The organism is Kluyvera sp., from assembly GCF_965301105.1.
The window spans coordinates 1-56,821 of sequence record NZ_CBDKZX010000015.1 but is presented as its reverse complement, the minus strand read 5'-3'; the positions used below and the strand labels follow the sequence as shown (position 1 = coordinate 56,821).

The 56,821-nt window shown below is 55.4% G+C and carries 53 protein-coding genes, 1 pseudogene and 1 other annotated feature (1 of these 55 cut by a window edge); of the genes and pseudogenes, 35 read left to right on the top strand and 19 right to left on the bottom strand.

The features are described 5' to 3' along the window. The 8 genes from yidZ to rpmH all read right to left on the bottom strand — a co-directional run. Window positions 1-295, bottom strand: partial view of an HTH-type transcriptional regulator YidZ gene (gene yidZ / locus ACW14G_RS08575; RefSeq protein ID WP_163447637.1) — the 5' portion only. 665 nt of this gene lie to the left of the window's left edge; the window shows 295 of its 960 coding nt (coding positions 1-295); it begins with the start codon at window positions 293-295; its stop codon lies off the left edge, out of view. Beyond that, window positions 264-1,445, bottom strand: a complete 1,182-nt coding sequence (locus ACW14G_RS08570) for an MFS transporter (RefSeq protein ID WP_249022539.1) — start codon at window positions 1,443-1,445, stop codon at window positions 264-266. Before ACW14G_RS08570 ends, yidZ begins: the two co-directional genes overlap by 32 nt. A gap of 94 nt (window positions 1,446-1,539) precedes the next feature. Then, a complete protein-coding gene (locus ACW14G_RS08565; protein WP_249022540.1) occupies window positions 1,540-1,947 on the bottom strand; it encodes a GNAT family N-acetyltransferase in 408 nt (135 codons plus the stop codon). 96 nt (window positions 1,948-2,043) lie between these two features. Then, window positions 2,044-3,408 carry a tRNA uridine-5-carboxymethylaminomethyl(34) synthesis GTPase MnmE gene (gene mnmE / locus ACW14G_RS08560; RefSeq protein ID WP_223803617.1) on the bottom strand — a complete coding sequence of 455 codons (1,365 nt, stop codon included), beginning with the start codon at window positions 3,406-3,408 and terminating at the stop codon, window positions 2,044-2,046. A 78-nt stretch (window positions 3,409-3,486) separates the two neighbouring features. Then, complete coding sequence (yidC, locus tag ACW14G_RS08555) at window positions 3,487-5,133, bottom strand: membrane protein insertase YidC (RefSeq protein WP_455648559.1); 1,647 nt, start codon at window positions 5,131-5,133, stop codon at window positions 3,487-3,489. A 2-nt stretch (window positions 5,134-5,135) separates the two neighbouring features. Beyond that, complete coding sequence (gene yidD, locus ACW14G_RS08550; protein WP_074398703.1) at window positions 5,136-5,393, bottom strand: membrane protein insertion efficiency factor YidD; 258 nt, start codon at window positions 5,391-5,393, stop codon at window positions 5,136-5,138. After that, window positions 5,357-5,716 carry a ribonuclease P protein component gene (gene rnpA, locus ACW14G_RS08545; protein ID WP_455648558.1) on the bottom strand — a complete coding sequence of 120 codons (360 nt, stop codon included), beginning with the start codon at window positions 5,714-5,716 and terminating at the stop codon, window positions 5,357-5,359. The genes yidD and rnpA overlap by 37 nt, the downstream gene beginning before the upstream one ends. A gap of 16 nt (window positions 5,717-5,732) precedes the next feature. Then, entirely contained in the window at window positions 5,733-5,873 is a 141-nt protein-coding gene (gene rpmH / locus ACW14G_RS08540; protein ID WP_000831330.1) for a 50S ribosomal protein L34, read from the bottom strand. Window positions 5,874-6,650: 777 nt separating this feature from the next. Here rpmH and dnaA point away from each other — a divergent pair. The 10 genes from dnaA (at window position 6,651) to ACW14G_RS08490 (ending at window position 18,966) form a co-directional block, all read left to right on the top strand. Next, the gene (dnaA, locus tag ACW14G_RS08535) at window positions 6,651-8,048 is read left to right on the top strand and encodes a chromosomal replication initiator protein DnaA (protein ID WP_163447642.1); all 1,398 of its coding nucleotides are present in this window, start codon (window positions 6,651-6,653) and stop codon (window positions 8,046-8,048) included. A 4-nt stretch (window positions 8,049-8,052) separates the two neighbouring features. Then, on the top strand, window positions 8,053-9,153 hold the full coding sequence (dnaN, locus tag ACW14G_RS08530) for a DNA polymerase III subunit beta (protein ID WP_064540673.1): 1,101 nt from the start codon (window positions 8,053-8,055) through the stop codon (window positions 9,151-9,153). Beyond that, entirely contained in the window at window positions 9,153-10,226 is a 1,074-nt protein-coding gene (recF, locus tag ACW14G_RS08525; RefSeq protein ID WP_163447644.1) for a DNA replication/repair protein RecF, read from the top strand. The genes dnaN and recF overlap by 1 nt, the downstream gene beginning before the upstream one ends. 28 nt (window positions 10,227-10,254) lie before the next feature. Beyond that, window positions 10,255-12,669 carry a DNA topoisomerase (ATP-hydrolyzing) subunit B gene (gyrB, locus tag ACW14G_RS08520; protein WP_167574690.1) on the top strand — a complete coding sequence of 805 codons (2,415 nt, stop codon included), beginning with the start codon at window positions 10,255-10,257 and terminating at the stop codon, window positions 12,667-12,669. Between the two features lie 131 nt (window positions 12,670-12,800). Continuing rightward, window positions 12,801-13,202: a YidB family protein gene (locus tag ACW14G_RS08515; RefSeq protein WP_163447646.1), complete on the top strand. Its 402-nt coding sequence runs from the start codon at window positions 12,801-12,803 to the stop codon at window positions 13,200-13,202. A 120-nt stretch (window positions 13,203-13,322) separates the two neighbouring features. After that, window positions 13,323-14,135, top strand: coding sequence for a sugar-phosphatase (gene yidA / locus ACW14G_RS08510; RefSeq protein ID WP_167574691.1), 813 nt, complete (start codon window positions 13,323-13,325; stop codon window positions 14,133-14,135). Window positions 14,136-14,441: 306 nt separating this feature from the next. Then, a complete protein-coding gene (locus ACW14G_RS08505; RefSeq protein WP_419058326.1) occupies window positions 14,442-15,428 on the top strand; it encodes a hypothetical protein in 987 nt (328 codons plus the stop codon). Next, on the top strand, window positions 15,425-16,555 hold the full coding sequence (locus ACW14G_RS08500; RefSeq protein WP_249022541.1) for a BamA/TamA family outer membrane protein: 1,131 nt from the start codon (window positions 15,425-15,427) through the stop codon (window positions 16,553-16,555). Before ACW14G_RS08505 ends, ACW14G_RS08500 begins: the two co-directional genes overlap by 4 nt. Next, window positions 16,552-17,676 (top strand): DUF4056 domain-containing protein, encoded by a 1,125-nt coding sequence (locus ACW14G_RS08495; RefSeq protein WP_419058321.1) that lies wholly within the window; start codon window positions 16,552-16,554, stop codon window positions 17,674-17,676. The genes ACW14G_RS08500 and ACW14G_RS08495 overlap by 4 nt, the downstream gene beginning before the upstream one ends. 63 nt (window positions 17,677-17,739) lie before the next feature. Next, window positions 17,740-18,966, top strand: coding sequence for a DUF3748 domain-containing protein (locus ACW14G_RS08490; protein ID WP_249022542.1), 1,227 nt, complete (start codon window positions 17,740-17,742; stop codon window positions 18,964-18,966). Between the two features lies 1 nt (window position 18,967). Here ACW14G_RS08490 and ACW14G_RS08485 read toward each other — a convergent pair whose 3' ends face one another. Then, window positions 18,968-19,300, bottom strand: coding sequence for a YceK/YidQ family lipoprotein (locus ACW14G_RS08485; RefSeq protein WP_223803623.1), 333 nt, complete (start codon window positions 19,298-19,300; stop codon window positions 18,968-18,970). A gap of 240 nt (window positions 19,301-19,540) precedes the next feature. Further along, window positions 19,541-19,616: a sequence feature (ROSE (Repression Of Heat Shock gene Expression) occurs in the 5'-region of heat shock genes and acts as an RNA thermometer to modulate expression.), on the top strand. Between ACW14G_RS08485 and ibpA the strand changes: the two genes are divergently transcribed. From ibpA to ACW14G_RS08465, 4 genes are all read left to right on the top strand, one after another. Further along, window positions 19,610-20,023: a small heat shock chaperone IbpA gene (gene ibpA / locus ACW14G_RS08480; protein ID WP_015343937.1), complete on the top strand. Its 414-nt coding sequence runs from the start codon at window positions 19,610-19,612 to the stop codon at window positions 20,021-20,023. Its footprint overlaps the feature before it by 7 nt. 93 nt (window positions 20,024-20,116) lie before the next feature. Beyond that, the gene (gene ibpB, locus ACW14G_RS08475) at window positions 20,117-20,545 is read left to right on the top strand and encodes a small heat shock chaperone IbpB (RefSeq protein WP_064540697.1); all 429 of its coding nucleotides are present in this window, start codon (window positions 20,117-20,119) and stop codon (window positions 20,543-20,545) included. Between the two features lie 131 nt (window positions 20,546-20,676). Beyond that, window positions 20,677-21,501 (top strand): DNA damage-inducible protein D, encoded by an 825-nt coding sequence (gene dinD, locus ACW14G_RS08470; RefSeq protein ID WP_419058318.1) that lies wholly within the window; start codon window positions 20,677-20,679, stop codon window positions 21,499-21,501. 102 nt (window positions 21,502-21,603) lie between these two features. Further along, complete coding sequence (locus ACW14G_RS08465; protein ID WP_163447652.1) at window positions 21,604-23,265, top strand: putative transporter; 1,662 nt, start codon at window positions 21,604-21,606, stop codon at window positions 23,263-23,265. On the opposite strand, the gene ACW14G_RS08460 is transcribed toward ACW14G_RS08465, so the two are convergent. Then, window positions 23,222-23,971, bottom strand: coding sequence for a GntR family transcriptional regulator (locus tag ACW14G_RS08460; RefSeq protein WP_249022544.1), 750 nt, complete (start codon window positions 23,969-23,971; stop codon window positions 23,222-23,224). The genes ACW14G_RS08465 and ACW14G_RS08460 overlap by 44 nt on opposite strands. 297 nt (window positions 23,972-24,268) lie before the next feature. Between ACW14G_RS08460 and ACW14G_RS08455 the strand changes: the two genes are divergently transcribed. Together ACW14G_RS08455 and ACW14G_RS08450 are read left to right on the top strand one after the other, a co-directional pair. Next, window positions 24,269-25,885: an alpha-glucoside-specific PTS transporter subunit IIBC gene (locus ACW14G_RS08455; RefSeq protein WP_163447654.1), complete on the top strand. Its 1,617-nt coding sequence runs from the start codon at window positions 24,269-24,271 to the stop codon at window positions 25,883-25,885. Next, the gene (locus ACW14G_RS08450; RefSeq protein ID WP_223803624.1) at window positions 25,882-27,204 is read left to right on the top strand and encodes a 6-phospho-alpha-glucosidase; all 1,323 of its coding nucleotides are present in this window, start codon (window positions 25,882-25,884) and stop codon (window positions 27,202-27,204) included. Before ACW14G_RS08455 ends, ACW14G_RS08450 begins: the two co-directional genes overlap by 4 nt. Here the strand turns inward: ACW14G_RS08450 and ACW14G_RS08445 are convergent. Next, a complete protein-coding gene (locus tag ACW14G_RS08445; protein ID WP_249022545.1) occupies window positions 27,201-28,094 on the bottom strand; it encodes a helix-turn-helix transcriptional regulator in 894 nt (297 codons plus the stop codon). The genes ACW14G_RS08450 and ACW14G_RS08445 overlap by 4 nt on opposite strands. Window positions 28,095-28,266: 172 nt before the next feature. On the opposite strand from ACW14G_RS08445, the gene ACW14G_RS08440 reads away from it, so the two are divergent. From ACW14G_RS08440 to ACW14G_RS08400, 9 genes are all read left to right on the top strand, one after another. Further along, the gene (locus ACW14G_RS08440; RefSeq protein WP_223803626.1) at window positions 28,267-29,982 is read left to right on the top strand and encodes a solute:sodium symporter family transporter; all 1,716 of its coding nucleotides are present in this window, start codon (window positions 28,267-28,269) and stop codon (window positions 29,980-29,982) included. After that, complete coding sequence (locus ACW14G_RS08435) at window positions 29,979-31,472, top strand: sulfatase-like hydrolase/transferase (protein WP_249022546.1); 1,494 nt, start codon at window positions 29,979-29,981, stop codon at window positions 31,470-31,472. Before ACW14G_RS08440 ends, ACW14G_RS08435 begins: the two co-directional genes overlap by 4 nt. 102 nt (window positions 31,473-31,574) lie before the next feature. Continuing rightward, a complete protein-coding gene (locus tag ACW14G_RS08430; protein ID WP_065357362.1) occupies window positions 31,575-31,922 on the top strand; it encodes a YidH family protein in 348 nt (115 codons plus the stop codon). Beyond that, window positions 31,912-32,274: a DUF202 domain-containing protein gene (locus ACW14G_RS08425; RefSeq protein WP_065357363.1), complete on the top strand. Its 363-nt coding sequence runs from the start codon at window positions 31,912-31,914 to the stop codon at window positions 32,272-32,274. Before ACW14G_RS08430 ends, ACW14G_RS08425 begins: the two co-directional genes overlap by 11 nt. Beyond that, a complete protein-coding gene (locus ACW14G_RS08420; RefSeq protein WP_419058313.1) occupies window positions 32,271-33,392 on the top strand; it encodes an anaerobic sulfatase maturase in 1,122 nt (373 codons plus the stop codon). Before ACW14G_RS08425 ends, ACW14G_RS08420 begins: the two co-directional genes overlap by 4 nt. Window positions 33,393-33,500: 108 nt before the next feature. Next, the gene (locus ACW14G_RS08415; protein WP_249022548.1) at window positions 33,501-34,313 is read left to right on the top strand and encodes a helix-turn-helix domain-containing protein; all 813 of its coding nucleotides are present in this window, start codon (window positions 33,501-33,503) and stop codon (window positions 34,311-34,313) included. Window positions 34,314-34,558: 245 nt separating this feature from the next. Continuing rightward, window positions 34,559-34,873, top strand: a complete 315-nt coding sequence (locus ACW14G_RS08410; protein WP_163447674.1) for a PTS sugar transporter subunit IIB — start codon at window positions 34,559-34,561, stop codon at window positions 34,871-34,873. Between the two features lie 11 nt (window positions 34,874-34,884). Next, window positions 34,885-36,273: a glycoside hydrolase family 1 protein gene (locus ACW14G_RS08405; RefSeq protein ID WP_223803630.1), complete on the top strand. Its 1,389-nt coding sequence runs from the start codon at window positions 34,885-34,887 to the stop codon at window positions 36,271-36,273. A gap of 1 nt (window position 36,274) precedes the next feature. Next, window positions 36,275-37,600, top strand: a complete 1,326-nt coding sequence (locus ACW14G_RS08400; protein WP_065357367.1) for a PTS sugar transporter subunit IIC — start codon at window positions 36,275-36,277, stop codon at window positions 37,598-37,600. 45 nt (window positions 37,601-37,645) lie between these two features. On the opposite strand, the gene ACW14G_RS08395 is transcribed toward ACW14G_RS08400, so the two are convergent. The 4 genes from ACW14G_RS08395 to dsdX form a co-directional block, all read right to left on the bottom strand. After that, window positions 37,646-38,941 carry a BNR repeat-containing protein gene (locus ACW14G_RS08395; RefSeq protein ID WP_249022549.1) on the bottom strand — a complete coding sequence of 432 codons (1,296 nt, stop codon included), beginning with the start codon at window positions 38,939-38,941 and terminating at the stop codon, window positions 37,646-37,648. Next, a complete protein-coding gene (locus tag ACW14G_RS08390; protein ID WP_249022550.1) occupies window positions 38,941-40,212 on the bottom strand; it encodes an MFS transporter in 1,272 nt (423 codons plus the stop codon). The genes ACW14G_RS08395 and ACW14G_RS08390 overlap by 1 nt, the downstream gene beginning before the upstream one ends. 201 nt (window positions 40,213-40,413) lie before the next feature. Next, a complete protein-coding gene (gene dsdA, locus ACW14G_RS08385; protein WP_249022551.1) occupies window positions 40,414-41,736 on the bottom strand; it encodes a D-serine ammonia-lyase in 1,323 nt (440 codons plus the stop codon). 17 nt (window positions 41,737-41,753) lie between these two features. Beyond that, on the bottom strand, window positions 41,754-43,091 hold the full coding sequence (gene dsdX / locus ACW14G_RS08380; RefSeq protein WP_249022552.1) for a D-serine transporter DsdX: 1,338 nt from the start codon (window positions 43,089-43,091) through the stop codon (window positions 41,754-41,756). A 230-nt stretch (window positions 43,092-43,321) separates the two neighbouring features. Here dsdX and dsdC point away from each other — a divergent pair, with 230 nt between their 5' ends. Next, window positions 43,322-44,293, top strand: coding sequence for a DNA-binding transcriptional regulator DsdC (dsdC, locus tag ACW14G_RS08375; RefSeq protein WP_419058324.1), 972 nt, complete (start codon window positions 43,322-43,324; stop codon window positions 44,291-44,293). Between the two features lie 25 nt (window positions 44,294-44,318). Here the strand turns inward: dsdC and emrD are convergent, their stop codons facing one another. Both emrD and ACW14G_RS08365 read right to left on the bottom strand, forming a co-directional pair. Next, on the bottom strand, window positions 44,319-45,503 hold the full coding sequence (gene emrD, locus ACW14G_RS08370) for a multidrug efflux MFS transporter EmrD (RefSeq protein WP_249022553.1): 1,185 nt from the start codon (window positions 45,501-45,503) through the stop codon (window positions 44,319-44,321). A gap of 175 nt (window positions 45,504-45,678) precedes the next feature. Beyond that, window positions 45,679-46,540 (bottom strand): annotated as a pseudogene (locus ACW14G_RS08365) (EamA family transporter). Window positions 46,541-46,733: 193 nt separating this feature from the next. Between ACW14G_RS08365 and ivbL the strand changes: the two are divergent. The 8 genes from ivbL (at window position 46,734) to ACW14G_RS08325 (ending at window position 54,573) form a co-directional block, all read left to right on the top strand. Next, window positions 46,734-46,832 (top strand): ilvB operon leader peptide IvbL, encoded by a 99-nt coding sequence (ivbL, locus tag ACW14G_RS08360; protein ID WP_072277096.1) that lies wholly within the window; start codon window positions 46,734-46,736, stop codon window positions 46,830-46,832. A 104-nt stretch (window positions 46,833-46,936) separates the two neighbouring features. Continuing rightward, entirely contained in the window at window positions 46,937-48,625 is a 1,689-nt protein-coding gene (gene ilvB, locus ACW14G_RS08355; RefSeq protein WP_249022554.1) for an acetolactate synthase large subunit, read from the top strand. A gap of 3 nt (window positions 48,626-48,628) precedes the next feature. After that, a complete protein-coding gene (gene ilvN / locus ACW14G_RS08350) occupies window positions 48,629-48,919 on the top strand; it encodes an acetolactate synthase small subunit (RefSeq protein WP_065357373.1) in 291 nt (96 codons plus the stop codon). Window positions 48,920-48,992: 73 nt separating this feature from the next. After that, window positions 48,993-49,586, top strand: a complete 594-nt coding sequence (gene uhpA, locus ACW14G_RS08345) for a transcriptional regulator UhpA (RefSeq protein WP_249022555.1) — start codon at window positions 48,993-48,995, stop codon at window positions 49,584-49,586. Beyond that, a complete protein-coding gene (uhpB, locus tag ACW14G_RS08340) occupies window positions 49,583-51,085 on the top strand; it encodes a signal transduction histidine-protein kinase/phosphatase UhpB (protein WP_223803637.1) in 1,503 nt (500 codons plus the stop codon). Before uhpA ends, uhpB begins: the two co-directional genes overlap by 4 nt. A gap of 9 nt (window positions 51,086-51,094) precedes the next feature. Further along, window positions 51,095-52,414: an MFS transporter gene (uhpC, locus tag ACW14G_RS08335; RefSeq protein WP_163447667.1), complete on the top strand. Its 1,320-nt coding sequence runs from the start codon at window positions 51,095-51,097 to the stop codon at window positions 52,412-52,414. Between the two features lie 138 nt (window positions 52,415-52,552). Beyond that, window positions 52,553-53,944, top strand: coding sequence for a hexose-6-phosphate:phosphate antiporter (gene uhpT, locus ACW14G_RS08330; RefSeq protein WP_064540786.1), 1,392 nt, complete (start codon window positions 52,553-52,555; stop codon window positions 53,942-53,944). A gap of 176 nt (window positions 53,945-54,120) precedes the next feature. Continuing rightward, window positions 54,121-54,573, top strand: coding sequence for a DUF1198 family protein (locus ACW14G_RS08325; RefSeq protein ID WP_249022557.1), 453 nt, complete (start codon window positions 54,121-54,123; stop codon window positions 54,571-54,573). Window positions 54,574-54,627: 54 nt separating this feature from the next. Here the strand turns inward: ACW14G_RS08325 and ACW14G_RS08320 are convergent, their stop codons facing one another. Both ACW14G_RS08320 and ACW14G_RS08315 read right to left on the bottom strand, forming a co-directional pair. Beyond that, on the bottom strand, window positions 54,628-54,951 hold the full coding sequence (locus ACW14G_RS08320; protein ID WP_163447668.1) for a helix-turn-helix domain-containing protein: 324 nt from the start codon (window positions 54,949-54,951) through the stop codon (window positions 54,628-54,630). Beyond that, window positions 54,935-55,294: a type II toxin-antitoxin system RelE/ParE family toxin gene (locus ACW14G_RS08315; RefSeq protein WP_163447669.1), complete on the bottom strand. Its 360-nt coding sequence runs from the start codon at window positions 55,292-55,294 to the stop codon at window positions 54,935-54,937. The genes ACW14G_RS08320 and ACW14G_RS08315 overlap by 17 nt, the downstream gene beginning before the upstream one ends. A gap of 215 nt (window positions 55,295-55,509) precedes the next feature. On the opposite strand from ACW14G_RS08315, the gene nepI reads away from it, so the two are divergent. After that, window positions 55,510-56,694 (top strand): purine ribonucleoside efflux pump NepI, encoded by a 1,185-nt coding sequence (gene nepI / locus ACW14G_RS08310; protein WP_249022558.1) that lies wholly within the window; start codon window positions 55,510-55,512, stop codon window positions 56,692-56,694. The last annotated feature ends 127 nt before the right edge of the window (window positions 56,695-56,821 follow it).

Below are 56,821 nucleotides of genomic sequence, written 5' to 3'. Positions count from 1 at the left end.
ATTTCAACCCGCGCGGCGTTTCATGATGCGGCTTATCGAGCAGCTGATTGCCCATCTGCATCCACTCCGCCAGGCTCTGCTCCATGCTGAACATCAGCGGTGTTGGCGTCAGCCCTAGCGGGGTGTTCACAAATAACGGATCGTCGAACCAGGCTCTCAGCTTTGCCAGCGACTTGCTCACCGCCGACGGCGTGACGTTCATCCGTTTGGCGGTTTTGGTGACGCTGCGCTCCTGCATCAGGAGCTGCAGGCAGAGCAGTAGATTAAGATCGAGACTGGTGAGCGATTTCTTCATGAGCAGGCGCGGACCGGTTAGGGGCAACTGAGATAATCAGCATGATGCTCACTATGCTACAGCCAATCAGAATCCCGATCAGCATATTCAGCGCATCAATACCGAGGATAGCCGCCAGCCAAATCCACAGCGACGAACCGCAAACCTGCGCAATACCCAGCGCAGAGCTGGCGACGCCTGCACGCAGCGAGAACGGACCCAACGCCTGGCTCATCGCCACGCCGAATCCCACCGAGAAGCCCGCACAGATCAAGGTCAGCCCAAAGAGGGTGAATGCGTGCGTCGTGGCAAGGATTAATACAATGCCTGCAGCCATGAATAGCGCTTGTGAGGTGAGCATCAGGGTGCGGGGTTTAAACAGGCTCAGAGCGAACGGCGTAGAGAACGAGACCGCCATGCTGATACCTGCGGTCATTGCCATCGTTGTTGCGTATTCGCCGCGGTCGAAGCCCATCACTTCCATCAGCAGCACCGGAGAAGTATTCACGAAGGTCAGAATAACCGACACGCTGAGGGTGGTTATCGCCAGACGACTGAGGAAAAAGCGGTTTACCAGCGACTCGACGCCATCGTTGGATTTTGAAGAAGCAGCCTGCGCATTCGGGCGCGACTCACGCAGAATAAACACGGACAGCAGACACACGACCACGCCCATGCCAATCATGGTGTAGAACAGGCTCTGCCACGGATATTTGAGCATAATCAGATGCCCCATCACCGGCGCCAGTACCGGCACGATGCAGGTAATGCCGTTCAACAGCGATAGCACCTTGGCCCGGCGACGATCGTCGAGCGTATCGCGCAGAATAGCGAATGCGACCACGTAGCAGCAGCCCGCACCGACGCCCTGAATAAAACGGCCAACCAGAAATGGCGTGCCGCTCTCCGCTAACGCGCAGAGGCCGGAAGCCACGATGTAAATCAGCGCACCGACAATGGCGACGGGTTTACGTCCGGACTGGTCGGCCACCTTGCCGGCAAACAGCATCGCGGTCGCCATCCCCGCCAGATAGACCGAAAACGCGATATGCAGTTGCGCCTCGCTGGCCTGCAAATCAGCCGCAATGCGGGGCAACCCGACCAGGTACATATCGATACCGGCGGGATAAAGTAAAACTAAGGCAAAACTACAAAGAAGAAAGCGTGTCATGGCGGCCTCACAAAAAGTGTGGCGCTAAGCATACGGGGTGTCGCGCGAGGCGACGAGTTGCCATTTGGACAACAGTGATTGCCTGAAAGGAAATCTACTTCCAGACTCTCGCCATCCCTTCGCTTTCCGGACGGACAGATTCAAAGCCAAATTTGGCGTACAGCTCCGGAACATCCGCCACCAGAGTCACATAAGCGCCTTTAAAAGCGTTAGCGTCCAGCCAGGCGATGAGCGCTTCCATGATCTGCCGACCCAGGCCTTTTCCCTGATGATCAGGGTCCACCGCGATGTCCACGATATCAAAGTTCAGCGCGCCGTCGCCAACGATGCGACCCATGCCAACTGGCATACCTTGCCAGAGGATATGCACGCCGTAGCAGCTGCGCGGCAGACCGGCCTTTGCGGCATCCAGCGGGCGGGGGGACAGGCCGGAAATTTTACGCAGGCGGCAAAAGTCCTCAGCGGAGGGAACGGTGGGGATTAAGGTATATTCAGCGACCATCTCGATAACCTTTTAATGAGGGGTTATCTGGTTTTAGCAGTTGGAAGACGGAAAGTAAAAACCCGAATTCACTGGTGCGAATTCGGGTTCGATTGCTTACTTGCCGATACAGAAGCTGGAGAAAATCCGCCCCAGCAGATCGTCGGAGGTAAATTCCCCGGTGATCTCGCTCAGGCACTGCTGAGACAGCCTCAGCTCTTCTGCCAGCAGCTCACCGGCCCACGCGCCTAACAGCTGCGCTTTGCCCTGCTGAAGGTGTTCTGCGGCGTCGGAGAGCGCCTGCAGGTGGCGACGACGTGCCAGGAAGCCGCCTTCCATGTTGTTTTCGAAGCCCATGCTCTGTTTGAGATGGTTACGCAGTACGTCAACGCCTTCGCCGGTGCGCGCGGAGAGGCGCACAAGTGAGTAGTCATTCACTTCGCTCAGACCCAGCGTCTCGCCGGTAATATCCGCTTTGTTACGCACTACGGTAATCGGCAGATTTTTCGGCAGACGGGCGATAAAGTCCGGCCAGATCTCCGCCGGGTCGGTGGCGCTGGTGGTGGTGCCATCAACCATAAACAGCACGCGGTCGGCCTGCTCAATTTCCTGCCACGCGCGCTCAATACCGATACGCTCCACTTCATCGTTAGCGTCGCGCAGACCCGCGGTGTCGATGATATGCAGCGGCATGCCGTCGATGTGGATGTGCTCGCGCAGGACGTCGCGGGTGGTGCCGGCAATATCGGTCACAATTGCAGCTTCGCGGCCCGCCAGGGCGTTCAGCAGGCTCGATTTCCCGGCGTTCGGGCGACCGGCAATCACGACCTTCATCCCTTCACGCAGCAGGCTGCCCTGACGCGCTTCGGCGCGCACCGCGTCGAGGTCGGCAATCACATCGTTGAGCTGCGCTTCGATTTTCCCATCGGAAAGGAAGTCGATCTCTTCGTCCGGGAAGTCGATAGCCGCTTCCACATAGATGCGCAGGTGAGTAAGTGCTTCCACAAGGTGATTAACACGTGCCGAGAAGGCACCTTGTAGCGAGTTTAGCGCGGAGCGGGCCGCCTGCTCGGAGCTCGCGTCAATCAGGTCGGCAATCGCCTCAGCTTGCGCCAGGTCGAGCTTATCGTTGAGGAACGCACGCTCGGAGAACTCTCCCGGGTTGGCGATACGCACGCCCGGCAGCGTCAGAATACGTTTCAGCAGCAGGTCGAGGATCACCGGGCCGCCGTGGCCCTGTAGCTCCAGCACGTCTTCACCGGTAAAGGAGTTCGGGCCGGGGAACCACAGCGCAATGCCCTGATCCAGCGCGCTGCCGTCGACGTCTTTAAACGGCAGGTAGTCGGCATAGCGCGGCTTTGGTAGCTTGCCCAGCACCGCCTGCGCCACATCGCGCGCCTTCAGGCCGGAGATACGCAGAATGCCCACACCACCGCGTCCCGGTGGGGTGGCCTGGGCGACGATAGTGTCGTTTTGGCTCATGGTTTTTCTCAACTGTGATGCAAATAAAAAAGGCGGTCATTCGACCGCCTTCCATTTTAGCTTGTGCTTAACACCGAATCAGGATTTTTTCTTCTCGCGGCTATGCAGGCCACGTTTTTCCAGACCACGGTAAATCAGCTGCTGCTGAATAATGGTTACCAGGTTGCTGACGATATAGTACAGCACCAGACCTGACGGGAACCACAGGAAGAACACGGTGAAGATGACCGGCATAAAGGTCATGATCTTCTGCTGCATCGGGTCGGTCACGGTGGTCGGCGACATCTTCTGGATGAAGAACATCGTCGCGCCCATGATGATCGGCAGGATGTAGTACGGGTCTTGTGCAGACAGGTCGTGGATCCACAGGATAAACGGCGCATGACGCAGTTCAACCGAGGCGCTCAGCATGTAGTACAGCGCAAGGAAGATTGGCATCTGGATAATCAGCGGGAAGCAGCCACCCAGCGGGTTAACCTTCTCAGCTTTATACAGAGCCATCATTTCCTGGCTTTGACGCTGTTTGTCATCGCCCAGACGCTCACGCATGGCCTGAATCTTCGGCTGCAGCATACGCATCTTCGCCATGGAGGTGTACTGCGCTTTGGTCAGCGGGTACATGATGCCACGAACGATAAAGGTGATAACGATGATGGAGAAGCCCCAGTTGCCCAGGAAGCTATGGATCCATTTCAGCAGTTTGAACAGCGGCTGAGAGATGAACCACAGCCAGCCGTAGTCAACGGTCAGGTCAAGGTGCGGCGCAACGGCAGCCATTTTGTCCTGAATTGCCGGGCCAACCCACAGGGTGCTGTTCAGCTTATCTGCCTGGCCTGGTTGAACCAGAACCGGCTGAGATTTGTAGCCGATAGCCACTACACCGTTACCGAGGTTGGCAGTGTAGAAGTTATTCGTACCGTTGTTTTCTGGAACCCATGCAGTCGTGAAGTACTGCTGCAGCATGGCAACCCAACCGTTTTTAGTGTTGGTGTTCAGGTTCTCGTTATCGATGATGGTATCGAATTTGTATTTTTCGTACTTGGAGTCAGACGTTGAATACGCTGCGCCACGGAACGTGTGCATGGTAGACAGGCCGCCGGTCTGCGTATCACGCGCAGTAGGTAGGGCCGCAGTCTGCTTCAGCTGACCGAAGGTAGACACTTCCAGCGGTTTGTCGCTGGCGTTCTTCACGTCGTAACCCACGTTCACCGCATAATCACCGCGTTTCAGGGTGAAGGTTTTGGTGAAGACGTTACCGGCTTTATCGGTGTAGGTCAGCGGAATGACGATTTCGTTCTGACCATCGGCCAGTACAAACGCATCTTTATCGACGTTATACAGCGGACGCGGGCCGTTAGCCGGGTTGTCCGGGCCGTCACGACCGGTTAAGCCGCTCTGTGCCTGATAGACGAACTGTGGCGTGGTTTCCAGTAACTGGAACGGTTCGTTAGACTTCAGTGCTTTCGGGTATGCCGGAAGCAGCGCTTGCTCAATATCACCACCGCGAGTGTTGATAGTCAGTTCAAGCACATCAGTTTTAACCGTAATCAGTTTTCCTTGGCCACTGGCCGGTACGCCCTGGTCGGCGGCGCTACCCGCTGCTGTGGTCGTAGTCTGCGTGGTCTGCTGCTGGGTCTGAGGATTGTTATCCTGCTCCCAGGCTTGCCAGATCATGAAAGACACGAACAACAAAGCGATGATAAGAAGATTGCGTTGCGAATCCATCGTTAGTGTTCTCTGGTATCAAATGGTCCAGGCGGGACGGGGTCGTCACCACCAGGGTGTAAAGGGTGGCATTTTAATACGCGTTTCACTGTCAACCAACTGCCTTTTATCACTCCAAACCTGCGCAATGCCTCAATTCCGTATTGAGAACAGGTTGGCGTGAAACGGCAATGCGGCCCGAGTAGCGGACTAATCAGGCGCTGATAGACCCGAATCAGGCCTATCAGGAGCCGGGATACAGGCGACAGTGACGGCGCCATAACTTTTCCAACGCTTCCGAGAGAGCACGGTTATCGAGGTCGGCAACCCCCTTCTTAGCCACCACCACGAAATCCATTGGCGGGAGTTCATGTTGACGCAAACGAAAACTTTCACGCGTCAGACGTTTAATCCGATTGCGTTCATGTGCGCGTTTAACGTTTTTCTTGGCGACGGTAAGACCGATGCGGGGATGCCCCAGCGAATTCAGGCGGCCGAGGATGGTGATTTGCGGCGTGCCAGCCCGTTGTGGCTGCTGGAAGACGAATGTGAAATGAGTGGGAGTTAACAAACGTAACTCCCTGGGAAATGCGAGCTTAACCACTCAGGGGTTAGCTTTATTACTTGGAAACGGTCAGACGAGCGCGGCCTTTAGCACGACGACGTGCCAGAACCTGACGACCATTTTTAGTAGCCATACGAGCACGGAAGCCGTGAGAACGGTTGCGCTTCAGTACAGACGGTTGAAAAGTGCGTTTCATGGCGATTTCTACCTAAACTTGAATAAATTCAATGGCTTTATTGGATATCCGAACGAAAATCGCACGACGGATGCCGAAGCCATGGGTGATTAAAGAGGCCGGATTGTAATAATTGTACACTCCGGAGTCAATTCTCTTTCCTTATTTACCGCGTAAAAAACCGCGTTTGACCGCTGTTTTTTGCCCGGCAAATGGGCAGCGTCCCTCACCGAAATTCGAGCGGTACACGCCGGGTGGGGGATTATACGGGCTGCCGATTAAAGCGCAAGGATCATCCTGGATCTTTGTTAGATCATTTAAGCAGAAATTTGTCGCTAGTCATTAATTTTTCCAATATGCGAAGGAAATCGTGCCTTCTCTCTGCCGGGATCGTTTACACTTAGCGCTTCTGGATCCTCCCTGTGGATAAATCGGGAAGAATCTGTGAGAAACAGAAGATCTCTGGCGCAGTTTACGCTATGATCCTCGGCCCGATCGCGATCGGTGGATCGTAAAAGGGGAAAATAACCGCGTTCTTTCAGCACAGTGTCTGAGAGAGGCCGTTGAAAACCGCAGATAGCGGTTCGCGCGTCACCCGCTTGCATCGGGTCTTTTCGACGTGTGCCAAAAATCACGAATTTTTAATCTTATACACAGCATCGTTCGGGCTGCATTTGCGCAGCGGCTGAATGAATCCCCGACAGCATTGCGTTTCGCTGACGGCAGGATCGTCAGGAGGTAGCCTGCAGGTTTGCCTGGAGGATGATGTGTATCGACTTTTTTCGAGTGGAGTCCGCCGTGTCACTTTCGCTTTGGCAGCAATGTCTTGCCCGATTGCAGGATGAGTTACCAGCCACAGAATTCAGCATGTGGATCCGCCCTTTGCAGGCGGAACTGAGCGATAACACGCTGGCTTTGTACGCGCCAAATCGTTTTGTACTTGATTGGGTAAGAGATAAATACCTCAATAACATCAACGGTCTGTTGAATGATTTCTGCGGTGCGGATGCCCCGCAGCTGCGTTTTGAGGTGGGCACCAAGCCCGTGACCCAAACGTTAAGAGAGACGGCCAACGTCAGCGCTCCGGCGCAAACCGCCCAGGTGCACGCGCCGCGCGTCGCCCCGGCACCGCGCGCAGGCTGGGATAACGTCCCGGCGCCCGCTGAGCCTTCTTACCGCTCCAACGTCAACGTTAAACACACCTTTGATAACTTCGTCGAAGGTAAATCGAACCAGCTCGCCCGCGCGGCGGCGCGCCAGGTGGCGGATAACCCTGGCGGCGCTTATAACCCGCTGTTCCTGTACGGCGGTACCGGTTTGGGTAAAACGCACCTGCTGCACGCGGTGGGCAACGGCATTATCGCCCGTAAACCGAACGCCAAAGTGGTGTATATGCACTCCGAGCGTTTTGTCCAGGACATGGTAAAAGCCCTGCAAAACAATGCGATCGAAGAGTTTAAACGCTACTACCGCTCCGTTGACGCGCTGCTGATCGATGACATTCAATTCTTCGCCAACAAAGAGCGCTCGCAGGAAGAGTTCTTCCATACCTTCAACGCCCTGTTGGAAGGTAATCAACAGATCATCCTCACGTCGGATCGCTATCCGAAAGAGATCAACGGTGTAGAAGATCGTCTGAAGTCCCGCTTTGGCTGGGGGCTGACGGTGGCGATCGAACCGCCTGAGCTTGAGACCCGCGTCGCTATCCTGATGAAAAAAGCCGACGAAAACGACATTCGTCTGCCCGGTGAGGTGGCGTTCTTCATTGCCAAGCGTCTACGCTCTAACGTGCGTGAGCTGGAAGGGGCACTGAACCGCGTTATCGCCAACGCCAACTTTACTGGCCGGGCGATCACTATCGATTTCGTGCGCGAAGCGCTGCGCGACCTGCTGGCATTGCAGGAAAAGCTGGTCACCATCGACAATATTCAGAAGACGGTGGCGGAGTACTACAAAATTAAAGTGGCGGACCTGCTCTCCAAACGACGTTCTCGTTCGGTAGCGCGTCCGCGCCAGATGGCGATGGCGTTGGCGAAAGAACTCACCAACCACAGTCTGCCGGAGATTGGCGATGCGTTTGGTGGCCGTGACCATACCACCGTGCTGCACGCCTGCCGTAAGATTGAACAGCTGCGTGAAGAAAGCCACGATATCAAAGAAGACTTTTCCAATTTAATCAGAACATTGTCGTCGTGATCCTATGAAATTTACCGTAGAACGTGAACATTTATTAAAACCGTTACAACAGGTGAGTGGCCCGTTAGGCGGGCGTCCGACATTGCCGATTCTGGGTAACCTGTTGCTGCAGGTCGCGGACGGCACGCTGTCGCTGACCGGTACCGATTTGGAAATGGAAATGGTAGCGCGCGTGGCGCTGCTGCAGGCACATGAACCGGGCGCGACTACCGTCCCGGCGCGTAAATTCTTCGATATTTGCCGCGGCTTGCCGGAAGGTGCGGAAATCGCCGTCCAGCTGGAGGGCGACCGTATGCTGGTGCGCTCTGGCCGTAGCCGCTTCTCGCTCTCTACGCTGCCTGCCGCCGACTTCCCGAACCTTGACGACTGGCAGAGCGACGTGGAATTCACGCTACCGCAGGCCACAATGAAACGCCTGATTGAAGCCACCCAGTTCTCGATGGCCCATCAGGATGTGCGTTATTACTTAAACGGTATGCTGTTCGAAACCGAAGGCGAAGAGCTGCGTACCGTGGCGACCGACGGCCACCGTCTGGCGGTCTGCTCTATGCCGGTGGGCCAGTCCCTGCCGAGCCATTCGGTGATCGTGCCGCGTAAAGGCGTCATTGAACTGATGCGTATGCTCGACGGCGGCGATACGCCGCTGCGCGTGCAGATCGGCAGCAACAACATCCGTGCGCACGTTGGCGACTTTATCTTTACTTCCAAGCTGGTTGACGGTCGTTTCCCGGATTATCGCCGCGTATTGCCGAAGAACCCGGATAAACATCTGGAAGCGGGCTGCGATATTCTCAAACAGGCCTTTGCCCGCGCGGCGATTCTCTCGAACGAGAAATTCCGCGGCGTGCGCCTGTACGTCAGCGAAAACCAGCTGAAAATCACCGCCAATAACCCGGAACAGGAAGAAGCGGAAGAGATCCTGGATGTCACCTATCCAGGAACCGAGCTTGAAATCGGTTTTAACGTCAGCTACGTACTGGACGTGCTCAATGCGCTGAAGTGCGAAAATGTGCGCATCATGCTGACTGACTCCGTGTCCAGCGTACAGATTGAAGATGCGGCGTCTCAGAGTGCTGCTTACGTTGTTATGCCAATGAGACTGTAATGTCGCTCACCCGTCTGTTGATCCGCGATTTTCGCAATATTGAAAACGCGGATCTTGCTTTATCCCCCGGCTTTAACTTCCTGGTTGGCGCCAATGGCAGCGGCAAAACCAGCGTGCTGGAAGCCATCTATACGCTCGGCCATGGCCGGGCGTTTCGCAGTTTGCAGATTGGCCGCGTGATTCGCCACGAGCAGGAATCTTTCGTGCTGCATGGTCGTTTACAGGGCGCAGAGCGCGAAACGTCAATCGGCCTGACCAAAGACAAACTGGGTGACAGCAAAGTGCGCATCGACGGCACCGACGGCCACAAGGTTGCCGAGCTGGCGCTGTTGATGCCAATGCAACTGATTACGCCCGAGGGGTTTACTTTACTCAACGGCGGCCCCAAATACAGAAGAGCGTTCCTCGATTGGGGATGCTTCCACAACGAAGCCGGATTCTTCAACGCCTGGAGCAACCTGAAGCGGTTGCTCAAGCAGCGCAATGCCGCGCTGCGCCAGGTGAGCCGCTACGCGCAGCTGCGTCCATGGGATCTCGAACTTATCCCGCTGGCCGAGCAAATCAGCCGCTGGCGGGCGGAATACAGCGCCGGTATCGCCGAAGATATGGCCGATACCTGCCAACAATTTCTTCCGGAGTTCTCTTTGACCTTCTCCTTCCAGCGCGGCTGGGAGAAAGAAACCGATTATGCCGAAGTGCTGGAGAGAAACTTCGAACGCGACCGTATGCTGACCTACACGGCACACGGCCCGCACAAGGCGGACTTCCGCATTCGCGCCGACGGCGCGCCGGTGGAAGACACCTTATCGCGCGGGCAGCTTAAGCTGCTGATGTGCGCGCTACGCCTGGCGCAGGGCGAGTTTCTGACCCGCGAGAGCGGCAGACGCTGCCTGTACCTGATAGATGATTTTGCCTCGGAACTTGACGACGCGCGGCGTGGCCTGCTGGCCAGCCGTTTAAAAGCCACGCAGTCTCAGGTTTTCGTCAGCGCCATTAGCGCTGAACACGTTCTGGACATGTCGGATGAAAATTCGAAGATGTTTACCGTGGAAAAGGGTAAAATAACGGATTAACCCAAGATTAAATGAGCGAGAAACGTTGATGTCGAATTCTTATGACTCCTCCAGTATCAAAGTCCTGAAAGGGCTGGATGCGGTGCGTAAGCGCCCGGGTATGTATATCGGCGACACGGATGACGGCACCGGTCTGCACCACATGGTATTCGAGGTTGTGGATAACGCTATCGACGAAGCGCTCGCTGGTTACTGCAAAGATATCATCGTCACCATCCACAGCGACAACTCTGTCTCCGTACAGGATGATGGCCGCGGCATCCCTACCGGGATTCACCCGGAAGAGGGCGTCTCCGCGGCGGAAGTTATCATGACCGTGCTGCACGCCGGCGGTAAATTCGATGATAACTCCTATAAAGTGTCCGGCGGTCTGCACGGTGTGGGCGTCTCGGTTGTTAACGCCCTGTCCCAGAAGCTGGAGCTGGTTATCCAGCGTGATAACAAAATTCACCGTCAGATCTATGAGCACGGCGTGCCGCAGGCACCGCTGGCGGTTACGGGTGATACCGAAAAAACCGGTACCATGGTGCGTTTCTGGCCGAGCTATGAAACCTTCACCAACGTCACCGAATTCGAATATGACATTCTGGCGAAACGTCTGCGCGAGCTGTCGTTCCTGAACTCCGGCGTGTCCATCCGTCTGCGCGACAAGCGTGACGGCAAAGAAGACCATTTCCACTACGAAGGCGGCATCAAGGCGTTCGTTGAGTACCTCAACAAGAACAAAACGCCGATCCACCCGAATATCTTCTATTTCTCTACCGAAAAAGACGGTATCGGCGTTGAAGTGGCGCTGCAGTGGAACGATGGTTTCCAGGAAAACATCTACTGCTTCACCAACAACATTCCGCAGCGTGACGGCGGTACTCACCTTGCAGGCTTCCGTGCGGCGATGACCCGTACCCTGAACGCCTACATGGACAAAGAAGGCTACAGCAAAAAAGCCAAAGTCAGCGCCACCGGTGATGATGCCCGTGAAGGCCTGATTGCGGTGGTTTCCGTGAAGGTGCCGGATCCGAAGTTCTCCTCGCAGACCAAAGACAAGCTGGTCTCCTCCGAGGTGAAATCGGCGGTTGAACAGCAGATGAACGAACTGCTGGCCGAATACCTGCTGGAAAACCCGTCCGACGCGAAAATCGTGGTCGGCAAGATTATCGATGCGGCGCGTGCCCGTGAAGCGGCGCGTAAAGCCCGTGAAATGACCCGTCGTAAAGGCGCGCTGGACCTCGCTGGCCTGCCGGGCAAACTGGCCGACTGCCAGGAACGCGACCCGGCGCTGTCTGAACTGTACCTCGTGGAAGGGGACTCCGCGGGCGGCTCTGCGAAGCAGGGGCGTAACCGTAAGAACCAGGCGATTCTGCCGCTGAAGGGTAAAATCCTCAACGTTGAGAAAGCGCGCTTCGACAAGATGCTCTCTTCTCAGGAAGTGGCGACGCTGATTACCGCGCTGGGCTGCGGCATCGGTCGCGACGAGTACAACCCGGACAAACTGCGTTACCACAGCATCATCATCATGACCGATGCGGACGTCGACGGCTCGCACATTCGTACGCTGCTGTTGACCTTCTTCTACCGTCAGATGCCGGAAATCGTTGAACGCGGCCATGTCTACATTGCGCAGCCACCGCTGTACAAAGTGAAGAAAGGCAAGCAGGAACAGTACATCAAAGACGACGAAGCGATGGATCAGTACCAGATTTCCATTGCGCTTGATGGCGCAACCCTGCATACCAACGCCAGCGCTCCGGCGTTAGCGGGTGAGCCGCTGGAAAAACTGGTTGCCGAATTCAACGCCACCCAGAAAATGATCAATCGTATGGAACGTCGCTTCCCGAAAGCGCTGCTGAAAGAGCTTATCTATCAGCCAACGCTGGTGGAGGCCGATCTCTCCGACGAACAGAAAGTCACCCGTTGGGTGAACGCGCTGGTGACCGAGCTGAACGAAAAAGAGCAGCACGGCAGCCTGTGGAAGTTTGATATTCAGCACAATGCTGAACAGCAGCAGTTCGAGCCGATTATCCGCGTTCGTACCCACGGCGTGGATACCGACTATGTGCTGGATAGCGAATTCGTTAACGGTGCTGAATACCGTCGTATCTTCACGCTGGGCGAGAAGCTGCGTGGTCTGGTGGAAGAAGATGCGTTCATTGAACGTGGCGAACGTCGTCAACCGGTTGCCAGCTTCGAGCAGGCGCTGGATTGGCTGGTGAAAGAGTCCCGCCGTGGCCTTGCGATTCAGCGTTATAAAGGTCTGGGCGAGATGAACCCGGAACAGCTGTGGGAAACCACCATGGATCCGGACAGCCGTCGCATGCTGCGCGTTACCGTGAAAGACGCGATTGCCGCTGACCAGCTGTTCACCACCCTGATGGGTGATGCCGTTGAGCCGCGTCGTGCGTTTATCGAAGAGAACGCCCTGAAGGCGGCGAACATCGATATCTAATCCGTATCGTAGCCTCGACGTCGGGGAATTAACGCGAAAAACGCCTGAATTTTTTCAGGCGTTTTTTTATGCCTTGCGTACGCGAACTATACTTCACTACGTCTTCTCTTTAGCGTAATTCGAGGTGGAAAATGGGGCTTTTCGATGATGTGGTCGGTTCGCTGCTCAGCGGTGATGCGGGTAAATATCAGGCTATCCTGAGCTGGGTCAACGAGCAGGGGGGAATACAGGCGCTGCTGGAGAAACTGCAAAGCGGCGGGCTGGGTGACATTGTCTCATCTTGGATAAGTAATCAGCAAAATAATCAATCCATTAGCAGCGATCAGGTAGTCTCGGCGCTTGGTACGCCTGCCGTTGCCGATCTCGGTGAAAAGCTCGGTACTGATGCCAGCTCCGCCTCGACGATGCTGGCGGAATACCTGCCGAAAATCGTCGATGCGCTGTCGCCGAAGGGTGAGGTCGATCCGCAGGCGCACAACGACCTGTTATCCGCCGGAATGGACCTGCTCAAGGGCGGTAAGTTATTTGGCTAAGGCCATGTAAAAGGGGAGAACGCGCAACGCGTTGTATCCCCGTTTAAAGCCGCCTTTGCTGCTGTTTTTTGCGCTAAATCGAGTTAGCATGAGGGCAGGCTCATTTAACCTGGGGATCTCATGGCTATTAAACTGATCGCAATCGACATGGACGGAACATTGCTGTTGCCGGACCACACTATCTCTCCTGCAGTGAAAAACGCTCTCGCGGCGGCACGCGCAAAAGGGGTTAACGTGGTTCTGACCACCGGGCGTCCCTACGCTGGCGTGCACAGCTACCTGAAAGAGCTGGGCATGAACGAGCCGGGAGATTACTGCATCACCTACAACGGCGCGCTGGTCCAGAAGGCGGGTGACGGAAGCACCGTGGCGCAGACCGCGCTTAAGTACGATGACTACCGCTTCCTGGAAGAGCTGTCCCGCAAGGTGGGTTCCCACTTCCACGCGCTGGATCGCAACACGCTGTATACCGCCAACCGCGATATCAGCTACTACACGGTGCATGAATCCTTTGTTGCCACTATCCCGCTGGTGTTCTGCGAAGCCGAGAAAATGGATCCGTCTATCGAGTTCCTGAAGGTGATGATGATCGACGAGCCGGCCATCCTCGACAAAGCCATTGCCCGTATTCCGCCGGAAGTGAAAGAAAAATACACCGTGCTGAAGAGCTCGCCGTACTTCCTCGAAATTCTTGATAAGCGCGTCAATAAGGGTACCGGCGTGAAATCGCTGGCCGAGGTGCTGGGTATCAAGCAGGAAGAGATCATGGCCATTGGCGACCAGGAAAACGACATTGCGATGATCGAGTACGCTGGCGTTGGCGTGGCGATGGATAACGCGATTCCGGCAGTCAAAGAAGCGGCGAACTTTGTGACGAAATCGAACCTGGAAGACGGCGTAGCCTGGGCGATTGAGAAGTACGTTCTTTCCTGATAACCGGATGCCCGGCGGCGGCCGGGCAAAACATTAAGATTGTTTTAAAACGCGTATTTGTATTATCAGGTGTGAAATCGCACATAAATCCCCCCAATTAATACCTAAATTCTATACTCTCGCTCCCTCTTTTATCCCCTGGCACATTCTGCCTGCAATTACGCTTTTTCTATGAATAACAAATGCATCTGCCTGGTGCTGATGATGCCATTCTTTATGGTATTTCATACATGGGCCGCAACGGACCCATCCTCAGCCTTAACGCCGCTTTATGGGTATCAGGATGATAACCAGGGCACGACAACGTTGGATAACGCCGCGGTAGAACAGCCGGAAGCCCCGTCGGTTTTACCTTTTTTAGGCGATGAGGCCCGCAAACGCGGTTACGATCTGCCGGAGCCTTTCGGTATTAATATTAACTATATGAATATTCGTCAGAATATTAATGTAGATAGTATCGATTTTACCGGGCTTTCTTTAGATGGCAGAAACCAGGCCGCCATTCAGAATGCGATCTGTTCGAACGCGAAAAAGGGGAAGCTCTGTAATAAAGCGGTGAGTGATGCATTTAATAAGGCTTTTGGTCATGGGCCTGTCTCACTGGATAACGCCTTTGATATTGGAGTGGGCAAAACGCGTGAATCCAGTAAAACGGAAACGCTGAAATTTGATACCTGGTTATTCCCTTTCATGAACGTTTATGGCCTGCTTGGTCATACCGAAGGTCACTCTATTTCACAAATCGCCGTCGGCCTTAAATCGCCAAATGGGAAGGTGGTGCCGCTTCCTCATATGCAGGATCTTGATTTTAAACTCGATTTTAAAGGCACTACCTACGGCGTGGGAACCACGCTGGCTGGTGGCGTAGGCAACTGGTTTGCTGTACTGGATGGCAACTATACCCAGACGCGGTTTGATATCCTGGACGGCAGTATCGATGCCTTCACCTTCTCACCTCGTGTTGGCTACCGCTTTACCACCCCCGAGGTGGAAATGCTGCACCTGCCTTCAGGGAAGCTGAATGTGTGGGTTGGAAGCATGTATCAGGATGTGCAGGAAGAGTTTAAGGGGAGTCTGAACGATCTCACCATGCCTTCGGCGATGCTCCAGAATATGGTGAATTTAGCCAATCAGGACGATAAAGGCCGCTTCGATGTGAAACAACATCTGCAGTCTCCGTGGAACATGCTGGTGGGTGCACAGTACGAAGTGACGCGCAACTTTAACGTCACCACCGAGATCGGCTTCGCGGAACGTAACAGCTTCTTTATCGCCGGAGAATATCGCTTTTGATCCGCGTCGGCTTCCTCTTTTGCCTCTGCCTGTTTGCCTCCCTGACGCAGGCCGCGCTGCCAAGCCGCAGCGAGGTTGACGGCTGGCTGCAAAAGCTAGGAGCCAGCGATAACTTCGATGCCAGCAAAGGTATCGACTGGGGGGTAATGCCGGGGCCGTTCTACACCCCTGAATTAGGGCTGGGGATTGGCACCGCGGTCGTCGGCATGTATCGCCCTGACCCCAACGACACGGTCAGCCAGAACTCAACGTTAACGCTCAGCGGCTATTTTAGCTCAACCGGCGCATTTGGTCTGACGATGCAAAATTATGCCTTTTTCGCCGACGATCGCTGGCGTTTCTTTCTTGATGGCGCGTTGACGGATACCCCCACTTACTACTGGGGGCAGGGGTTTACCGCGGGCGATAAAGACAGTCAGAAAGAACAGTACACCGCGCAGATTCTGGATTTACGTCCCACACTATACCGCCGGCTGGCGCCGAACGTTTACCTTGGCGTCGGCTGGTCGCTGAATGCCCAGCACGCAGCTCAGATGGGCGATAGCGATCCGCCGAAAATAGAGCACACGGCGCAGGGAGCATCGGTGCTGAGTTCCGGCGGCAGTATCGAATTGAGCTGGGATGACCGGGATTTTGTCCCCAACCCGCGTCAGGGGCAGTATGCCGATGTGCGCTATACCCGCTTCACGCCTGACACCGGCAGTGATACCCGCTTTGATGAATATCAGCTGCACTACAGCCGCTACCACTCGCTGGACGATAAAAACGTGCTGGCGTGGGAAATGGATGGCGCGTTTACCCAGGGCGACGTGCCGTGGAGTATGATGCCGCTGCTCGGCAGCAACCAGCGAATGCGCGGTTATTACGAGGGGCGCTATCGGGACAAAAATGCGGTCAGCGGCCAACTGGAATATCGGCGCAAGCTTGACTGGCGGCACGGCGTTGTTGGATGGCTTGGCGCGGGCACTATGGGGCCGTCGTTTCACGCGCTGGATAACGGACGCTGGCTACCCTCGGCGGGCGTCGGCTATCGATTTGAATTCAAACCGCGGGTTAACGTACGGCTGGATTACGGCATCGGCAAAGGCAGCAGCGGGTTCTATTTTCAGGTTGGAGAGGCATTTTGAAGGCGTTTATTCACATCTTTTTGCTTCTGGCGCTGTGCGTCGTCTCACGCAGCTATGCGATGCTGCCGGTACCGCTCGATTTAGCGACGCAGGCGACCGTCCGGGCGACTCGCGCGTGGCCCGCGATGCCACCGCAGCCGTTACCGAAAGGGCTTCGCCCTTGCTGCGCCTTTGGCTATAACCTGCATGCCGCGCTGTGGGGGATATCGGTACCCCTATATCAGTTGGATAACGTGGTAGAGGCGGAGCGTCTTGGGCAGCATCAGTACAATGATAATATGCTGGCAGGATTGGAAAATCTCACCGGTTTAAGTCGTGAGAACAACGGTATCCTTTACACCACCCGCGGAGGGTTTATCGATACCGCGCACGTGCGCGATACGGCGGATATGACGGTGTATCTCTTCAGCCAGCTGCTGCCGAAACTGGGCCAGCCATTTACCCTTGATTTAGATAGCGAACTGGCCCAACGTCGGGTGGTTTTTAATGCTTTCACTCCGCCGTCAGATCCTGCTGAACGCTATACGTTAGCGGCCTGGCTGGCGGCGCATCTGGCGTTTCAGGTGGCGGAGTGGCACGAAATTGCCCAATGGTACGGGTTTGAGTCCGTTCCAGGATTTTCCGAGGGCGTTTCCGCTTTTTCGCCGGAAGATCTCTACTCTAACCTGCTGGGCGCGCGCCTGGCGGTCTCTCTGATCCTGGGCGGGCAAACTGTCTCCCTGGATGTTTATAATGTGGCAATGAGCCAGGCGTTGAACCAGGCGCTGAAGCAGTTTGGCGCGCAGCCTCCGGAAAGCACCCGCTTTCATTTTGATATGCTTGACGGCCATTGGTGGAACAGCCAGAAGCGGGTACCAGAGAAGTATCTGGTGCTAAAGCGCAATTACCAGATGGGTGATAATCGACTGCCAACGCCGGTACCCGGTGAACGGGTGACGCCGCAGCGCTTGATGCTGCCGCATCGCTGGCAGGGAATGGCGCTCAACGCGCTGGGCGAACTGCAGCTCTGGCCGACAACCGATATGGCCCGCTTGCCGCCGCCAGACCGTTATTACACCCAGGTGAATTTTCCAGCGCTGGCGGCCAGCGCGCAGCAGGCGGATAGCCGACAGCGCCGCTAAAAATTATGGAATAACCCGTTCGCGTGGTAAAACCACGAGGTATCTTTCGAACGGGACTCCGCCATGAAACAAATCACCTTTGCGCCGCGCAATCATCAGCTTACCAATACCCGCACCTGGACGCCGGACAGCCAGTGGCTGGTCTACGATGTTCGCCCGTCCGGAGCCTCATTTACTGGCGAAACGATCGAGCGCGTAAACGTCAACAGCGGTGACGTAGAGGTGATTTATCGCGCCCGTGAAGGCGCGCATGTGGGTGTGGTGACGGTGCACCCCAGCGCCGAGCAGTACGTCTTTATTCATGGCCCGGAGAACCCGGACGCGAACTGGCAGTATGATTTCCACCACCGTCGCGGTGTAGTCACGGCGCAGGGTGAAACTCGCAATCTCGATGCGATGGATATTACCGCACCCTACACGCCCGGCGCGCTGCGCGGCGGTAGCCACGTTCACGTCTACAGCCCCTGCGGGCAGTTTGTCAGCTTCACCTACAACGATCACGTGATGCACGAATACGACCCGGCGCAGGACCTGCGTAATGTCGGCGTCGCCGTACCTTATGGCCCGGTTGCGCCCCGTGGGCAGCATCCGCGGGAATACGGCGGTAGCCACTGGTGCGTGCTGGTCAGTCGGACGACCGCCAAACCGCAGCCCGGCAGCGATGACATCAACCGCGCGTATGAAGAGGGGTGGGTCGGCTCGCAGGCGCTGGCGTTCATTGGCGATACTGTTTCGCTTGCCGGAGAGAAAGTGCCGGAGCTGTTCATCGTTGAGTTGCCGTCTGACGAGCAGGGCTGGAAACAGGCGGGCGATGCGCCGCTGCAGGGGACCAACACTACGCTTCCTGCGCCGCCGGCAGGCGTTCGCCAGCGACGGCTAACCTTCACGCATCATCGTGCTTTTCCCGGGCTGGTAAACGTTCCGCGCCACTGGGTGCGCAGCCATCCGCAGGGCACGCAGATTGCCTTCTTAATGCGTGATGACAGCGGTGTCGTGCAGTTGTGGTTAATCTCGCCACACGGTGGCGAACCGCGCCAGCTGACGCACAATACCTCCGACATTCAGTCGGCGTTTAACTGGCATCCCTCCGGAAACGGACTGGGCATAGTGCTGGAAGGGCGTATTGCCTGGTGCGATGCGAAAAGCGGTGAAATCACCTTTTTAACTGACCACCACGCCAATCCACCATCGGCGGATGCGGTGGTGTTCTCGCCCGACGGACGATCGATTGCCTGGATGGAAGAAACGGCTGGCTTTCGCCAGCTGTGGGTAACCGGAACTGGCTACTGAGTTACTGTGCGGGCATCGAGGCCGGCGGGATCACCGAATTGGTGGCCAGCGTCTCCTGCTCGCTCTTTTCGACCCGCGAACGGACCGAACTGTCCTTGCGGAAGAAGTCCCACGGCAACAGCACGGTATCCATCACCGCCGTAAACGGCATATCAAGGGCGACCAGTGATTTGGTGGCCCAGCCGTTATCACTGTCGCTCAGCATTTCCGCGCTGGCGCGCGTGCCGGGATAAGTGCCTTCTTTGCCGCCGGTATGCGACATGACGCTGGAACATCCTCCTGACAGGAAGATTCCCCCTACCAACGCCGTTTTAATCAGCAGATTTTTCATCATGAGCTCTTCGTTGTTATGAGCATAAAAAAGCTCCTCCATCGGGTTATAGCCACCCGTTGCCAAAATAGAAAGCCCAGGCTTACCGCTCTGTGGCGGCTGTCGCAATTTGGCCTTTCGTGCTCTCACCCAGTGTAAGCCTTCTCCGGGAAAGTGCAAAAAAAGTCAGACACTGGGGCTTGAAAAAGGTTCTTTCCCCCTCATTTTATAGGTGTAGCCGGGAAGAACACGCCTGCGGGGTGTTCGGGCTTCACGACCTGTCCACGATGGAAGGTCCACTATTTCTCGCTGATTTTCAGGAGCTATTTGATTATGCGTAACTTCGACTTGTCCCCGTTATACCGTTCTGCCATCGGTTTTGATCGCCTGTTCAACCTGTTAGAAAACAATCAAACGCAAAGCAACGGCGGCTACCCTCCGTACAACGTTGAACTGGTAGACGAAAATCACTATCGCATCGCGATTGCCGTGGCCGGTTTTGCCGAAAGCGAGCTGGAAATTACCGCCCAGGACAACATGCTGGTGGTGAAAGGCGCGCATGCCGCAGAACAAAAAGAACGGACTTATCTCTATCAAGGTATTGCCGAGCGCAACTTTGAACGCAAATTCCAGTTAGCGGAAAACATCCACGTGCGTGGCGCTAACCTGGTGAACGGCCTGCTGTATATCGAACTGGAACGCGTGATTCCGGAAGCGAACAAACCGCGCCGTATCGAAATTAACTAATTCCTGCGGGCCGCCCGTGCGGCCCTGTGCATCAACTGGCTTGCCGATTGGGAGCCGGAAGGTATTTACTCGCTTCTTAGAAGGAGAAACACAATGCGTAACTACGATTTATCCCCTCTGCTGCGTCAATGGATCGGCTTCGACAAACTGGCGAATGCGCTGCAAAGCAGCAGCGAAGGTCAGAGCTTCCCGCCGTACAACATCGAAAAAAGCGACGATAACCACTACCGCATTACGCTGGCGTTAGCGGGATTCCGTCAGGAAGATCTGGACGTACAGCTGGAAGGTACTCGCCTGACCGTTAAGGGCACGCCGCAGCCACAGGAAAAAGAGACCAAATGGCTGCACCAGGGGCTGGTGATGCAAGCCTTTAGCCTGAGCTTTACCCTTGCGGAAAATATGGAAGTCTCCGGCGCCACCTTTACTAACGGCTTGCTGCATATCGATTTAACCCGCAACGAGCCGGAAGCTATCGCTCCGCAGCGCATCGCCATTAGCGAGCGCCCGGCGCTGAATAGCTAACGCTATTTGCCCAATTAGCCCCGAGAAATCGGGGCTTTTTTTTGCGTGTGACGCCTCATTAATCCCCCTTGCTGCAACGCGTGTTTCAGATTAAAAAATGATCACATTCAATCAAGACAAAAGGACATGTTATGAACGATCACCAACCCTTTGAGGCAATAAAACAAATCGGGGATAACGGCATGGAGTTCTGGTCGGCTAGAGCGCTATCTAAGTTGCTTGAATACTCTGAATTTCGCCATTTTTCACCGGTTTTAGTTCGGGCAACTGAGGCATGTATTAACAGTGGTCAGGCGGTTCAGGACCATTTCGAGGAGAGCCTCGCTATGGTGAAAATAGGCTCGGGAGCACAGCGGGAATTGAGGGACGTGAAGCTATCTCGCTACGCCTGTTATCTGGTTGTACAAAATGGCGATCCGTCCAAACCGGTTATCGCTGCCGGGCAAACCTATTTCGCTTTGCAAACCCGACGTCAGGAGCTTCAGGACGACAATGCCTTTAAGTCTCTACGGGAAGATGAGAAGCGCCTTTTTCTGCGCAATGAGCTTAAAGAACACAATAAACACCTGGTGGAAACGGCCCAGCAGGCAGGGGTTGAAACCGCGCTTGATTTCGCAATCTTCCAGAACCATGGCTACAAAGGTCTTTATGGTGGTCTTGATCAGAAAGCCATTCACGAGCGTAAAGGTTTGAAGAAAAGCCAGAAAATCCTCGACCATATGGGTTCAACTGAGTTAGCCGCCAATCTATTTCGCGCAACTCAAACCGAAGAAAAGCTCCGTCGCGATGAAGTGGATAGCAAGCAAATCGCCAATCAAACCCACTACGAAGTGGGTCAGAAAGTGCGTCAGACTATTCAGGATCTCGGTGGCACCATGCCTGAATCACTTCCGTCCCCCGAGAAAAGTATCCAGCAATTACAAATCGCTGCTAAGGGAAAAGCGGTGCCCAAATAGCGAGCCCCATTTGGCTGAGTAATGTGCGCCGCACTACATACAACCCCCCACAACTCAGACATAATCCATAGTGTTATTAATGTTATTCACAGGGAACATACTATGAGTGATATAGCATTGACGGTCAGCGTACTGGCTCTGGTGGCGGTGGTCGGACTGTGGATTGGTAATATCAAAATTCGCGGCATTGGTTTTGGCATTGGCGGCGTGCTGTTTGGTGGGATTATCGTCGGCCACTTTGTCGATCAGGCGGGGATTACCCTGAGCAGCCCGATGCTGCATTTCATTCAGGAATTCGGCCTGATTCTGTTCGTCTACACTATTGGTATTCAGGTGGGGCCTGGTTTTTTTGCCTCGCTGCGCGTCTCCGGCCTGCGGCTGAATCTCTTCGCTATTCTGATTGTCATCCTCGGTGGTCTGGTCACCACGGTGCTGCATAAAATCTTCGCTATTCCGCTTCCCGTGGTGCTGGGCATTTTCTCCGGCGCGGTCACCAACACCCCCGCGTTAGGGGCCGGGCAGCAAATACTGCGCGATCTCGGCGAGCCGTTCAGCGTGGTCGATCAAATGGGGATGAGCTATGCCATGGCCTACCCGTTTGGTATCTGCGGCATTTTGCTGACCATGTGGCTGGTGCGCCTGTTCTTTCGTATTAACGTAGAAAAAGAGGCTCAACAGTTTGACGAACAGGCCGGTTCCGGCCATTCGCACCTCAAAACCATCAACATTCGCGTCGAAAATACGAACCTGAATCGCATGGCGATTCAGGATATCCCGGTCATCAATAGCGATAACATTATCTGTTCGCGGCTGAAACGGGGTGAAACGCTGATGGTGCCGTCGCCGACGACGCTGATTGAAACCGGGGACCTGCTGCACCTGGTGGGGGAAGCGGCGGATCTGCATAACGCGCAGCTGGTGATCGGTAAAGAGGTGGAGACCTCGCTGTCGACGCGTGGGACCGACCTGAAGGTGGAAAGGGTCGTTGTGACCAACGAGAAGGTTTTGGGCAAGAAAATCCGCGATCTGCACTATAAGCAGCGCTATGACGTAGTCATCTCACGCCTGAATCGTGCGGGGGTGGAGCTGGTTGCCAGCAGCAATGCCAGCCTGCAGTTTGGCGATATCCTCAATCTGGTTGGCCGCCCTGCGGCGATCGATGCCGTAGCGTCAGAGCTGGGTAACGCACAGCAGAAATTGCAGCAGGTGCAGATGCTGCCGGTGTTTATCGGCATCGGACTCGGCGTACTGCTTGGCTCCGTGCCGCTGTTTATTCCCGGTTTCCCGGTGGCATTGAAGTTGGGGCTCGCGGGCGGGCCGCTGATTATGGCGCTGATCCTCGGTCGTATCGGCAGCATCGGCAAGCTCTACTGGTTTATGCCGCCGAGCGCTAACCTGGCGTTGCGCGAACTGGGGATTGTGCTGTTCCTCTCGGTGGTGGGGCTGAAGTCCGGCGGCGATTTTGTTGCAACGCTGATTCACGGCGAAGGGCTAAGCTGGATTGGCTACGGGATTTTTATCACCGGTATCCCGCTGCTGACGGTTGGCATTCTGGCGCGAATTTTCGCCAAAATGAACTACCTGACCCTGTGCGGCATGCTGGCTGGTTCCATGACCGACCCTCCGGCGCTGGCCTTTGCCAACAACCTGCACGCGACCAGCGGCGCGGCCGCGCTCTCCTATGCCACGGTGTATCCGCTGGTGATGTTCCTGCGCATTATCACGCCTCAGCTGCTGGCGGTATTGTTCTGGGGGATGGGTTAACGGCCTGTACGCGACGTAGGTGGTAATCCACCTGATATTCACTGGCGTTGCGGAACATCACGGAATAGTTAAGAAACTCGCCGCTGTCGCTGTAGGAAAGGGAGGTGATACGCAGCAGCGGCGTCTGTTCCGGGACATTCAGGCACTGTGCCAGCTGTTTATCGGCCAGCACGGGCGCCAGACTCTCATAGTTGCCGCTGATGGTGAGCCCGCAATCTTTCTCAATGTAATCAAACTTAGAGCCCTCCAGATGCACCAGTGACAGGTTACGGAACAGCTTCACCGGCATATAGCTGTCCTCCAGCATCAGCGGTTTACCATCCACGTAGCGCACCCGGCGCGAGAAATAGATCCGTTCGTTAATCTGAATTCTTAGCTGGCTGGCAATCGCTGGCGGTGCGGGCATCATCTCAAAAATCAAAACCTTGCTGGCCACCTCTTTCCCTTGTTGGCGCAGTATCTCCGCCAGGCCGGTGAGATTAGTGGTTTCATGGTGAATATCTTTATGCGCCACATAGGTTCCACTGCCGTGCCGTCTGACAACCAGTCCCCACTCAATGAGCAAGTCGATGGCTTTTCGAATGGTCATCCGCGCGACGCCGAACTCTTCCGCCAGCTTTTTCTCACCCGGCAACGGGCTACCAATATTGAAATCTGATGAGTTAAGCCGTAAACGCAATCTGTCGGCAATGGATTTATAGATCACAACCAGACCTCTTATCGTCTCTGGAACGAAATTAATGAACCACTGTTTCTTATTTAAAACTAATTCATTACAGATAATTAGGCTGCTACAGCCTAAAAATCAAAAATAGTGCGACTGAAGATGTCTATTAATTATCAAAAAAGTAGACAACATTGCTCCAATTAAAACCATGAAAGCGATCACGAATCACAACCCGGCTGAATGTTGTCCGCAGGGCGAATTCTTATTCTCGTAGCAGGCCGAAGATGAACATAACAAGGCCACTTACCCTACGAGTTGTTAAATGAGGATTGCTCAATGCTCAGTCAAATACAACGCTTTGGCGGCGCCATGTTTACCCCGGTATTGCTGTTTCCTTTTGCCGGGATTGTGGTGGGTATCGCCATCATGTTACGCAACCCGATGTTTGTCGGTGAAGCGCTTACTGCTCCTGATAATTTATTTGCTCAAATTGTTCATATTATTGAAGAAGGCGGCTGGACGGTCTTTCGTAATATGCCCCTGATTTTTGCCGTCGGCCTGCCCATTGGCCTGGCAAAACAAGCGCAAGGTCGAGCTTGCCTGGCGGTGCTGGTGAGTTTTCTGACGTGGAACTACTTTATTAACGCCATGGGAATGACCTGGGGCCACTTCTTCGGCGTCGATTTCTCCCTTGATCCGACAGCGGGCAGCGGCCTGACCATGATTGCCGGCATCAAAACGCTCGATACCAGCATTATCGGTGCGATCGTGATTTCCGGTATCGTCACCGCGCTCCATAACCGCTATTTCGACAAACCTCTCCCGGTGTTTCTCGGCATCTTCCAGGGCTCGTCATTTGTGGTGATCGTCGCTTTCCTGGTGATGATTCCCTGCGCCTGGCTGACGTTGCTCGGCTGGCCAAAAGTTCAGATGGGGATTGAGTCGCTACAAGCCTTCTTGCGTAGCGCGGGCGCGCTGGGCGTTTGGGTGTACACCTTCCTTGAACGCATTCTTATCCCAACCGGGCTTCATCACTTTGTCTATGGGCCATTTATTTTTGGGCCCGCCGTTGTTGAAGGCGGTATCCAGGTCTACTGGGCGGAGCATCTGCAGGCCTTCAGCCAAAGCACTGAACCGCTGAAAGCGCTGTTCCCTGAAGGTGGATTCGCGCTGCACGGTAACTCCAAAGTGTTTGGTTCCGTGGGGATTGCGCTGGCCATGTACTTCACAACCGCGCCTGAAAACCGGATGAAAGTGGCGGGTCTGCTGATCCCGGCAACGCTGACGGCGGTACTGGTGGGCATCACTGAACCGCTGGAATTTACGTTCCTGTTTATCTCTCCTTTGCTGTTTGCCATTCACGCCGTTCTGGCCGCGACGATGGCGACGGTGATGTACATGTGCGGCGTGGTGGGGAATATGGGCGGCGGTCTGCTGGACCAATTCCTGCCGCAGAACTGGATCCCGATGTTCCATAACCATGCCTCGATGATGTTTATCCAGATAGGCATTGGGCTCTGCTTCACTGCGCTCTACTTCCTGGTCTTCCGGACGCTCATCCTGCGTTTCAACCTCAAAACACCGGGCCGCGAAGACAGCGAAATTAAGCTCTACAGCAAAGCCGACTATCAGGCCGCACGCGGTAAAACCAGCGCCGCCTCTGACGTTAAGTTGGGCCAGGCCGCCGGTTTCCTGCAGGCACTGGGCGGCGCAGCCAATATCGAAAGCATCAACAACTGTGCAACCCGACTGCGTATTGGGCTGAAGGACATGGCGAAAACGCAAACGGATGACGTCTTTAAAGCGCTGGGGGCACACGGTGTTGTGCGTCACGGCAACGCGATTCAGGTCATTGTTGGCCTGCACGTTCCCCAGGTGCGCGATCAGCTTGAAATGTTAATGAAAGCATCTTCTCCGACCGAACAATCCACTCTGACAGAGGCAGTATCATGAAAAAATTCTCAGTTGTTATCGCAGGCGGCGGCAGCACATTTACACCCGGTATCGTCCTGATGTTGCTGGCGAATCAGGATCGTTTTCCACTCCGCTCAGTGAAGTTTTATGACAATGACGGCGCTCGCCAGGAAGTGATCGCTGAGGCGTGCAAAATTGTTCTCAAGGAACAGGCGCCGGATATCGAATTCAGCTACACCACAGACCCGGAAACGGCTTTTACCGATGTCGATTTTGTAATGGCGCATATCCGCGTGGGTAAATACCCAATGCGTGAAAAAGACGAAAAAATTCCGCTGCGCCACGGCGTGCTGGGCCAGGAAACCTGCGGTCCGGGCGGGATTGCCTACGGCATGCGCTCTATCGGCGGCGTGCTGGAGCTGGTGGATTATATGGAAAAATACTCGCCGAACGCCTGGATGCTGAACTACTCCAACCCGGCGGCGATTGTGGCGGAAGCGACGAACCGTCTGCGCCCGAACGCTAAAATCCTCAATATCTGCGATATGCCTATCGGTATTGAAGGACGAATGGCACAGATTGTCGGCCTTCAGGATCGTAAACAGATGCGCGTTCGCTACTATGGTCTGAATCACTTTGGCTGGTGGACATCGATTGAGGATTTAGAAGGCAATGATTTGATGCCTAAATTACGCGAACATGTCGCTAAATACGGCTATGTTCCACCATCAAACGATCCACATACCGAAGCCAGCTGGAACGATACCTTTGCGAAGGCAAAAGATGTACAGGCGCTGGATCCGGACACCATGCCGAACACCTACCTGAAATACTATCTGTTCCCGGACTATGTGGTTGCGCACTCCAACCCGGAACGTACCCGCGCGAATGAAGTGATGGATCACCGCGAGAAAAACGTGTTCAGCGCCTGCCGGGCGATTATCGACGCCGGCAACGCCTCCGCGGGCGATTTAGAGATTGACGAACATGCTTCTTACATCGTTGATCTGGCCACGGCCATCGCCTTCAACACCCAGGAGCGGATGCTGCTGATTGTCCCTAACAACGGTGCGATTCATAACTTTGACGCCGATGCGATGGTGGAAATCCCCTGTCTGGTGGGCCACAACGGTCCGGAGCCCCTGACGGTGGGCGATATTCCGCACTTCCAGAAAGGGATGATGAGCCAGCAGGTGATGGTGGAAAAACTGGTGGTGGATGCCTGGGAGCAGCGCTCATACCAGAAGTTGTGGCAGGCGATAACGCTGTCGAAAACCGTGCCGAGCGCCTCGGTGGCGAAGGCAATTCTGGATGATTTAATTGAGGCCAACAAAGACTATTGGCCAGAGTTGCGCTAATCAGGCGAGCCCGCAGTTTTTGGCTGCGGGCTGTCGATTTTCCGTATCGTCGAAGGCGCGTAACCAAACTTATGCTTAAACGCCTTGCTAAAATGAAATGAGTCAAAAAAGTTCAGCATTCCCGCGACCTTACCCACCGTATTCCCTTCTTGCTTAAGCAGTGACAGCGCCAGTTCAAGCTGCGCATCCAGATAATATTCCTTCGGCGTTTTGCCTGTATAGCGCACAAACAGACGGCGTAGCCAGGGTTCACTGCACTGCATCACGTTAGCCATATCGGCGACGCTCCAGCGCTTCTGTGGATTAGCATGCAGCAGGGCGATCAGCTTTTCCAGCTTGAGAAGTTGGCGGTCTTTCTTGCCATTTTCGGCAATAAGGCAAATCCATTGATAAATAATTTTGGTGAGGTAGGCGACGGCCAGATTGTTTTTTAATGGATCGGGGCTGGTAATCAAAGTGGCAACTTCATTCATTTCTTTATTATAAACATCGCCGTTATAAATTATTCCTGGTTGTAATATTGGAATGGGCATCAGAGTGGTAGGAATAAATTCCATCCAGTATTGTTCCCAGATAAGTCCGACGCAATGATAGGATTTTATCTCAATAGGTTTCAGAAAAATAATACAGTTTCCATTTAAAGTAATTTCTGTATCGTTTCTCAGATAAATCTTACCGCAGCCCTGTAAGGTATAGATAGCAACCCAGGAGTTGGCAATCAGCGGTTTTTTCTTATCCCGTGGCCAGCTCACACGGTAGCTTTCATCAGCCAACGTATGCCATAGCGAGAGCAGGGAAATTCCGCTTGAGATCACATTTTCATCCAGAACTAACGGAATATTATACGTAGTTTCGTTTTTTACATGCGAATTAAGTATTTTTCCATTCATTTTATTTTCTCTTCGGCGAATGATGCTCTCAACCTGAAATGCTAAATCTAGCAAAATTTTTATTGCTCAGGGATACATTGCTTTGTGTTTTATGATTTTCATCGCCTTAACCCGAAAACGCGCTATTCCTCTGACCTTGTTAGCGCCGGGATATAATCAAAAGGGCTGCAAGATGAATACGATACAAATAGTGAGTTTTATTGGATTTACCCTGCTGGTGGCGGTAATTACCTGGTGGAAAGTCCACAAAGTTGATACGGGATCGCAGCAGGGGTATTTTCTGGCTGGGCGCTCGCTTAAAGCGCCGGTTATCGCTGCATCGCTGATGCTGACTAACCTCTCCACCGAGCAGCTGGTTGGCCTGACCGGCCAGGCCTACAAGAGTGGAATGTCGGTAATGGGCTGGGAAGTGACCTCCGCCGTCACACTGATTTTTCTGGCGCTGATTTTCCTGCCGCGCTATTTACAGCGCGGCATTGCGACGATCCCCGATTTCCTGGAAGAACGCTACGACAAGACGACCCGTATCATCATCGATTTCTGTTTCCTGATTGCCACCGGAATCTGCTTTTTGCCGATCATCCTTTACTCCGGCGCACTGGCATTTGAAAGAATGTTCCACGTGACTGAAACATTTGGGATTTCAGAGGGTATGGCCATTTGGGCAATGGTGATTGTGCTGGGGATTTGCGGCATTCTGTACGCGGTGGTTGGCGGGATGCGCGCTATCGCGGTGGCCGATGTGATTAACGGTATTGGCCTGGTGATTGGCGGTCTGATGGTGCCTTATTTTGGCCTGCTTGCCATGGGGCACGGGAGCTTTGCGCAGGGCATTGCGCGACTCACCAGCGACCATAGTCATATGCTTAACTCAGTGGGCACCAACGCCGACCCGCTCCCCATCGGTGCTGCCTTCACCGGGCTAATCCTGGTAAATACCTTCTACTGGTGTACTAACCAGGGCATCGTTCAGCGGACGCTGGCCTCAAAAAGCCTCGCGGAAGGGCAAAAAGGCGCGCTGTTGACGGCGGTATTAAAAATGCTCGATCCGTTGATTCTGGTGCTGCCCGGCGTTATCGCTTTCCATCTTTTTCAGGATTTACCAAAGGCTGACATGGCCTACCCCGCGCTGGTTAATAAGGTGATGCCGCTACCGCTGATCGGCTTCTTTAGCGCGGTGCTATTCGGCGCGATTATCAGCGCATTTTGCGGCTTCCTTAACAGCGCCTCGACGCTCTTCAGCATGGGCATCTATCGTCGGGTCATCAACGAACAGGCTTCCCCCGAAAGTCTGGTGAAGGTTGGCCGCCGTTTTGGCCTTATTGTGGCGGTGATCTCAATGCTGGTCGCGCCGTGGATAGCCAACGCGCCGCAGGGGCTGTACAGCTGGATGAAGCAGCTGAACGGCATTTACAACGTGCCGCTGGTGACCATCATCATCATGGGCTTTTTCTTCCCGCGCATTCCGGCGATTGCCGCCAAAGTGGCAATGGGCCTGGGCATCGTCAGCTACATCACCATTAACTATCTGGTGCACTTCAATTTTCATTTCCTCTACGTGCTTGCATGCACCTTCTGCATCAACGTAGTGGTGATGCTGATTATCGGCGCCATCTGGCCGCGGGCAACACCGTTTAAGTTCCAGGACGCGTTCGCCGTCGACATGACGCCCTATAAACACGTGAAGATTGCCTCCATTGGTATTCTTTTCGCGATGATCGGTGTCTACGCCGGGCTGGCGACGTTTGGCGGCTATAGCTCTCGTTGGCTGGCGATCATCAGCTATGGGATCGCCGCCGCTGTTGTGCTGTACCTGATTTATTGCCACCGACGGGAGCGTCTTTCCCTCCCGGTGTTTTGTTCTGCCGACGTTAAGGAAAAACCATGAGCCGTCCCAATTTCCTGTTCATTATGACCGATACACAGGCCACCAATATGGTGGGCTGCTATAGCGGCAAGCCATTGAATACCAATAATATTGATGCGCTGGCTGCGGAAGGTATTCGCTTTAATTCCGCATATACCTGTAGCCCTGTGTGCACACCCGCCCGAGCAGGGCTGTTTACTGGCATTTACGCCAATCAGTCCGGGCCGTGGACTAATAACGTCGCGCCAGGAAAAAATATCTCCACCATGGGCCGCTATTTTAAGGACGCAGGCTACCGCACCTGCTATATCGGCAAATGGCATCTGGATGGTCATGACTATTTTGGCACAGGTGAATGTCCACCGGAGTGGGATGCGGACTACTGGTACGACGGCGCGAATTACCTTAGCGAGCTTAGCAAAGAACAGATTGGCCTGTGGCGTAATGGCTTGAATAGCGTGGAGGACTTACAGCAGCACGGTATTGATGAAACCTTCACCTGGGCGCATCGTATCAGCGAGCGCGCGGTGGATTATCTTGCGAAAGCCCCGCAATGTGATGAACCGTTTCTGATGGTCATCTCGTACGATGAGCCGCATCACCCGTTTACCTGCCCGGTAGAGTACCTGCAAAAGTATCAGGATTTTTACTACGATCTGGGTGACAAAGCGCAAGATAATTTAGCGGACAAGCCGCAGCACCACCGCCTGTGGGCGGAGGCCATGCCGTCACCGGTTGGGCAAGATGGCCTCTACCATCATCCGATGTATTTCGCCTGCAACGACTTTGTTGACGATCAGATTGGTCGGGTAATCAATGCGCTGACGCCCGAGCAGCGGGACAACACTTGGGTTATCTACACCTCCGATCATGGCGAGATGATGGGCGCACATAGGCTGATCAGCAAAGGCGCTGCGATGTACGACGACATTACGCGAATTCCACTGATTATGCGTTCGCCTCACGGAGAGCGTGCGCAGGTGGATGCACCGGTTAGCCACATTGACCTACTACCGACGATGATGGCGCTGGCGGGTATTGAAAAACCGGAGATCTTGCCCGGCGATAATGTGCTGGATGCCGTACTCGATCGCGGGGTGATGGTTGAATTTAACCGCTATGAGATTGAGCATGACAGCTTTGGCGGCTTCATCCCGGTGCGCTGTTGGGTAACGGACCACTACAAGCTAGTGCTCAACTTGTTTACCAGCGACGAGCTCTACGACCGGCACACTGATCCGCATGAGATGCATAACCTGATTAATGACCCGCAGCATGCGCAGGTACGCGATGTTTTGCACGATGCCCTGCTGGACTATATGGATAAAATTCGCGATCCGTTCCGAACCTACCAGTGGAGCCTGCGACCCTGGCGAGCGAATGCGCAGCCGCGGTGGATGGGCGCGTTTCGTCCGCGCCCGAAAGATGGTTATTCGCCGGTGGTACGCGATTACGATACCGGCTTGCCAACACAGGGAGTGAAGGTGGAGGAGAAAACGCAGAAATTTTGATTATGGCTGTATTATCAGCATATTGATGACAAACTCAGCGGCATAGTAGCACCAATTGCGTTAAGGTTATGCCGCTGACTATTGCGATCACAAGGAACCGTCATGAAAATTTCCCGCCTCGGAGAAGCGCCCGACTACCGCTTCTCGCTGGCTAACGAACGCACCTTTCTCGCCTGGATCCGCACCTCGCTGGGTTTTCTCGCCGCGGGCGTCGGGCTTGACCAGTTGGCGCCAGACTTCGCCACACCCGCCATTCGTGAGGCGCTGGCCCTGATGCTGTGCCTGTTTGCCGGCGGCCTGGCTATCTATGGTTATTTACGCTGGCTGCGCAATGAAAAGGCGATGCGCCTGAAGGAAGATTTGCCCTATACCCGCAGTTTGCTGGTGATCAGCATGATGCTGGTCTTTGTGGCGGCGGTCGTCATGCTGCTGGTGTTGTATGCCGGATAGCCGTAAAGCCCGTCGTCAGGCGGATCCGGGGCTACAGCCCGAACGCACCTCGCTGGCCTGGTTTCGCACGCTGTTGGGCTATGGCGCGCTGATGGCGCTGGCCCTGAAGCACAACTGGCATCAGGCCGGTATGCTGTTCTGGATTTCAATCGTCGTGCTGGCGATCGTCGCGCTTATCCTCTGGCAGTACACCCGTAACCGCAACATCATGGATGTCACACAGAACGATTTTGCGCAGCCGCGGGTGGTGCGTGACAAATTTTTGATCTCCCTCGCGGTGTTATCACTCGCAATATTGTTTGCTGTTACTCATATTCGCCAACTTATTATTTTTATCAGGGATTTTACATGACAGGATGTCAGGTAATGGCCAAACCGGCCAGCTCTCGCTGTAACCTCAACTGCCGCTACTGCTTCTACATTGAAAAACCGCAACAACCGATGATGGATGACGCCACGCTGGAGCGTTTTATCAGCCAGCACATCGCGGCGCAGCCGGGGCCGGAGGTGATCTTTGCCTGGCAGGGCGGGGAGCCCACGCTGTGCGGGCTGGCATTTTTCCAGCGCGCGCTGGCGCTGCAAAAGCAATATGCCAACGGTAAGCAGATCCACAATGCGTTCCAGACCAACGGCCTGCTGCTCAACGATGCATGGTGTCGTTTTTTTAGTGAAAACGGTTGGCTGGTTGGGATTTCGCTGGACGGTCCCGCCGATCTCCACGACGCCTTCCGCGTCAACCGCAGCGGTAAGCCCTCCCATCACAAAGTGGTGAAAGCCATTGATATGCTGGTGCAATATCGCGTTGAGTTTAACCTGTTGGTGGTAGTTAACAGCCTCAATAGCCAGCAACCACAGCGCCTGTACCGCTATCTGCGCGAGCTCGGCACGCCGTTCGTACAATTTATTCCGCTGGTGGAGTGCGATGAGTCCGGCAAACTCACTGCGGAATCGGTTACCGCGGAGGCATGGGGCGTCTTTCTGACCGGTGTATTCGATCTCTGGGTAAGTGAAGATATTGGTCGAGTGTATATCCAGTTGTTTGATTCGACGCTCGGCGTGTGGAGCGGTTATCCATCGCAAATGTGCGCGTTCAGCGAAACCTGCGGCCACGCTTTTGCGCTGGAGGCTAACGGCGATCTCTACCAGTGCGATCACTACGTTTCCCCCGAATACCTTCTGGGCAATATTCACCAGCAGACGCTACAAACTCTGAACGCCAGGCCGGAAGTAGACGACTTTGGTCAGCAAAAGCAGCGTGGATTAACGGCGTCGTGCCGCCAGTGTTCAGTGCTGCGTTTTTGCCAGGGCGACTGCCCCAAACATCGTATATCTGACGGCAAAAGCGCGCTTTGCGCGGGCTATCGTCATTTCTTCACCCATAGCGCGCCGCATATGAAGGCCATGCGCGACTTGCTTAAACAGCGCCGCTCGCCGATGGAATTAATGTTGATGTTAAATCAGAGCCGATAAGCTTTCTCTGTTTGCCAACTGCCGTTGCCGGGTGGCAAACAGGTCAAGGTACCTTTCGGTCATTCTGGTATCACTATCACTCTGAGTGAAAACCCGCCAGGAGTGTCTATGACGCTTGTGCTACCCCGTGATACCCACTTTCGCCATCCGCAGGAGAGCGTGGTCTTTCATTTCTGGCATCCGGAGAAAAGCATCAGCCACGAGCATAGCCATGAATACTGCGAACTGTTTCTGGTGGGGAGCGGTAGCGGAATTCACGTCATCAATGAAAAACCCTACCTCCTGAGCAGCGGCACGCTGTGTTACCTGAATCGTCAGGACTATCACCTGTTCGAAGAGATGAAGGATTTGCAGCAGGTCAACCTGCTTTATCTGGGGCGCGACAGCTTCAACTTTATCAAGCATATCGATTATCTGTTGCCGCAGGAGGGGGAAAGCAACGTCTGGCAACTGGACATCGGCATTATGCAGCGCGTATTTGACCGTCTGGCCAGCCATAAGGCAGAGGAATTTAGCGACCCAATACTGGCTGAAAGCCACAAGGAGATGATTTTTCTCGAAGTGCTGCACACGCTAAACCTCTGGCGCTACAAAACGCAGGAGTTTCATTCCAGCGCAGACCGCATCAGCCAGGTGTTGATTCACCTGAACGGTCAATGGCAGCAACCGCTCGATCTGGACGCGTTGTGCCAGACGTTCAGTCTCTCCAGGCGCACCTTACAGCGCGGTTTTAGCGACTACACCGGTGTTTCACCACAGCAGTATCTCGCCCGCCTGCGGCTGCTGCAATCACGCTATCAGCTGCGTTTTACCAGTGACTCGGTGAACGAGATTGCCGTACGTTGTGGATTTGGCGACGTGAGCTACTTTTCTCGTGCCTTTCGTCGTCAGTTTGGTGTTTCGCCGAATCAATGCCGCTAGCTGACCAGAGTGGGAGGTAACGCATAAAAACGAATAAAAATAACACTGCAGAAAATAAAAGTAACATTCCTATCTTGCTGTTTATGAGCAGTAAATTATCTTTTCTAGCATTTCAAACAACAAAAGTACCAGCGATATAAATCGGTTTTGTGCCTGCCTTCACTTGCCGCCTCCTGGCCGACTACGCAGAATATATTTAGCCGCATTTTTGCGGAAAACCACGCATATAACGCCAGGGGAAAATGATGAAAAAGATCTTTTTATGCTGCGCTGCGGGCATGTCGACCAGTATGTTAGTAGAAAGAATGAAACAATCTGCCGCCAGTCGCGATATTGATGTGGACATTACCGCCGTCCCGGTTTCTGAATTCGATCAAATTATCGAGGATGCCGACGTTATTTTGTTAGGCCCGCAGGTGAAATTCCAGCTTCAGCGTTTATCTGCCGTCGCTGAGCCGCAAGGGGTACCGGTGGCTGCCATTGATATGATGCAATATGGCTCGATGCAGGGCGATAAAGTTCTGGATCATGCGCTGTCTTTATTAGCCAAAGCACAATAAGGACCGCGACTATGGAATATCGTTTTCCTGATAATTTCTGGTGGGGGACGGCGACCAGCGCGACCCAGTCTGAAGGCCGTATTTCCGGCGACGGCAAAGGCGATAATATCTGGGATTATGCTTCGCACCACTTTAACGAGCGTTTTTTTCAGGGCGTCACGACGGATGATACCTCGACGTTTTATCAGCATTATCGGGAAGACATTCAACGTGCCAAAGACATTGGCCTGAACTCATTTCGCACCTCTATTTCCTGGTCACGTCTGATTCCCGATGGCGACGGCGAGGTGAATCAGCAGGCGGTCGCGTTTTATAACGCGGTGATTGATGAATTACACGCGCAAGGCATTGAGCCTTTTATTAATCTCTATCACTTCGATATGCCAATGGCGCTGCAGGAAAAGGGCGGTTTTGAAAATCGTGAAGTAATTGATGCCTTTGCCCGTTATGCGCGTATTTGCTATCAACTCTTCGGCGATCGCGTGCGTTATTGGTTTACCTTCAATGAACCGTTAATTCCGGCGGAAGCCGGGTATTTACACCCTCGCCATTATCCTTATGTCACGGATTTCCGCCGCGCGGCCCAGGTGCTGCACCACATTGTACTGGCGCACTGCAAAGCGGTGGCGGCGTGGCGCGAGCTGGGCCTGGCCGGGCAGATTGGCATTATTATGGACGTTATCCCGGTCTACCCGCGCAGCGACTCACCGGAAGATTTGCAGGCCGCGGCGATGGCCGACCTCTTTTATACCCGCAGCATCAACGAGCCTGTTTTACTGGGGCGCTATCCGGAAGAGCTGGTGGCTATTTTGCGCGAACATGACCAACTGCCGGAATATTTAGCGGAAGATTGCGCATTGATTGCCAACACGCGTATCGATCTGCTGGGCATCAATTACTACCGTCCCCGCCGTGTAAAAGCACGTGAAACGCCACTGGCAGAAACACACGGTTTTGTTCCGGAACGTTTCTTCGAAGAATACATTATGCCGGGACGCAGGATGAATACCTCGCGCGGTATTGAGATTTACCCTGCGGCACTTTATGACATCGCCATGGTGGTGAAAGAACGCTATGGCAATTTACCGTGGTTCGTCTCTGAAAATGGCATTGGTATTCAGGACGAAGAGCAATTTATGGTGAACGGGCAGGTACAGGACGATTACCGAATTGCATTCCTGAAAGAACATCTGGGATATCTCCATCAGGCGATGGCCGACGGCAGCAACTGCCTGGGTTACCACATGTGGACGTTTATTGACTGCTGGTCGTGGCAAAACGCCTATAAAAATCGCTATGGATTCTACCGTCTTGATTTAGCGACCCAGCAGCGGTCGCTCAAAAAATCCGGGCAGTGGTTCGCCACGGTGATTGCCAATAACGGTTTCCAGGAGGAATAACATGTCTTTCTTTGAACGGCTGGCTGAAAAAATGTTGCCGGTAGCCAATGCGATTGGCAACCAGCGCCACATGCAGGCGATTCGAAACGGCTTAATCTCTATTTTACCGCTGACGATTGTCGGGTCATTTTTCGTTATTCTGCTTAATATTCCGATTAAAGGATACATGGATTTTATTGCGCCATGGCGCGATATTCTTGACGTTCCCTTCCGCTTTACCGTCGGCCTGATGTCGCTGTACGCCGCGTTTACCATCGGTTCGTTTTTGGGGAAAAGCTATAAACTCAACGACGTGACCAGCGGACTGTTGGCGATGCTCGCTACGCTGCTGATGATTGTGCCGGTGAATATTAAAGAGGGCGTCACCGTAGCCGGTGAGGCGATATCCGGGCGCTATATTCCCGTGGCCTCGCTGAGCTCGCAGGGGCTATTTGGGGCGATCATTTCCTCACTGATTGCTATTGAAATCTATCGCTTTATTAAAGTCCGTAATATTGAAATTAAGATGCCGGCAGGCGTGCCGCCGGTGGTGGCCAGCTCCTTCTCGGCGCTGTTTCCGACGCTGGCGGTGGTGCTGATTTTCTGGGTACCGCGACACTTCCTGAATATCGATATTAACGCCATCATCAGCTACATCATCATGCCGCTGAAGGGCTTTATGACCGGTACTAACCTGTTTGGCGGTATTGTCACACAGTTCTTTATCGACCTGTTCTGGGTGTTTGGTATTCACGGCCATGCGGTGATGGGGCCGCTGATTCGCCCACTGTGGGACCAGGCGATCGTGCAGAATATGGAGCTGTTCCAGGCTGGGACCAGCGCGTACGACCTGCCGAATATCTTCACCGAGCAGTTCTTCCAGTGGTATGCGCAGATGGGCGGTACCGGCTCCACGCTGGCGCTGGTGGTATTGTTTATTCGCTCGAAAGTTATCTATCTGAAATCACTGGGCAAACTGTCATTCATTCCCGGCCTGTTCAACATTAATGAGCCGATGATTTTCGGCGCGCCGATCGTCATGAACCCGATTCTGGCTGTGCCGTTTATTCTGGCGCCGATGGTCAACACGGTGGTGGTATATCTCTTCACCATCAGCGGACTGATCCCTCGCATGATGGTCAAGCCGCCGTTTACCATTCCGGCCCCGCTGGGGGCGCTGATCACCACCAACTGGAACCTGATTGCCTGCGGGTTGGTGTTTATCTGTTTCTTTATTTCGCTGGCGATCTACTACCCGTTCTTCAAGGTGTATGAGAAGAAAATGCTGGAAACGCAGCAGGCTCAGCAGGAAGAAGAAGAGAAGGCGAAGCAGCTGGCGAACGCCTGATGCGAAAGAATACGCGCCAGCCACTGTCCCGGCTGGCACGCTTTTTTAGAGCTGCACTTCTATCACTTCTAATTGCGTGGATCCGGTTTTCGCCTCGTGCGGCACGTCGCGGAAAATAGGCAGTGCTTCCCAGCGCAACCAATAGCGGTTTTGTGGGCTGTAATCGCTGTTCTGCGCGGCCACCAGTTGCACTTCCGCCTGTGGCGCAACGTTCTGCCGGGGTTGCCATTGTTCGGCTGGTAGCGGCGGTGTGAGCGGGCGAGTGGCCACAACGGTAAGCGTCCGGTCATCAATAATCCACACGCCGTTTCCGGCCCACGTCGAGGTCCATTCCACTTCTATCTTCCCGTCGCCAATCGCCCGCGGCGCGCTGAGCGTGACATCTGGCGGGATAGATCCGCCGCCGTTGAAGTCCCAGCGAAAATCCCACTGGCTGACCTGCGCTTTTTGCCAATTGCCTTTGCCATCCGGGCGCGCCAGATAGGCCTGTGATAGCCCCCGATCATCATAACGATGGTAAATCAGCACCGGGCGGGCGTCGTTATCGAAACCCACCTCCTGCACCATGTTGATTAACCCGCCGCCGATCCCGGCGTCGTCGACAATTTCACCCTGGTGGCGGGCAATCGGTAGCGTGAGCGGCGTACCGTCTGATTTCTCCCAGCGTTGCAGGTCACGGCTGCGCACGTAGGAGAGATTATTGTTGGTTTCGCAGTGCGGCGTTTCGCGCCACATCCACACCATATGCCAGTAGCCGTCCGGCCCCAGCAGCGGCTGGCGGGCGTAGCCGTTGCGCGCCCCTTCACCGTTCAGCAGCGGCGTTTCTAACAGGCGTGACCACTGCTGGCGTTCGGTGTCAAAAATGTTGTACAGATCGTCGCCGTTGCCGCTACAGCCATCGCGGTAGCGGAACAGCAACCGCCCCTGCACGTCCTTAAAGAACACCGGGTAGGTGGCGCGCGCTTCCCGTTCGCCGGTCATCGCCGGAACGCACTCCAGCGTAGTGACATCCAGCGGCTGGCGGCTGCGGAAATAAATTAACGGATCGACATGCATATTGCCGGAAAGATGCAGGTATCCGGCGCTATCGACGGCCATCGTCAGGTAATTGTGGGAGTCGAAATCCGTTATATGGGCGTAACGTTCGCGCTCAGGCAACCAGAAACCTTGCGGCTGAAATGTCTGCCACGAGCCATCGGGCAGACGACGCTGGCCGACGGTGATGCGGTGAGCCGCGTCATACCAGGCGGCGAACTGGTGGTTTTCGTGGTTTATCAGGCAATAGAGTACGGTGAAATCTGCGCAGGCGTCTGCCACAGGCGCAACAACGATATCAGTCATCAGACAGTCTCCGGACGAGCAATAAAGGTTTTTTTACGACGTAAGAAAAAGGCGGCCAGCACCAGTGCGCCAATCGGATGCAGTGTCGCACCGGCGTAAATCGGCATCGAGTAGCCAAAGTGGTCGATGATGGAACCGACAAAGCCATTAAAGATAATCGAGGTGACGCCGCCCAGCGCGCTCATCACGCCGATGGCGGTGGCAATAGCTACGCGCGGGGCCAGACCACCCATCATAATGGTTGCCATGCTGAGCCAGGCGGTACACATAAAATTAATCACCGTCATGATGGCGACAGCGGCCCAGGCATTGCTGATGGACGGCAGCAGGAACACCAGCGGCGCGAGGCAGGTTACCGACCAGATGATGGTTAAACGGGCGCGAGTGGCGTCCATACCGCGTGCGACGAGACGGTCTGAAGCCCAGCATACCGCCAGTACACCGAACACGGCAACCAGCGGCGGCAGCCACATCAGCTTGCCTACTTCCGCCAGCGTCAGGCCGATTTTCTCCTGCATAAAGCCCACCTGCCAGTACTGGTAGAAGAACCAGAACGGGTCGGTTAGCAGGCGCGCGATCAGCAGCGCCCAGATAGGCTTTGAGGTGAGCACCATTTTGTAGCGCTCAACCAGCGGTACGCCAGCAGCTGTATCCTGCACCACATCTTCCGCCGCTGGCGGCGTTTTGCGGCTGGAGATAAACCACAGAATGCCCACCACCACGCCGGCCATTGCCGGAATAAAAAACGCCCAACGCCAGCCGGTGGACAGCGTCACCCATGCCACGAACGGCGGGGCGATGATCAACCCCAGCGACTGAATGATATTGGTTAACTGGAAGGCAAACGCCCGCTGCTCGGCGCGAAACCAGGTGAAAACCGCCAGCGTCAGCGCGGGCACAATCCCGGATTCCGCCAGCCCCAGTAAAACGCGGCCTGTAATGAGACCGATCATCGAGTGGGAAAGGCCGGTAATCAGCGTGGCGAGCGACATCAATACCATCAGCGCGCACAGCACGTAACGGCTGCCGAAGCGGTCGACGATGCCGCCGACGAAGAAATACATGAAGGTGTAGGGGATCATAAAGGCGCTGATCAGCACCGAATAATCGCTGTTATCCAGCCCCAGTTCCTGCATCAGCGTGGTTTTGAGGATGGAAACAATTTGCCGATCGAGCGAAAAGAAAAACAGCACGCAGCCGAGAAGCAAAAGCAGCACCCAGATGAGCAGGGTGAAGCCGCCCCGGCCAACAGATTTACCAGCCTGTTGCATTGTGTTCTCCGGTTTATCGTAGAGGTACGAGGTAGACCGGAGTATATCGACGCCGTTTTAATGCCGGGGGAAGCAGGAGAATGGAGTGTGACGCGCGGCAATACGCTTTGACCTGCGATGCCACAATGGCGGGATAAGTGGCACAATTGTGATAAAGCAGCATCGCGCAATAACGGCGATGCTGCTTGAGATGAGCGCGGCTTAGCGCCCTTTCGCCAGGTACTGCGCCATTTCGGCTTCCGGCACCATGCCGCCGCCGGTCGCCCACACCAGATGAGTGGCGTTATTGAGCTGCTCTGCGCTGAAGCTGTGCATCTGCTGGTAATCGGTGGAGGCGCAAACGTGCTGCGGACCGGCCATCCCCGCCAGCGCCGACGGCTCAAGACGAATCCCTTCTTCCTGCGCCAGCCAGCCCAGCATGTCGTACATCGTCTGATCGTCCAGGGTGTACAGACCGTCGAGCAGACGTTCCATCGCCCGGCCAACAAAGCCGGACGCGCGGCCCACCGCCAGCCCATCCGCCGCCGTCAGGTTGTCGATGCCGATGTCCTGCACGGAAATGGTATCGTGCAGCCCGGTATAAATCCCCAGCAGCATGCAGGGGGAATGGGTTGGCTCGGCGAAGAAGCAGTGCACGTTATCGCCAAATGCCAGCTTCAGGCCAAACGCCACGCCGCCGGGACCACCGCCGACGCCGCACGGCAGGTACACAAACAGTGGATGATTTGCATCCACCACGCGGCCCTGCTGGGCAAACTGCGCTTTCAGACGCTGACCAGCCACTGCGTAACCTAAAAACAGCGTGCGGGAATTTTCATCATCGATAAAGAAACAGTTCGGATCGGATTCTGCCGCCTTACGACCCTGTTCAACCGCCACGCCATAATCTTCTTCATACTCCACGACCGTCACGCCGTGACTGCGCAGTTTGGCTTTTTTCCACGCGCGCGCGTCGGCAGACATATGCACCGTCACCTTAAAGCCGATTCGGGCGCTCATAATGCCAATCGACATCCCGAGGTTGCCGGTAGAGCCTACCGCGATACTGTACTGGCTGAAAAACTGTTTAAATTCAGGTGCAAGCAGAATGCTGTAATCGTCCTGTGTGGTCAGCAGACCGGCTTCCAGCGCCAGTTTTTCCGCGTGGGTCAGCACTTCATAAATGCCGCCACGCGCTTTAATTGATCCGGAAATCGGCAGATGGCAGTCCTTCTTCAGCAGGATTTCTCCGCGGATAGGCTGCCCGTACTCTTTTTCCAGGCGTTTTTGCATCGCCGGGATTGCGGCCAGCTCGGACTCGATAATGCCGCCGGTGGCTGCGGTTTCCGGGAATGCCTGCGCCAGATACGGCGCGAAGCGCGTCAGACGAGCATGGGCATCCTGAACATCGTGCTCGGTCAGGCCAACGTACGGTAAACCTTCCGCAAGAGAGGTGGTGCCAGGGTTAAACCAGGTCGTCTCCTTGAGAGCGACCAGGTCTTCCACTAAAGGATACTGGGCGATAAGTGTTTGAATGTTTTCCATAGTCAGTCTCTTTTGCGCTAGATAATAAAGGAAAGCAGGAATGTGCAAACCAGTGCAATCACGGACGCGATAAATGTCGCGGTCGTATAGTATTTGAACGTCTCATTCAGGGTGGCGCCGCAGTACTGCTTCACCAGCCAGAAGAGGGAATCGGTGACGATCGTGCAGCCAATAGCGCCGGAACCGATGGCAATGGCAATGATCTCCGGGCTAACGTTGGGGTAGAGCGGCAGCATTGGTGCCACGATTGCCGTCGCGCCCATCATCGCCACCGTGGCGGAGCCCACCGCGGCATGCAGGATTAACGCCACCAGCCAGGCCAGCAGAATTGGGTGCATATGCATGTTTGAGAGGAGCAACGCGAGGGTATCCGCCAGCCCGCTGCTCTTGAGGATAGCGTTGAATGCGCCGCCTGCGCCGATAATCAGCAGAATGTTGGCAATCGAACCAAACCCGTTTTCAGTGTGGGTCAGCAGCGCGCCCATGCCGATGTGCTGACGCAGGCCGAGAATGTAATAGGCCACGAAGACGGCAATAAACATCGCGGTGATCGGGTTACCAATAAACTCCAGTAGTGTATAGACCGTGCTGCCTTTCGCCATGTTCAGCTCCGCGACGGTTTTCACCAGCATCAGGCCAATCGGCAGCAGAATGGTAAACAGCGTGGCGCTTAGCGACGGCAGCGTACTTTCATCGCGCACTTTCAGGTCGGAAAACTCAGCCGGTACCGGCTTAAACGGCAGACGGTTGCCGAGAAATTTCAGGTACAGCGGCCCGCCGATCAGTGAGGCCATCAATCCTACCAGTAAACCGTAGACAATCACGGTGCCAATATCGGCCCCCAACTTGTTGGCCACGAACAGCGCTGCCGGATGCGGCGGCACCACGCAGTGCACCGCCATCAGCGCCGTACACAGCGGAATCGCCAGCTTCAGCAGTGAGGTATTGGTCTTTTTGGCAATTGAAAAAGCCAGTGGAATCAATAGCACCACGCCCACTTCCACAAACAGCGTGATCCCGCAAATCAGCCCGACCAGTACCATAATGACGTCGGCGGAAAGCCAGCGACAGCGCTGTAGCGTCAGGCCGATGCGTTCGGCCGCGCCGGACACTTCCATCATTTTGCCCAGAATGGTCCCAAGGCCGATAACCGCGGCGAGGAAGCCCAGCGTACCGCCGATGCCACTCTCAATGGCATTGACCATATCCAGCGGCCCCATACCCATCATCGTACCCACGAAGAAGCTGGCTAACAGCAGCGCCAGAAACGGGTGGAATTTAAACTTCACGATGGTCAAAACGATTAACACGATGCTTATCAGCAGCGTGCTCACAACCCAGATTTGAGAGTGCATAACTCACCTTGCCCTGTGATTAACCTGGGGTTATTGGACAAAAATAAGGCAGGGTCTGACAAACGATATAAATTCCCACTCACATGAGCCAGATTGAATCAAATGAGTGATTTATGTCTAATTACTCTGCATTTATGCGACATGATTCACTCTGCGTCACCTATATGCTGATTTTTAGCGCTGGTTTTTTTACACTCTGGCGAAGAGAAATCAGGATGAAAGAGGTGATTATGGATCCCCAGTGCGAGGTCAGAAACCGGCTGCTCAACGGCTGGCAGCTGTCGAAGCTGTATACCTTTGAAGTGGCGGCCCGACATCAGTCATTTGCGCTGGCGGCGGACGAGCTGTCATTAAGCCCCAGCGCCGTCAGCCATCGGATTAATCAGCTGGAAGAGGAGTTAGGCATTCAGCTGTTTGTCCGCTCGCACCGCAAAGTGGAACTCACCCACGAAGGCAAACGCGTGTTCTGGGCGCTGAAATCGTCGCTGGACACGCTCAACCAGGAAATTCTTGATATCAAGAATCAGGAACTGTCGGGGACACTCACCGTCTACTCGCGGCCCTCTATCGCCCAGTGCTGGCTGGTTCCGGCGCTCGGTGATTTTACCCGCCGCTACCCGTCCATTTCACTGACCATCCTGACCGGGAACGACAACGTCAACCTGCAGCGTGCCGGGGTCGATCTGGCGCTCTATTTTGATGATGCGCCGTCCGCGCAGCTCACGCACCATTTTCTGATGGATGAAGAGATTTTGCCGGTATGCAGCCCGGACTACGCCCGTCGCTATGACCTGATGGGATCACTGCTGAACTTGCCGCACTGTACGTTGCTGCACGACAGGCAGGCATGGAGTAACGATTCGGGAACGGATGAATGGCACAGCTGGGCGCAGCATTATGCGGCAAATTTGCCGACATCGTCGGGTATTGGTTTCGATCGTTCTGATTTAGCGGTGATTGCGGCGATGAACCATATCGGCGTGGCGATGGGGAGAAAGAGGCTGGTGCAAAAACGTCTCGACAGCGGAGAGTTGGTCGCGCCTTTTGGCGATATGGCGCTGAAATGCCATCAGCATTACTACATCACCACGCTGCCCGGCAGGCAGTGGCCGAAAATCGAGGCGTTTATTGGTTGGCTTCAGGAGCAGGTTAACCAGGCGGCAAACATAAAAAAGGGCACAGACGGTCCCCTCTCCCCATAGGGGAGAGGGAGAAAACCGGTCCTGATTACACCGCCTGACCCTGATGCGCAAAGCGCGAAGCCAGCGGCAGCCAGCAGAGGAAAATCAGCAGCCCCATCAGCGTCATCAGCAGGCCGATACTGCTCTGCCCGGTTTGCGGCATCATCGCCGACAGCCAGGCCAGCACGCCGGAGCCGATGTTTTGCAGCCCGCCCACCAGCGCCCCGGCGGTACCGGCGAGGAACGGGAACGGCTCCATCGCGCCGCTGGTCGCCAGCGGGAACAGCATGCCTGCGCCGAAGAAGAACAGCGCGGCGGGGACCAGTAGCGTCCAGATATTCATCACGCCGAACAGGCCTGGGATCCACATCATCAGCCCGGCTAACAGGCAACTCACCACCGACTGCCACATAAGGGTCGGGAAGCGTTTTTTGGGCCGCCCGGCGAACCATGCGCCAAAGAATGCCGCCGGAATCGGCAGAATAAACAGGATGCTGACCGTCATGCTGCTGAGGCCTAGCACGCCGCCCATCAGCACGCCCGAGCTCGCTTCAAACACCGCAATTCCGGCCAGGCCGCCAATCAGCATGAGCAGGTAGCAGTTAAAGCCGCTGTTGCCGAACAGCGTTTTATAGTTGCTGATAAGCCGGGTTTTGGGCGCGCCACTCGGACGCGTCTCCGGCATCCAGCGCGCCATACTGAAGGTGACGCCCGCGCACAGCACCAGCAGAAAGCCGTAGCAGGCTCGCCAGTTAATCAGCGTTTCCAGCACGCCGCCAATCAGCGGCGCCAGCAGGGGGCTTACCAGAATCCCCATGTTTAACAGGCTGTTGGCGTGGCGTAGCTGGCTGCCTTCATACAGGTCACGCGGCAGCGTCCGCGCCATCACGCCGCCGACGCCAGTCCCCATTCCCTGTAAAGCGCTGGCGGCAATCAGCACCGTCAGGCTGTGGGTGGTGATGGCAACCAGCGTCGCCAGCATAAAAATCGACATTCCTGCGAGGATCACCGGACGGCGTCCCACGCGGTCGGACAATGGGCCGTAAAACAGCTGGGAAACGCCGTAGGTCAGCAGGTACGCCGCCATCACGCTCTGCACTGCCCCTTCACGCACGTTGAGGTTGCTCGCCATCTGGGCGATAGCGGGAATATAAATGGTCTGCGCCATCTGGCCGACAGCCACCAGCAACACCAGCATCACCAGGATGTTGACGTTTCTATCTCTTTTCATTTCGCTGATTACTTTATGGAATTTAGGTTTGTAAGAATAAACATCCAGGCTATGCGCCAAATCGGAGAGGAATCTACCACACTGCGGTGGCGATTTAATCATGCGTCATGTAAATGAAATGTGTGACGCAGGCAGGATTTATACACGTCGATCGGCAACAATAGTTGCCAGTTTTTCAGGACAGCCGCAGCACGATCGCCCCCGCGGCAATGCCGCAGGCGGCAACCAGGCGAATGCCCGCCACCCGTTCTTTCAGCAACAGCCAGGCGATCAGCGCGCCAAACAAAATCGAGGTTTCGCGCAGCGCGGCGACCACCGCCAGCGGCGCCTGAGTCATGGCCCACAGCGCCAGCCCGTAAGAACCCATGGTGCCCATTCCGCCGAGGATGCCCTTTTTCCAGTTATGCGCCAGATATCTCGACGCCTCGCGACGGCGGGCAAGCATCGCCCAGCAGAGCAGAGTTGAACCATTCAGGAAAAAGGACCATAGCGTATAGCCAAGCGCCGTGTCGGAGAGTCGGACGCCGGTGCCGTCAATCAGCGTATACCCGGCAATAATCCAGGCGTTCAGCAGTGCTAACACCACGCCTCGCTGCGAACCCCCACGACTGTTGAACGCCATCCCCAGAATCGCTGTACAGATAACCGCGATTCCGCACCACGCCAGCGCGGAAAGATGATCGCCCAGAAACAGTACGCTGATAATGGCCACCAGCAGCGGCGCGGTGCCGCGCATCAGTGGGTAAGTCTGGCTCATATCGGAAATTTGATAGGTTTTCGCCACCAGCACGGTGTAGATCACCTGTAAAACCGTCGAGGCAATCATAAAAGGCACGCTGGCCGCCGATGGCGCAGGCGCGAAGGGAATGAATACCAATGCGATTAATGCGGCGGAACCGGTGACGCCGATCGCCGAATAGAGTTTATCGTTTCCCGCCTTAACGATAGCGTTCCAGCTCGCGTGCAGCAGCGCGGCAAACAGCAAAATGCAAAAAACAGAAAGTGTCATGATCATGCGTGGTTGAGGGGGAATTCACCAAAACGTAACACAACCCACCGGCGGAAAACAGGGCCAGAAATAGGGGAAAACTGGGACAGTTCAGAGGATTTCCCTCCGCGCGGAAATGTGATCTTTGCTGCATTTTTACGCAGATGAAAATATTTCCATTGTCAGCCTGAAAAAGCTGTGTTTGTATAAATTCACTTAACGAATGATGAGACAGACCCTGAATGACTCCATCCATGATGACTTCGACCCTACTAAAAACCGCGCTACCAGCCGCGGTGGTCGTCGTGCGTGTGGTGGTGGTCGTCGGCAATGCGCCGTAGGGTCAGGAACACACACGATTCCAAACCCCGCCGGCGCAAACCGGGCGGGGTTTTTAGTTTCTAGCCCCTCCCGGATGGTCGGCCCAGAATAAAAGGACTGGAGCATGGCAAGTTCGGGCACAACATCACAACCGACCCGGTTTACGGGCGCGCAGTTAATCGTTCATTTACTGGAGCGTCAGGGCATCACTATGGTGACCGGCATCCCCGGCGGCACGGTGCTTCCGCTGTACGACGCGTTAAGCCAGAGCACGCAAATCCGTCATATTCTGGCGCGACACGAGCAGGGCGCGGGCTTTATCGCCCAGGGCATGGCGCGCACCCAGGGTAAGCCGGCGGTGTGCATGGCCTGTAGCGGCCCCGGCGCCACCAACCTGGTCACCGCCATTGCCGACGCGCGCCTCGACTCCATTCCCTTGGTGTGCATCACCGGTCAGGTGGCCTCCTCGTTAATCGGTACCGACGCGTTCCAGGAAGTCGACACCTACGGTATCTCTATCCCCATCACTAAACACAACTACTTAGTCCGCAACATCAATGAATTACCGCAGGTTATTGCTGATGCCTTCCGGATTGCGCAGTCGGGTCGCCCAGGTCCGGTGTGGATAGACATTCCTAAGGATGTGCAGACCGCGGAAATCGACATCAGCGAACTGCCGGAACCGGGCGGTCGCGCTGCCACGCCAGACTTTAGCGCCGGGAGCGTCAGCGAAGCGGCGGCGATGATTAACGCCGCGCAGCGTCCAGTGCTGTATCTCGGCGGCGGGGTAATTAACGCGCCGCAACGCGTACGCGAACTGGCCGAGAAAGCCAACCTGCCAACCACCATGACGCTGATGGCGCTGGGCATACTGCCGAAAGCGCACCCGCTGTCGTTAGGCATGCTGGGCATGCATGGCGCGCGCAGTACCAACTTTATTCTGCAACAATCTGATTTGCTGGTAGTTTTAGGCGCACGTTTTGATGACCGGGCGACCGGTAAAGTGGCGGAATTCTGTCCGAACGCGAAAATTATTCACGTGGATATCGACCGCGCCGAGCTGGGCAAAATCAAGCAGGCGCATGTGGCGATTCAGGCGGATGTGGATGACGTTCTGGCGCAGCTGCTGCCGCAGATTGACGCGCAGCCGCGTACCGAGTGGCGCGGTAAAGTCGCCGAGCTGCAACAAGAGTTCCCGGGGGCGATTCCGCAAGCCGGTGACCCACTCAGCCATTACGGCCTGATCAACGCTGTTGCCGCCTGTGTAGACGACAACGCGATCATCACCACCGACGTGGGCCAGCATCAGATGTGGGCGGCGCAGGCTTATCCGCTGAACCGTCCACGCCAGTGGCTGACCTCCGGCGGCCTCGGCACCATGGGCTTCGGCCTGCCGGCGGCCATCGGCGCGGCGCTGGCGAATCCGGACAAGAAAGTGCTGTGTTTCTCCGGTGACGGCAGCCTGATGATGAACATCCAGGAGATGGCGACGGCGGCAGAAAATCAGCTGGACGTGAAGATTATTCTGATGAACAACCAGGCGCTGGGGCTGGTGCATCAACAGCAGAGCCTGTTCTACAAGCAGGGCGTATTTGCCGCCACCTATCCGGGCATGATTAACTTTATGCAAATTGCCGCCGGTTTCGGCCTTGAAACCTGCGATTTAAACAACGAAACGGATCCGCAAGCGGCGCTGCAGGCGATCATCAACCGCCCAGGACCGGCGCTGATCCACGTGCGTATCGATGCGGAAGAAAAAGTGTATCCGATGGTTCCGCCGGGTGCGGCGAATAGCGAAATGGTGGGGGAATAAGCCATGCAAAAACAGACTCATGATAACGTTATTCTGGAGCTTACCGTGCGCAACCATCCGGGCGTCATGACTCACGTCTGCGGGCTATTTGCCCGTCGTGCGTTTAACGTGGAGGGCATTCTCTGTCTGCCGATCCACGGCAGCGACCATAGCCGAATCTGGCTATTGGTGAATGACGACCAGCGCCTTGAGCAGATGATGAGCCAGATCGACAAGCTGGAAGATGTGGTGAAAGTGGCCCGCAACCAGTCAGATCCCTCGATGTTTAATAAAATCTCCGTCTTCTTCGAGTAGTTCGCTCAAGACTTGAACAGCCACGCGCTTATCGTTAAGGTAAGCGCGTTTTTTTATCCGCCAGGACAAACCCATGATCACCATCGCCCTTATCGACGACCACACTATCGTCCGCTCCGGCTTTGCCCAGCTGCTCGGTCTGGAACCGGATTTGCAGGTCATTGCGGAGTTTGGTTCCGGGCGCGAGGCGTTGGCCGGCTTACCGGGGCGAGGCGTGCAGGTGTGCATTTGCGATATTTCGATGCCCGATATCTCGGGCCTTGAGCTGCTGAGCCAGTTGCCAAAAGGGATGGCGATCATCATGCTCTCCGTCCACGACAGCCCGGCGCTGGTCGAGCAGGCGCTGAAGGCCGGGGCGCGCGGCTTTCTCTCCAAGCGCTGTAGCCCGGATGAACTGATTGCCGCCGTACATACCGTGGCGACAGGCGGTTGCTACTTAACGCCGGATATTGCCGTCAAGCTGGCGGCCGGTCGTCAGGATCCGTTGACCAAGCGTGAGCGTCAGGTGGCGGAAAAACTGGCGCAGGGCATGGCGGTCAAAGAGATCGCCGCCGAGCTGGGGTTGTCACCGAAGACGGTGCACGTTCATCGCGCTAACCTGATGGAAAAGCTGAACGTCAGCAACGACGTTGAGCTGGCGCGCCGCATGTTTGACGGCTGGCAATGAACGCACTTTTCTCCCGGTTGATTACCGTTGTTGCCTGTTTCTTTATCTTTTCCGCCGCGTGGTTTTGCCTGTGGAGTATCAGCCTGCACCTGGTTGAGCGCCCGGAGCTGGCGGTACTGCTGTTTCCGTTCGGCCTTCGTCTGGGATTAATGCTGCAATGCCCGCGCAGCTACTGGCCAGTGTTGCTGGGCGCGGAGTGGCTGCTGATGTACTGGCTGGCGCAGGAAGTGGCGTTGGCGCATCTGCCGGTTTTGATGATTGGGAGTTTTCTTACGTTGCTGCCGGTCACGCTGATTTCCCGCTATCGTCATCAACGCGACTGGCGCACATTGCTTTTGCAGGGGGCGGCGCTGACGGCTGCGGCGCTACTGCAATCGCTGCCCTGGCTGGGGCAAGGCGAAGCGGCGTGGAATGCGCTGCTGCTGACGCTCACCGGCGGCCTGACGTTAGCGCCGATCTGTCTGGTGTTCTGGCACTATCTCACCAGCACCACCTGGCTGCCGCTCGGCCCGGCGCTGGTGTCGCAGCCGGTGAACTGGCGTGGACGACATCTGGTCTGGTATCTGCTGCTGTTCACCGTCAGTCTGTGGCTGCAGCTCGGTTTACCCGCCGAGCTGTCGCGCTTTACCCCGTTCTGTCTTGCCTTACCGATTATCGCGCTCGCCTGGCACTACGGCTGGCAGGGAGCGCTGATTGCGACGTTGATGAACGCCATCGCGCTGATTGCAAGCCAGACCTGGCACGATCACCCGGTCGATTTACTGCTCTCGCTGCTGGCGCAAAGCCTGACCGGGCTGCTGCTCGGTGCTGGCATTCAGCGGCTGCGTGAGCTGAATCAGTCGCTGCAAAACGAACTGGCGCGCAACCACCGGCTGGCGGAACGTCTGCTGGAAACCGAAGAGAGCGTGCGCCGCGACGTCGCGCGCGAACTGCACGACGATATCGGCCAGACCATCACCGCCATTCGCACGCAGGCGGGGATTGTGCAGCGACTGGCCCCCGACAACGTCGGGGTGAAGCAGAGTGGGGCGCATATTGAACAGCTTTCGCTGGGCGTATACGATGCCGTGCGCCGCCTGCTGGGTCGCCTGCGTCCGCGTCAGCTGGACGATCTCACGCTGGAACAGGCCATTCGTTCGCTGATGCGTGAAATGGAGCTGGAAAGCCGCGGTATCGTCAGCCACCTTGACTGGCGAATCGACGAGTCATTGCTGAGCGAAAGCCAGCGCGTGACGCTGTTTCGCGTCTGTCAGGAAGGGCTCAACAACATTGTTAAGCACGCCAACGCCAGCGCGGTGACGCTCCAGGGTTGGCAACAGGATGAACGGCTGATGCTGGTCATCGAGGACGACGGCAGCGGCTTGCCGCCGGGTTCGAATCAGCAAGGTTTTGGCCTCACCGGTATGCGCGAGCGCGTGACGGCGCTCGGTGGTTCACTCACGATTTCCTGCATGCACGGCACGCGCGTTAGCGTGTCGCTGCCCCAGCGCTACGCCTGAGGAACGGCGATGTTTCAGTTTTTAAAAGCCCCGGCCAGCGTGCCGCTTATCACCGACAAGCAGGAAGTGGACGCCCGCTACCGTTACTGGCGGCGGCATATCCTGCTGACCATCTGGCTCGGCTACGCGCTGTTTTACTTCACCCGCAAAAGCTTTAACGCCGCGGTGCCGGAGATCATCACCAGCGGCGTGCTGACCCGCAGCGATATCGGTCTGCTGGCGACGCTGTTTTACATCACCTACGGACTGTCGAAGTTTGTTTCGGGTATCGTCAGCGACCGCTCGAACGCCCGCTATTTTATGGGGATCGGGCTAATCGCTACTGGCGTGGTCAATATTCTGTTCGGTTTCTCCACCTCACTGTGGGCCTTTGCCGTGCTGTGGGCGCTGAACGCCTTCTTCCAGGGCTGGGGGGCGCCGGTGTGCGCCCGCTTGCTCACCGCGTGGTATTCGCGCAACGAGCGCGGCGGCTGGTGGGCCATCTGGAACACCGCGCACAACGTCGGCGGCGCGCTGATTCCGATGGTGATGGGCGCGGCGGCGCTGCATTACGGCTGGCGCGCCGGGATGATGATTGCCGGGTTGCTGGCGATCGTGGTGGGCGTTTTTCTTTGCTGGCGACTGCGCGACAGACCGCAGGCGGTAGGCTTGCCGCCGGTTGGCGACTGGCAGCACGACGCGCTGGAGATAGCCCAACAGCAGGAAGGGGCGGGGCTGACTCGTAAAGAGATCCTCACCCGGTACGTGTTACTCAACCCGTATATCTGGCTATTGTCGTTGTGCTACGTGCTGGTGTACGTGGTGCGCGCGGCGATCAACGACTGGGGCAATCTGTATATGTCGGAGACGCTCGGCGTCGATTTGGTCACCGCCAACACCGCTGTCACCATGTTTGAACTGGGCGGCTTTATCGGCGCGCTGGTGGCAGGCTGGGGCTCAGACAAGCTGTTTAACGGCAATCGAGGGCCGATGAACTTGATTTTCGCCGCCGGGATTCTGCTTTCGGTCGGCTCGCTGTGGCTGATGCCGTTCGCCAGCTACGTGATGCAGGCGGCGTGCTTCTTCACCACCGGGTTCTTCGTCTTTGGCCCGCAGATGCTGATTGGCATGGCGGCGGCAGAGTGCTCGCACAAAGAGGCGGCAGGCGCGGCGACCGGGTTTGTCGGGCTGTTTGCTTATCTGGGGGCCTCGCTCTCCGGCTGGCCGCTGGCGAAGGTGATGGAAGCGTGGCACTGGACCGGATTCTTCGTGGTGATCGCCATTGCGGCGGGGATTTCCGCGCTGCTGTTACTGCCGTTCTTAAACGCCCAGGCCCCGCGCGAAGCGTGACCTGCTTCACCTTTCTTCGACAAACGGCGTAAAACTAAGAAATTTTCCCGGTTCCACCTGGACGCTGTCTCAGGCCAGCTGCGCCGCTGATTTTTACAATACCGGCCATCACGCAGGTATAAAAATCAGGAGATACCCATGCTGGCCTTCTTAAACCAGGTGCGCAAACCGACCCTGGATCTGCCGCTCGATGTGCGGCGCAAAATGTGGTTCAAACCGTTCATGCAGTCCTATCTGGTGGTCTTTATCGGCTACCTGACCATGTACCTGATCCGCAAAAACTTCAACATCGCGCAGAACGACATGATCTCCACCTACGGGCTGAGCATGACGCAGCTGGGGATGATTGGCCTGGGCTTTTCCATTACCTACGGCGTGGGCAAAACGCTGGTTTCCTACTACGCTGACGGCAAAAACACCAAGCAGTTCCTGCCGTTTATGCTGATCCTCTCCGCCATTTGTATGCTCGGCTTCAGCGCCAGCATGGGCTCGGGCTCCGTCAGCTTGTTCCTGATGATTACTTTCTATGCTCTGAGCGGTTTCTTCCAGAGCACCGGTGGCTCGTGCAGTTATTCCACCATCACCAAGTGGACACCGCGCCGTAAGCGCGGTTCCTACCTCGGTATGTGGAACATCTCCCACAACCTCGGCGGTGCGGGTGCGGCGGGTGTCGCGCTGTTCGGCGCGAATTACCTGTTCGACGGCCACGTCATCGGGATGTTTATCTTCCCGTCGATTATTGCCCTGATTGTCGGTTTTATCGGCCTGCGTTTTGGCAGCGATTCCCCGGAATCTTACGGTCTTGGCAAAGCTGAAGAACTGTTCGGTGAAGAGATCAGCGAAGAGGACAAAGAGACCGAAGAAAACGAGATGACCAAATGGCAGATCTTTGTTGAGTACGTGCTGAAAAACAAAGTGATCTGGCTGTTATGTTTCTCGAACATCTTCCTGTACGTGGTGCGTATCGGTATCGACCAGTGGTCCACCGTCTACGCTTTCCAGGAGCTGAAGCTCTCCAAAGAAGTGGCGATTCAGGGCTTTACCCTGTTTGAAGTGGGCGCGCTGGTCGGCACGCTGCTGTGGGGCTGGCTCTCCGATCTCGCTAACGGTCGTCGCGCGCTGGTGGCTTGCGTGGCGCTGGCACTCATCATCGCCACGCTCGGCGTATACCAGCACGCCAGCAACCAGTACGTCTATCTGGCGTCGCTGTTTGCCCTCGGCTTCCTGGTGTTCGGTCCGCAGCTGTTAATCGGCGTGGCCGCCGTCGGATTTGTACCGAAAAAAGCGATCGGCGCGGCCGATGGCATTAAAGGCACCTTCGCCTACCTGATTGGTGACAGCTTCGCCAAGCTGGGTCTGGGGATGATTGCCGACGGCACGCCGATTTTCGGCCTCACCGGTTGGGCGGGCACCTTTGCCGCGCTGGATACCGCCGCCATTGGCTGTATCTGCCTGATGGCCATCGTCGCTATCTTTGAAGAACGTAAAATTCGCCGTGAGAAAAAGATTCAGCAGTTAAAAATGGCGTAAGTGTGTTTGGTAACGTTTGCCCGGTTCTGCACCGGGCTTTTTTATGCCTGGGATCTGAGATCCGCTTTCATCATCCTCTGCCTTCATCGAGCTAACGCACATTATGGTATGCCCGATTATCGACAGCGCGCAAAATCCCATTATCATGTCCGGGTTTAGCCTAAGTGAGAGCGTGCATGATCTGGTTAATTCTGGCCACCCTGGCGGTGGTATTTGTTGTCGGATTTCGGATCCTGACCTCGAGTTCCCGACGGGCTATACGCCGTCTCAGCGAACGACTGGCGATCACGCCAGAACCGGTAGAGTCGATGATCGACCAGTTAGGGAAAGCGCAGGGCGAAGAGTTTTTACGTTATCTGGAGCGTCCTAACGAAGCCCATTTGCAGAATGCGGCGCAGATGCTGCTGATCTGGCAGGTGTGCATCGTCGACGGCAGTGAATCCAATATGCACACCTGGCATCGGCGGCTGCAAAAAGCCCGTCTCGCCGCGCCCATCACCGACGCTCAGGTGCGTCTGGCACTCAGCTTCCTGCGCGAACTGGAACCGGAGATTAGCGAGCTCAACGCTTTCCAGTATCGCTACAACGCGCTGTTCCACGATGAAAACGGCGTTCACTGGCTGCATTGAGGTCATCGGCGATGGTGTGGCGTAATTATCTGCTGCGTTATCCGACATAAATCGTCACAGCAGAACCTTAAGGCCGTGTTTTTGAACAACACTCAGCAGTTTCAGTGACATCCCGCTGGGGCGTTTAACGCCGCTTTCCCACTTCTGTACCGTTGATACGCTAGTATTCAGATAGCGGGCGAAAACGGGTTGGCTAACCTTGAGCTCTTCACGGAGCGCTTTTATTTCAAGCGGCTGCAGGTCTCTGATATTGCTTAAGCAGGTGGTATCAAAACTGCGCATTGTCTCCAGAGGAATGGCATCCACGCTAAATAATCCAGATGCCGCGCTGTGAATTGCTTCAAAGGCAGGGCTTTTGAATTTAGTTTTTGCTGACATGGCGCACCTCTATCAGTTCTTTATTGTTAATGAGTGCCGTTATCTGATCTTCGGTAAGGCAAGCATAGTACTTTGCTAACTCACGAAAGCCCGCGAGTTCGCCATAGCTGATGTTTGCCATATCCTGTTTGGCATACAGAAAGGTGTAAAACCAATGTTCACCTCCCTTTGCCAGCACAATTGCGCGATCGCGGTTCTGATTGAGACGTTTTTTATAAACCCCGCCTCCGAGATTATCTGCTTTTCCCTGTAGTACGGCGTTGACTGCCTCACTTAACTCGTCATCTTTTATCGTGTGGGATTTCGCTTCCCTGTTAAACCACCTGGTTTTGAATATTCGCATCAGGTTGACATCCTGTAGTCTAAAGTGTAGCACCAGGTGATACACTATGTCTTGCCTTTTGGTTTTGCACGCAGGGAGAGACGATAATTCTCAGCTTCCGATCGGCCTCGCAAAATGCAGTGCAACCATGTCAGTTGCTAAAACGTTAAATACGTCACAGTTAAGATGTTACACTGCGTGTCTTTTCCGCAAAGACACCCTCCGCAGGTAACAAAATGAGTGCACATATCGAAGAAAAAACCCGCGCTGACGTCGTTGCGCGGCCCAACTGGTCGGCGGTTTTCGCCGTGGCGTTTTGCGTCGCCTGCCTGATTACCGTCGAGTTTTTACCCGTCAGCCTGCTGACACCGATGGCGCAGGATCTGGGGATTTCCGAAGGCGTCGCCGGGCAGTCGGTCACGGTGACCGCGTTTGTCGCCATGTTCTCCAGCCTGTTTATTACCCAGGCCATTGGCGCGACCAACCGTCGCTACGTGGTGATTCTGTTCTCCGTTCTCCTGACGCTTTCCTGCCTGCTGGTGTCGTTTGCCAGTTCGTTCACGTTGCTGCTGTTGGGGCGTGCTTGTCTGGGGCTGGCGCTGGGGGGCTTCTGGGCCATGTCGGCTTCACTGACGATGCGTCTGGTGCCCGCTCGCACGGTGCCGAAAGCGCTGTCGGTGATCTTTGGCGCGGTGTCTATCGCACTGGTGATTGCTGCGCCGCTGGGGAGTTTTCTGGGCGGTATCATCGGCTGGCGTAACGTCTTTAACGCGGCGGCGGTAATGGGGCTGCTGTGTTGCATTTGGGTGGTGAAGGCGTTGCCATCGCTGCCGGGTGAACCTGCGCATCAGAAGCAAAACATGTTTAGCCTGCTGCAGCGTCCCGGCGTGATGGCCGGGATGATCGCCATCTTTATGTCCTTCGCCGGGCAGTTTGCCTTCTTCACTTATATTCGCCCGGTGTATACGAATCTGGCGGGCTTTGACGTTGATGGCCTGACGTTGGTGCTGCTGAGCTTCGGTATCGCCAGCTTTATCGGTACGTCGTTCTCTTCCGTTATCCTTAAACGCTCGGTCAAACTGGCGCTAGCCGGTGCGCCGCTGGTGCTGGCGGTGAGCGCGCTGGTGCTTACGTTGTGGGGCGGCGAGAAAGTGGTAGCCGCTGGCATCGCGATTATCTGGGGGCTGGCGTTTGCACTGGTGCCGGTGGGCTGGTCGACGTGGATTACCCGCTCACTGGCCGATCAGGCGGAAAAAGCCGGTTCTATTCAGGTGGCCGTCATTCAGTTGGCGAATACCTGTGGCGCGGCGATTGGCGGACTGGCGCTGGATCGTCTGGGGCTGACTTCGCCGTTAATGATTTCCGGCGCGCTGATGCTGCTGACCGCCGTGCTGGTGACGGCGAAAGTAAGAATTCAATGAGAAGATGGCGTAGAACACTGCCTACGCCAATCGTACCCTCTCGCCCGTTTTGGGCGAGAGGAGCTATCACGTTCGCTTAGAACCACGCCTCAAACATGCCGCCGAAGTTCAGTGAATCCAGCTGCTG

What these genes read in the sequence shown, in the direction of transcription:
- ACW14G_RS08405 (WP_223803630.1), top strand. Translation starts at nt 34,885, where the DNA reads ATGGAATATCGTTTTCCTGATAATTTCTGGTGGGGGACGGCGACCAGC.
- dnaN (WP_064540673.1), top strand. Translation starts at nt 8,053, where the DNA reads ATGAAATTTACCGTAGAACGTGAACATTTATTAAAACCGTTACAACAG.
- dinD (WP_419058318.1), top strand. Translation starts at nt 20,677, where the DNA reads ATGAACGATCACCAACCCTTTGAGGCAATAAAACAAATCGGGGATAAC.
- ACW14G_RS08320 (WP_163447668.1), bottom strand. Translation starts at nt 54,951, where the DNA reads ATGTCAGCAAAAACTAAATTCAAAAGCCCTGCCTTTGAAGCAATTCAC.
- dsdX (WP_249022552.1), bottom strand. Translation starts at nt 43,091, where the DNA reads ATGCACTCTCAAATCTGGGTTGTGAGCACGCTGCTGATAAGCATCGTG.
- ACW14G_RS08425 (WP_065357363.1), top strand. Translation starts at nt 31,912, where the DNA reads ATGCCGGATAGCCGTAAAGCCCGTCGTCAGGCGGATCCGGGGCTACAG.
- ACW14G_RS08465 (WP_163447652.1), top strand. Translation starts at nt 21,604, where the DNA reads ATGAGTGATATAGCATTGACGGTCAGCGTACTGGCTCTGGTGGCGGTG.
- ilvB (WP_249022554.1), top strand. Translation starts at nt 46,937, where the DNA reads ATGGCAAGTTCGGGCACAACATCACAACCGACCCGGTTTACGGGCGCG.
- ACW14G_RS08390 (WP_249022550.1), bottom strand. Translation starts at nt 40,212, where the DNA reads ATGCAACAGGCTGGTAAATCTGTTGGCCGGGGCGGCTTCACCCTGCTC.
- uhpA (WP_249022555.1), top strand. Translation starts at nt 48,993, where the DNA reads ATGATCACCATCGCCCTTATCGACGACCACACTATCGTCCGCTCCGGC.
- ACW14G_RS08395 (WP_249022549.1), bottom strand. Translation starts at nt 38,941, where the DNA reads ATGACTGATATCGTTGTTGCGCCTGTGGCAGACGCCTGCGCAGATTTC.
- ACW14G_RS08445 (WP_249022545.1), bottom strand. Translation starts at nt 28,094, where the DNA reads ATGAATGGAAAAATACTTAATTCGCATGTAAAAAACGAAACTACGTAT.
- ACW14G_RS08415 (WP_249022548.1), top strand. Translation starts at nt 33,501, where the DNA reads ATGACGCTTGTGCTACCCCGTGATACCCACTTTCGCCATCCGCAGGAG.
- dsdA (WP_249022551.1), bottom strand. Translation starts at nt 41,736, where the DNA reads ATGGAAAACATTCAAACACTTATCGCCCAGTATCCTTTAGTGGAAGAC.
- rpmH (WP_000831330.1), bottom strand. Translation starts at nt 5,873, where the DNA reads ATGAAACGCACTTTTCAACCGTCTGTACTGAAGCGCAACCGTTCTCAC.
- ibpB (WP_064540697.1), top strand. Translation starts at nt 20,117, where the DNA reads ATGCGTAACTACGATTTATCCCCTCTGCTGCGTCAATGGATCGGCTTC.
- ACW14G_RS08570 (WP_249022539.1), bottom strand. Translation starts at nt 1,445, where the DNA reads ATGACACGCTTTCTTCTTTGTAGTTTTGCCTTAGTTTTACTTTATCCC.
- ACW14G_RS08485 (WP_223803623.1), bottom strand. Translation starts at nt 19,300, where the DNA reads ATGATGAAAAATCTGCTGATTAAAACGGCGTTGGTAGGGGGAATCTTC.
- yidC (WP_455648559.1), bottom strand. Translation starts at nt 5,133, where the DNA reads ATGGATTCGCAACGCAATCTTCTTATCATCGCTTTGTTGTTCGTGTCT.
- ACW14G_RS08400 (WP_065357367.1), top strand. Translation starts at nt 36,275, where the DNA reads ATGTCTTTCTTTGAACGGCTGGCTGAAAAAATGTTGCCGGTAGCCAAT.
- ACW14G_RS08515 (WP_163447646.1), top strand. Translation starts at nt 12,801, where the DNA reads ATGGGGCTTTTCGATGATGTGGTCGGTTCGCTGCTCAGCGGTGATGCG.
- ACW14G_RS08440 (WP_223803626.1), top strand. Translation starts at nt 28,267, where the DNA reads ATGAATACGATACAAATAGTGAGTTTTATTGGATTTACCCTGCTGGTG.
- gyrB (WP_167574690.1), top strand. Translation starts at nt 10,255, where the DNA reads ATGTCGAATTCTTATGACTCCTCCAGTATCAAAGTCCTGAAAGGGCTG.
- uhpT (WP_064540786.1), top strand. Translation starts at nt 52,553, where the DNA reads ATGCTGGCCTTCTTAAACCAGGTGCGCAAACCGACCCTGGATCTGCCG.
- ACW14G_RS08315 (WP_163447669.1), bottom strand. Translation starts at nt 55,294, where the DNA reads ATGCGAATATTCAAAACCAGGTGGTTTAACAGGGAAGCGAAATCCCAC.
- yidD (WP_074398703.1), bottom strand. Translation starts at nt 5,393, where the DNA reads ATGGCGCCGTCACTGTCGCCTGTATCCCGGCTCCTGATAGGCCTGATT.
- mnmE (WP_223803617.1), bottom strand. Translation starts at nt 3,408, where the DNA reads ATGAGCCAAAACGACACTATCGTCGCCCAGGCCACCCCACCGGGACGC.
- ibpA (WP_015343937.1), top strand. Translation starts at nt 19,610, where the DNA reads ATGCGTAACTTCGACTTGTCCCCGTTATACCGTTCTGCCATCGGTTTT.
- ACW14G_RS08565 (WP_249022540.1), bottom strand. Translation starts at nt 1,947, where the DNA reads ATGGTCGCTGAATATACCTTAATCCCCACCGTTCCCTCCGCTGAGGAC.
- ACW14G_RS08435 (WP_249022546.1), top strand. Translation starts at nt 29,979, where the DNA reads ATGAGCCGTCCCAATTTCCTGTTCATTATGACCGATACACAGGCCACC.
- dsdC (WP_419058324.1), top strand. Translation starts at nt 43,322, where the DNA reads ATGGATCCCCAGTGCGAGGTCAGAAACCGGCTGCTCAACGGCTGGCAG.
- nepI (WP_249022558.1), top strand. Translation starts at nt 55,510, where the DNA reads ATGAGTGCACATATCGAAGAAAAAACCCGCGCTGACGTCGTTGCGCGG.
- ACW14G_RS08410 (WP_163447674.1), top strand. Translation starts at nt 34,559, where the DNA reads ATGAAAAAGATCTTTTTATGCTGCGCTGCGGGCATGTCGACCAGTATG.
- ACW14G_RS08420 (WP_419058313.1), top strand. Translation starts at nt 32,271, where the DNA reads ATGACAGGATGTCAGGTAATGGCCAAACCGGCCAGCTCTCGCTGTAAC.
- emrD (WP_249022553.1), bottom strand. Translation starts at nt 45,503, where the DNA reads ATGAAAAGAGATAGAAACGTCAACATCCTGGTGATGCTGGTGTTGCTG.
- ACW14G_RS08455 (WP_163447654.1), top strand. Translation starts at nt 24,269, where the DNA reads ATGCTCAGTCAAATACAACGCTTTGGCGGCGCCATGTTTACCCCGGTA.
- ACW14G_RS08430 (WP_065357362.1), top strand. Translation starts at nt 31,575, where the DNA reads ATGAAAATTTCCCGCCTCGGAGAAGCGCCCGACTACCGCTTCTCGCTG.
- ilvN (WP_065357373.1), top strand. Translation starts at nt 48,629, where the DNA reads ATGCAAAAACAGACTCATGATAACGTTATTCTGGAGCTTACCGTGCGC.
- recF (WP_163447644.1), top strand. Translation starts at nt 9,153, where the DNA reads ATGTCGCTCACCCGTCTGTTGATCCGCGATTTTCGCAATATTGAAAAC.
- ACW14G_RS08325 (WP_249022557.1), top strand. Translation starts at nt 54,121, where the DNA reads ATGATCTGGTTAATTCTGGCCACCCTGGCGGTGGTATTTGTTGTCGGA.
- yidA (WP_167574691.1), top strand. Translation starts at nt 13,323, where the DNA reads ATGGCTATTAAACTGATCGCAATCGACATGGACGGAACATTGCTGTTG.
- ACW14G_RS08490 (WP_249022542.1), top strand. Translation starts at nt 17,740, where the DNA reads ATGAAACAAATCACCTTTGCGCCGCGCAATCATCAGCTTACCAATACC.
- ivbL (WP_072277096.1), top strand. Translation starts at nt 46,734, where the DNA reads ATGACTCCATCCATGATGACTTCGACCCTACTAAAAACCGCGCTACCA.
- uhpC (WP_163447667.1), top strand. Translation starts at nt 51,095, where the DNA reads ATGTTTCAGTTTTTAAAAGCCCCGGCCAGCGTGCCGCTTATCACCGAC.
- ACW14G_RS08450 (WP_223803624.1), top strand. Translation starts at nt 25,882, where the DNA reads ATGAAAAAATTCTCAGTTGTTATCGCAGGCGGCGGCAGCACATTTACA.
- uhpB (WP_223803637.1), top strand. Translation starts at nt 49,583, where the DNA reads ATGAACGCACTTTTCTCCCGGTTGATTACCGTTGTTGCCTGTTTCTTT.